This window comes from Cognatilysobacter xinjiangensis (genome assembly GCF_014651995.1).
GTDB lineage: Bacteria > Pseudomonadota > Gammaproteobacteria > Xanthomonadales > Xanthomonadaceae > Cognatilysobacter > Cognatilysobacter xinjiangensis.
Map to the genome: position 1 here is coordinate 1 of NZ_BMXY01000002.1, position 56,353 is coordinate 56,353.

Genomic DNA, 56,353 nt, shown 5'->3' on the forward strand with positions numbered 1-56,353 from the left:
TTTTTTTTTGCGCGGCGTTAAGCTGGGCGCCCCGACGAGACGCCTGCGATGACCCTGCTCGCCCATACCCCGCCGCGCCGCCCGCACGTGCCCGTGATCGCGTTCCTGGTGCTGCACGCCGTGGTCGCGCTGCTGTGGTCGACGCTGGGCTGGACCATCGGCCTGCCGGCGTTGCTGCTCGCGCACGCCGCCTTCCTGTGGGGCACGTTGCGTTACGACTCGGCGTTGTTCGGGCCGGTGGTACGCGCTTTGGCGACGACGGAGCCGGTGGTCTGGCTGACCATCGACGACGGCCCGTCGGCCGACACGCCGGCGATCCTCGACCTGCTGGACCGCCATGCCGCACGCGCGACGTTCTTCGTCGTCGCCGAAAACGTCAGGCGGCATCCGGAACTCGCGCGCGAGATCGCCCGGCGCGGCCACGACCTCGGCAACCACAGCGACACGCATCCGGAGAAATGGTTCTGGGCGCTCGGCCCGGCGCGCATGCGACGCGAGATCGCGCGGGCGCAGGCAGACATCGAGCGCGTCACCGGGCATGCGCCGCGCTGGTTCCGCGCGGTGGTCGGCATGGCGAACCCGTTCGTGGCGGCGCCGCTGCGCGACCTGGGGCTCGCGCGCGTGGCCTGGAACGCGCGTGGCTTCGACGGCGTGGCGGGCGATCCCGACGTGGTCGTGGCGCGCATCGAGCGCGCGTTGAAGCCGGGCGCGATCGTGCTGATGCACGAGGGCGCGCCGCACGGGCGCAACGTGGAGATGCTGGAGCGCCTTCTCGAACGCCTGGCCGCGCGCGGCTACCGCTGCGTGCTACCTCGCGTCTGACGCGGCACGACGCCGCGCGACGACGCGCCAGTTGTTGAACGGCGTATTGCCGTAGAGCGGCATGAAGTCCGCATCGAGGCCAGCCGCGTCGAGACGTGCACGCAGCACGTCCTCGCGTGGATAGCTGCGCGGCGCCGAATACATCCAGCCCACCATCCGGCCCACGCGGTCGGCGAAATGGGTGAAGCGCAGGCGGCGGCCGCCGTCGTCGAGGCCGGTGCGGATCACCAGAAGCCCGTCGGGCGCGAGCATGCCGATGGCGGCCTCGAGGATCGCCGCCTGCGCGGTCGTATCGACGTACTGCAGCACGTCGAGGATGGCGACGCTGCCCGAATGGGAGGGCGTCCTGCGGATGAGGTCGACGGTCTCGAAGGCGACGTCGCGCAGTCCCGCGCGCGTGGCCACGCGCGCGGCTTCGGCGATCTTGCGTGCGTCCACATCGACGCCGTGGTAGGGCAGCTCGATGCCGTCGGCGCGCAGCGTATGCGCGAGCAGGCCGAGCCCGCAGCCGAGGTCGAGCAGCGGCGCGGTGCTGCCGCGCAGCGCGTCGGCGACGCCCGGATACAGCGGGTCGCTGCCGAGCTTCGCGCGCGTGTAGAAGTAGTGGTAGCGGTTGCCGAAGCGGGACTCGGGCAGGAAGGCGCGGGCGATGTTGCGCGCGCGCGCCGCATCCAACGGCCGGGTCGCGACCGCGTTCAAGCGTCGCCCAGCAGGCGATGCGCGACCGGCAGCGCGGCGTCCACCCAGCGCGCATACATCGCGCCGGAGGGATGCAAGCCATCGTCCGCCAGCATCGCATCGCTGTCGCCATCGTCGCGGCTGACCGGCGTTATGTCGACGAAGGCGATCCGGCGCGACTCGCACATGTCGCGTGCGATGTCGTTGAACCCGTCGATCTCACGTGCGATGGCCGTAACGTCGCGTCCTTCCTGGCGCGCGAAGCGCGTCGCGCCCCAATCGGGAATGGACAGCATCATCAGCCGCTCGGTGCGTCCGCCGGCCAGCGCCACGGCAGTGTCGAGCAGCGGCGCCAGCTGCGCGCGGTATTCATTGGCGGTGTGACCGCGGTACTGGTCGTTGACGCCGATGCCGAGCGTGACGAAGTCGAAATGGCCGAGCGGCTGCTCCGCGGCGATCGCGACGGCGAGCTCCTCGGTGGTCCAGCCGGTCTTGGCGAGGATGCGCGGCTCGCCGATGTCGATGCCGTCGTCGCGCAGCGCGTGCGCGAGCTGCACGGGCCAGCGGTGCGCGGGCTCGACGCCTTCGCCGAAGGTGTAGCTGTCGCCGAGCGCGAGGTAGCGCATGTCAGGCCACCTCGGCCGGGACGACGGCGGCCCCGGCGCGGCGCGCGAGCACGCGGTCCACGCGCGCGAACACCTCGCGCAGCACGTCCGGCTCGGGCAGCAGGGTCACGCGGAAATGGTCGCGCTCGCGCAGGTTGAAGCTGGTGCCGGGCACGATCAGCACGCCCTCGCTTTCCAGCATCTCCAGCGCGAAGGCCTGGTCGTCGAAGGCGATGGCGGCATCGCCCACCACCTGCGGGAAGCCGTACAGCGCGCCGCCCGGCGTGGCCATGCGCAGGTACGGGCTGGCCGCGACGCTCTCGACCACCGCGCGGCGCGCCTCGTACAGGCGCCCACCCGGTGCGGTGAGCGCGTGGATGGTCGCGTTGCCCGACAGCGCGGCCTCGATCGCGAACTGCCCGGGCACGTTCGCGCACAGGCGCAGTGCGCCCAGCAGGTCCATCGCGTGGTGGAAATCGCCGACGGCGAGCGGATCGCCCGACAGCACCGCCCAGCCGATGCGCCAGCCGCAGGCCCGATGCACCTTCGACAGGCCGCCGAACGACAGGCAGGGCACGTCGCCGGCGAGTGGCGCGAGCGGCTGGAACGTGGCGCCGTCGTACAGCACCTCGTCGTAGATCTCGTCGCTGAGCAGCAGCAGGCGGTGCCTGGCCGCGATCGCCACGATGCGCTCGAGCAGGGCGCGCGGATACACCGCGCCGGTCGGGTTGTTCGGGTTGATGACGACGATCGCCCGCGTGCGCGGCGTCACCAGCGATTCCATGACGTCAGGGTCGGGCAGGAAGCCGTCCTCGGGCCTGCACGGGTAGTGCACCGCGCAACCGTCGTTGAGGATGGTCGCGGCCGTCCACAGCGGATAGTCGGGCGAGGGCACCAGCACTTCGTCGCCCGGGTTCAGCAGGGCGCGCAGGCTGAGGTCGATCAGCTCGCTGACGCCGTTGCCCACGAACACGCGCTCGGGCGACGCGTTCGGCGTGCCGCGGCGGCGATGGAAATCCGCCAGCGCCTCGCGCGCGGCGGGCAGGCCCTGCTGGTGCGTGTAGGGGTCGGTCTCGTGGATGCGGTCGGCGATCGCGCGCTGCAGGTGCTCGGGCGCGCGGAAGCCGAAGGCGCCGGGGTTGCCGATGTTGAGCTTGATCAGCTTGCGGCCCTGCGCCTCCAACTCGCGGGCCCGTCGCGCGAGTTCGCCGCGGATCTCATAGCGCACCTCGGCGAGGCGTTCGCGGGTCTTGAGCACGTGGGACATGGAAGCGGCGGTGCGCGGAAGTGGCGGCCAGACTACCGAAATCGCGGCGCCGACGCTGCCGGCAGGCGGCCGTCGACTGGCACAATCGGCCCATGTCCGATTCGACGGCCACCACCGCCGCTGCCCTCGACGCCCGCCAGCTCGGCCGCATCGGCTGGCCGGGCGTGGCCGACGACTGGGCCGCCCTGTTCGCCGCGCATCCGCAGGCGCGGCCGGCGCGCGTGATCGAGCAGCACCGCACCGGCTACGTGGTGGCCGAAGGCCCGGGCGAAGGTTACGGCGTGGAGTCGCTGCCCGACTGGGCGCGTCCGGCGGGCTACCGCGCGGGCCGCACCGATCCCACCGAGCGCCCCGGCGTCGGCGACTGGCTGCTGGTCGAAGGCACGGGCGCGTCGGCGAAGGCCGTCGCGCTGCTGCCGCGGCACAGTGCGATCAAGCGCGCGGCGGCCGGCGAGCATTACAAGCAGCAGCTGATCGCCGCGAACATCGACACCGCGTTCGTCGTGTCGGGGCTCGACGGCGACTTCAATCCGCGCCGCATCGAACGCTACCTGCTGCTGGTGCACGGCGGCGGCGTGCAGCCGGTGATCGTGCTGACCAAGGCCGACGTGGCCGGCGCGGCGACCATCGAGGACGCGCGCGACGCGCTGGCGGACGTGGTCGAGGACGTCGAGATCGTGGTGGTGAACGCGCGCGAGGCCGCCAGCGTCGCGCAGCTCGATCGCTGGCTCGGCCCCGGCCGCACGGCGGTACTGGTCGGCAGCTCGGGCGCCGGCAAGTCCACGCTCACCAATACGCTGCTGGGCATCGAGCGCATGAAGACCGCGAGCGTGCGCGAGAACGATTCGCGCGGCCGCCATACCACCACGCATCGCGCGCTGATCCCGCTGCCGCAGGGCGGCTGCCTGATCGACACGCCGGGCATGCGCGAGCTCAAGCCGACCGGCGAGGAAGCGGTGGCCGACACCTTCGCCGACGTCGAGGCGCTGGCCGCGCAGTGCCGTTTCCGCGACTGCTCGCACGAGGCCGAGCCCGGCTGCGCGGTGCGTGCGGCGATCGAATCGGGCGAGCTCGACCCGCAGCGGCTGGCGAACTACCGCAAGCTCGCGGTCGAGGTCGCCGGCGCCGCAGGGCGCCTGGCCACGCGCCAGCAGCAGAAGGCGGACTCGAAGCCCGGCGGGCGCCCCTCGGGGCGTCGTCCGGACGGCCGCGGCGGGCGTCGCTAGGTGGCGGCGGCCGGCCCGCTGACACCCGACATCGCGCATCACGCCGCGCTCGACGAGCGCATGGTGCGCGTCGCCCGCGACATCCGCGTGCTGGCGCTGCTCAGCTGGCCGGTCGGCACCGAGGCCGCGTTTCTCGCCGCCTACGCCGCCGGTACCGCGCGTCCGCCGGTGATCGAGTACCCGAAGAGCGACTTCTCCGCCGCGCGCGCCGAGCTCGAGGCCATCGTCTGCGAGGCCGACCCGCAGCATCCGCTCGGCCAGTACCTGATCGATGCGGCGCGCAGCTGGAAGAACGCCGCGCTGATGTGCGAATCGGCCGGCACCGAACGCATGCTGGCCTACTCGAAGGAACTCTACGGCGCGCCGAACGAGGCGCTGCCGGGCAACGGCCCGACCGCGCGCGAGGCCGCGCAGCACTTCATTTCCATCGCCGACGAACTCGACCCCGGCCTGCTCGCGCCGTCGGAGAGCATCCACATCTCCGCCACCGCGCTGCGCCTGCAGCTGCAGAACGATCTCGACGACTACTTCAACGCGCGCGTGATCGAGGTCGAGCTCGACCCGGACCTGATCGCCAAGGCCGCCGCCGGCGCCACGCGCATCCGCCTGCGCGCCAGCGCGGCGTTCAGCCAGTACGACCGCGGCCAGCTGCTGAACCACGAGGCCTTCGTCCACTCGATCACCGCGCTCAACGGCCGCGAGCAGCCGGTGCTGCCGAGCCTGTCGCTGTCCTCGCCGCGCACCACCGCCACGCAGGAAGGGCTGGCGACGTTCGCCGAGCAGATCACCGGCAGCATCGACATCGGCCGCATGAAGCGCATCTCGCTGCGCATCGAGGCCGTGGCGCGCGCGCTCGACGGCGCGGATTTCATCGACGTGTTCCGCTTCTTCCTCGACGCCGGCCAGACGCCGCAGGAAAGCTTCTCGTCGGCGCAGCGCATCTTCCGCGGCGTGCCCACCACCGGCGGCCACGCATTCACCAAGGACACCGTCTACCTGCGCGGGCTGGTCGGCGTGCACACCTTCTTCCGATGGGCGCTGCGCAGCGGCAACCTGCCGCTGTGCCGGCACCTGTTCGCCGGCAAGATGACGCTGGCCGACGTGCAGCGCTTCGAGCCGCTGTTCGAGGCCGGCGTGCTGCTCGCGCCGCGCTGGCTGCCGCCGTGGCTGACGCGTATCAACGGGCTCGCCGGCATGCTCGCGTTCTCGCTGTTCGCCAACCGCATCCGGCTCGACGCGATCGCCGACGAGGGCGGCGTGCTGCTCGACTTCTGAACGTCGTCGCCGGCCGCTGCGGGCCGGCGGGTAGAATCGGGGGCCCGTCCGGTATCGCGATCCGATGACCCAGAGCCCCGCCGACGAACTCAAGCAGGCCGCCCTCGAATACCACCGGGCCGATCCGCCCGGGAAGATCCGGGTGACGCCGACCAAGGCCCTGGTGACCCAGCGCGACCTCGCGCTCGCCTACTCGCCGGGCGTGGCTTATGCCTGCGAGGCGATCGTCGCCGACCCCAATACCGCCTCCGAGCTCACCGCACGCGGCAACCTCGTCGCGGTGATCTCCAACGGCACCGCCGTGCTGGGCCTGGGCGACATCGGCCCGCTCGCCGGCAAGCCGGTGATGGAAGGCAAGGGCGTGCTGTTCCAGAAGTTCGCCGGCGTGGACGTGTTCGACATCGAGGTCGACGAGCGCGATCCCGACAAGCTGGTCGACATCATCGCCTCTCTGGAACCGACCTTCGGCGGCATCAACCTCGAGGACATCAAGGCCCCCGAGTGCTTCATCGTCGAGCGCAAGCTGCGCGAGCGGATGAAGATCCCCGTGTTCCACGACGACCAGCACGGCACCGCGATCATCGTCGGCGCCGCGATCTACAACGCGCTGGAAGTGGTCGGCAAGAAGATCGAGGACGTGAAGCTCGCCACCGCGGGCGCCGGCGCGGCGGGCATCGCCTGCCTCGACATGCTGGTCGCGCTGGGCCTCAGGCCCGAGAACATCCTCGCCGTCGACCGCGACGGCGTGCTCTATACCGGCCGCGAGAACCTCGACCCCGACAAGGCCCGCTACGCGCGCGATACCGACAAGCGCACGCTGGCCGACATCATGGTCGGCGCCGACGTGTTCCTCGGCCTGTCCGCGGGCGGCGTGCTCAAGCCCGAGATGGTCGCGACCATGGCCGAGCGCCCGGTCATCCTCGCGCTCGCCAATCCGTACCCGGAGATCCTGCCGGAGGACGCGAAGAAGGCCCGTCCGGACTGCATCATCGCCACCGGCCGGTCGGACTACCCGAACCAGGTCAACAACGCGCTCTGCTTCCCGTACATCTTCCGCGGCGCGCTCGACGTCGGCGCGACGGAAATCAACGAGGCGATGAAGCTCGCCTGCGTGCGCGCGATCGCGCAGCTCGCGCGCATGGAGGCCGGCGACCTCGCCAGCGCCTACGGCGGCGACGTGCCGCGCTTCGGCCCCGATTACCTGATCCCGCGCCCGTTCGACCCGCGCCTGCTGGTGATGCTCGCGCCGGCCGTCGCGCGCGCCGCGATGGACTCGGGCGTGGCCACGCGCCCGATCCTCGACATGCGCGCCTACGAGGAGAAGCTCGGCACCTTCATCTATCGCACCGGCCTGATCATGAAACCGGTGTACGACCGTGCGCGCAGCGACCTCAAGCGCGTGGTCTATGCCGAAGGCGAGGAAGAGACCGTGCTGCGCGCCGTGCAGACGGTCATCGACGAACAGCTCGCGCGCCCGATCCTGATCGGCCGGCCCGACGTCATCGCCAACCGCATCGAGCGCCTCGGCCTGCGCATGCGCGCGGGCGTCGATTTCGAGCTGACCAACATCAATTCCGACCCGCGCTTCGACGAGTACTGGCAGCAGTACCACGCGCTCACCGCGCGTCGCGGCGTGACGCCGGCCGCCGCGAAGAACCTGCTGCGCTCGCGGCCGACATTGATCGCCTCGCTGATGGTCGAGCGCGGCGAGGCCGATGCGATGATCTGCGGCATCGTGGGCCGCTTCCACAAGAAGCTCGGCTACCTGCGCAGCGTGTTCGACTTCGACCGCGGCGTCAGCGGCACCGCCGCCATGACCGCCGTCATCAACAACCTTGGCACCTGGTTCTTCCTCGACACGCACGTGCAGGTCGACCCCTGCGCCGAGCAGATCGCCGAAGCCACGCTGCAGGCCACCTACCGCATGAAGCTGTTCGGCATCGAGCCGAAGGTCGCATTGCTCAGCCACAGCAACTTCGGCAGCCACGACAACGCGTCGGCCCGCAAGATGGCCCGCGTGCGCGAGCTCCTGGCCGCGCGTGCGCCCAGGCTGGAGATCGAGGGCGAGATGCAGGCCGACACCGCCTGGGACGAGGACCTGCGCGCGCGCATGTTCCCGAACTCGCGTCTGTCAGGCCGCGCCAATCTGTTCGTGATGCCCAACCTCGACGCCGCCAACATCGTCTACAACATGGTGCGCGTGATGACCGACGGCGTGGCGATCGGCCCGATCCTGATGGGCCTCGACAAGCCGGCGCACATCCTCACGCCCGCCTCGACGCCGCGCCGCGTCGTCAACATGACCGCGATCGCCGCCGTGGACGCGCAGATCCGCGCGGCGCAGGGCGCGCGACGCGGCTGATGGCGCAGGCGCTGCCGTCGGCCACGATCCTCGTCATCGCCTACCGCAACGAGGCGACGATCGCGGAGGCGCTGCGTTCGGCGCTCGCGCAGACCGTGCCTTGCGAGATCATCGTCTCCGACGACAGCGGCGGCGATCGCACGCTCGACGTCGCGCGCGAGGTGATGGCCGGTTACGAGGGCCCGCATCGCGTCACGATCCGCGGCACGCCGCGCAACTTCGGCCTCTGCGCGCATCTCACCGAGCTCGCGCAACTGGCGACCGGCGAGATCCTGGTCTGCTTCGCGGGCGACGACGCGAGCTATCCGCAGCGCGTCGAGAAACTGCTCGCGCGCTTCGCGGAGAACCCGGCGGCGCAGATCGTGGGCTCGCACGTGGACGATGTCGACGCGACCGGCAAGTTGCTGCAGGCCCGCACCCGCGGCACGCCCGAAAGCATCGACCAGCGCTGGCTTCTGCGCCGGGGCAAGCTCGCCGCGGTGCTGGGTGCGTCGATGGCGATCCGCCGCACGCTGCTGACGGAGTTCCCGCCGCTCGAAGGCAAGGTCGAGGACAACATGCTGACCCTGCGCGCGGTGCTCGCGGGCGACTGCCACTGCCTGCCCGACGCACTGCTCGCCTACCGTCGCCACGACAACAACCTCGGCGACTGGGTGTTCGACCGCAGCGGCCATGACTACGCCGGCTTCGAGCGCCGCCAGCGCCGGATCCTGGCGATGTACCGCGAAATCGCCGCCGACCAGCGACGTTGCCTCGAAGCCCGCACCGATCTGCCGGTTGACCGCCGCCGCCTCGGTGCGCAGCTCGCGGACATGTACGCGCTGGAAGCCGACATGCGCGAAGCCATCCTCGACCGGCCGCGGCGCGAATGGCTCGGCCCGCTGTGGGCCGGGTTCAGGCATCCGGGCCTGCGCCGCAAGAGCGCCGAGCGTGCGCTCAAGCTGCTGTTTCCGCGCAAGGTGTTCGGACGCGGCTGATCAGGCGACGGCGCGCGCGCGCCGCAGCTTCTTGGCGAAGCGAGTCCACAGGCGTAGCGCATCAAGGCCGGGCCGGCCCGACCAATGCGGTGCGGCCGCGCGCTGCGACCACAGCGTCGTCAGCAAGGGCGCCGACGTGCCGCCGTCCAGTGCGCGCGACAGGTCGGCATGCAGGCGCGCGGCTACGTCGGCATCGCGAAAATCGCGTGCCGCATACGCCTGCGCCAGCGTGCCGCGCATCTTCAGCCAGTTCGCGCTCTCGCAGCGCTTGCCCATGCCCTTGTGCTTGTGACCCATCGGCGAATACGCATCGCAATGCCGACGGAACCGCACCAGCGGCTCGGGCACGTAGCGCACGCCGTTGCGCCCGGCCGCGCACAGCGCCAGCCACCAGTCGTGGTAGACGCCTTCCGGGAACGGACGGGCCTGTTCGAACAGCGAGCGCCGTACCAGGCTCGCGTGGCCCGACACCGAATTGCCGAACAGGAATTCGACCGGCCGACGGCCTTCCAGCATCCGCATGTGGCCCGAAACCCGGCAGCCGAGGTCGCGCCCGTCGCCGTCCATGTAGCGGGAATCGCAGTAGGCGAGGTCGGCGTCGCCGATCGCCGCCAGCAGCGTGCGCAGCTTGCCCGGTTCGCAGTAGTCGTCCTGGTCGCAGGGCGCGATGAACTCGCCGCGGCAGAGCGACATCGCGCGCTCGAAACTCGCGGTGGGGCCCAGGTTGCGCGGATTGGCCGACCAGCTGACCCGCGGGTCGCGGGCGGCGTACTCGGCGAGGATGGCCGGCGTGTCGTCGCTCGAGCCGTCGTCCACGCAGACCAGCTCGAGGTCGACGCCTTCCTGCGCGAGCACGGAATCGATCTGCTCGCGCAGGTAGCGCGCGCCGTTGTACGTGCTCAAGGCAACGGAAATCCGTGGCGTCATGGCGGTCCCTGCGACTCGCCGCGATCCTAGCAGCCAGTGCCATCGGTTGGGTTACGGCCGCGTTGTTCAGACCCTACGCCACCGCATGCGGTTTCCGCCCACGGCCGCTGATCGGCAGGGAAGACCGGATTGCTAGAATCGGGCCTTCCCCTGCACACAAATCAGCGGCCAAGGGGCCGTAGACGGATGACCGGCAATCTTTCCAGCGCCATCAACGACATGTTGCACAACGACCCGGACCCGGCCGAGACCCGCGAGTGGCTCGAGTCGATCTCCGCGGTCATCGACCGTGAAGGCCCCGACCGCGCGCACCAGCTGCTGCAGGGGATGGTCGAGGTCACCCGCCGCGCCGGCGCGCACCTGCCGTTCAGCCCCACCACCGAGTACGTCAACACCATCCCGCCGCACCTGGAGGCCAAGAGCCCCGGCGATGCCGCGATGGAATGGCGCATCCGCTCGATCCTGCGCTGGAACGCGATGGCGATGGTCGTTCGCGCCAACCGCAAGCCGGGCGACCTTGGCGGCCACATCGCCTCGTTCGCGTCGAGCGCCACGCTCTACGACGTCGGCTTCAACCATTTCTGGCGCGGTCCCGAGGGCGACCACCCCGGCGACATGATCGGCTACCAGGGCCACAGCTCGCCGGGCATCTACGCGCGCAGCTTCCTCGAAGGCCGCATCAGCGAGGACCAGCTCGACAACTTCCGCATGGAAGTCGACGGCCGCGGCATCAGCTCGTACCCGCATCCCTGGCTGATGCCCGACTACTGGCAGCTGCCCACCGTCTCGATGGGCCTCGGCCCGCTTGCGGCCATCTACCAGGCGCGCAACTGGAAGTACCTCGAAGGCCGCGGCCTGATGCCGAAGTCCGACCGCAAGGTCTGGTGCTTCCTGGGCGACGGCGAGACCGACGAGCCCGAGAGCCTGGGCGCGCTGTCGGTCGCCGGCCGCGAAGGCCTCGACAACCTCGTCTTCGTCGTCAACTGCAACCTGCAGCGCCTCGACGGCCCGGTGCGTGGCAACGGCAAGATCATCCAGGAGCTGGAAGGCAACTTCCGCGGCGCCGGCTGGAACGTGATCAAACTCGTGTGGGGCAGCTACTGGGATCCGCTCCTGGCGCGCGACACCAGCGGCAAGCTGCGCCAGCTGATGATGGAAACCGTCGACGGCGAGTACCAGAACTGCAAGGCCTTCGGCGGCAAGTACACGCGCGACAACTTCTTCGCCAAGTACCCGGAGACCGCGCAGCTGGTCGCTTCGCTCTCCGACGACGACATCTGGCGCCTGAACCGCGGTGGCCACGACCCGCACAAGGTCTACGCCGCCTACCACCAGGCGGTGAACACCAAGGGCATGCCCACGGTCATCCTCGCCAAGACGGTGAAGGGCTACGGCATGGGCGCGGCGGGCGAGGCGCTCAACCCCACGCACCAGACCAAGAAGCTCGACGACGAGGCCGTGCGCGCCTACCGCGACCGCTTCCAGGTGCCGGTGAGCGACAAGCAGCTCGCCGAAGGCACCGTGCCGTTCTATCACCCGGGCAAGGACTCGCCGGAAGTCGAGTACATGATCGAGCGCCGTCGCGCGCTCGGCGGCTTCCTGCCGCAGCGTCGCCGCAAGGCCACGCAGCCGCTCGCCGCGCCGAAGCTCGAAGTCTTCGACCGCCTGCTCAAGAGCACCGGCGAGCGCGAGATCAGCACCACCATGTCATTCGTGCAGGCGCTCAACATCATCCTGCGCGACAAGCAGGTCGGCCCGCGCTGCGTGCCGATCGTGGCCGACGAAGCCCGCACCTTCGGCATGGAAGGCCTGTTCCGCCAGCTCGGCATCTATTCGCCGCAGGGCCAGAAGTACAAGCCGGTCGACCGCGACCAGCTCATGTACTACCGCGAGGACGCCGCCGGCCAGGTGCTGGAGGAAGGCATCACCGAAGCCGGCGCGTTCGCCAGCTGGATGGCCGCGGCCACCAGCTACTCGACGAACGACCTGCAGATGCTGCCGTTCTACATCTACTACTCGATGTTCGGCTTCCAGCGCATCGGCGACGCCGCCTGGCAGGCGGCCGACATGCGCGCGCGCGGCTTCCTGCTCGGCGCCACCGCCGGCCGCACCACGCTCAACGGCGAAGGCCTGCAGCACGAGGACGGCCATTCGCACCTGCTCGCCAGCGCCATCCCGAACTGCCGCAGCTACGACCCCACCTTCGGCTACGAAGTGGCGGTGATCCTGCAGCACGGCATGCAGCGCATGCTCAACGAGCAGCAGGACGAGTACTACTACATCACCCTGATGAACGAGAACTACGCCCACCCGGACATGCCGGAAGGCGCGGCCGACGGCATCATCAAGGGCATGTACCTGCTGCAGGGCGGCGCCAAGCCCAAGAAGGGCGAACTGCGCGTGCAGCTGATGGGCTCGGGCACGATCCTGCGCGAGGTCATCGCGGCCGCCGAGCTGCTCGACAAGGACTTCGGCGTGACGGCGGACATCTGGTCCTGCCCGAGCTTCAACGAGCTCGCCCGCGACGGCGCCGACGCCGAACGCTGGAACCGCCTGCACCCCGAGGACGAGCAGCGCCTGCCGTACATCACGCAGCTGCTGCAGGGCCGCCAGGGCCCGGCCATCGCCGCCACCGACTACGTGCGCGCCTTCGCCAACCAGGTCCGCGAGTACGTGCCGATGCGGTACACCGTGCTCGGCACCGACGGCTTCGGCCGCTCGGACACTCGCGCGAACCTGCGCCGCTTCTTCGAGGTCGACCGCTTCCACATCGCGCACGCGGCCATCGCGGCGCTGGCGGCGGAGGGGAAGATGACCGGCAAGGACGTGGCGAGGGCGATCAAGCAGTACAGGCTGGATGTCGACAAGCCGAATCCGATTTCCGTTTGAGGTGGGCGTGGCTGAAGAAGGGCGGCTGATGTCGCCCTTCTTGTTCTGCGCAGCAGAAACCAGCCGTAAGCTGTCCTGCCAGGCCTCGACTCACCGCCACCCGCCTGCGATCGCCACAGGGGTATGCCATGCGCGTCAGGGAAGCCACCATCGAGCAGGAGCTGATCGAAAAGCTCGGCGAACTCAAGTACACCCAGCGCCCGGACATCCGTGACCGCGCCGCGCTGGAGGCCAATTTCCGCCAGCACTTCCAGGCCTTGAACCGGGTCACCCTGACCGACGCCGAGTTCGCCCGCCTTCTGGACGAAATCGTCACCCCCGACGTCTTCGCCGCCGCGCATACCCTGCGCCACCGCAACGCCTTCATCCGCGATGACGGCACGCCGCTCAACTACACGCTGGTCAACATCACCGACTGGTGCAAAAACACCTTCGAGGTCGCCAGCCAGCTGCGCATCAATACCGACTACAGCCATCACCGCTTCGACGTGGTGCTGCTGATCAACGGCGTGCCCGTGGTGCAGATCGAGCTGAAGACCCTCGGCATCAACCCGCGCCGCGCGATGGAGCAGATCGTCCAGTACAAGGCCGACGCGGGGAGTGGTTACGCGCGCACGCTGCTGTGCTTCATCCAGCTGTTCATCGTCAGCAACCGCGACCAGACCTACTACTTCGCCAACAACAATGCCCGCCACTTCGCCTTCGACGCGAAGGAGCAGTTCCTGCCGGTGTACGAATACGCCGCGCCGGACAACCGCAAGATCACCGGGCTGGACGCCTTTGCCAACGCGTTCCTGGCCAAGTGCACGCTGGGTCAGATGATCAGCAAGTACATGGTGCTGGTGCAGGGCGAGCAGAAGCTCTTGATGATGCGGCCGTACCAGATCTACGCGGTGAAGAACATCGTCGAGTGCATCGACCGCAACCTCGGCAACGGCTACGTCTGGCACACCACCGGTTCGGGCAAGACGCTGACCAGCTTCAAGGCGTCCACGCTGCTCAAGCACAACCCGGACATCGCCAAGTGCCTGTTCGTGGTGGACCGCAAGGACCTGGACCGGCAGACCCGCGAGGAGTTCAACCGCTTCCAGCCCGGCTGCGTGGAGGAAAACACCAACACCGGCGCGCTTGTGCGGCGCCTGCTGAGCGAGGATGCCGCCGACAAGGTGATCGTCTGCACCATCCAGAAACTCGGCCTGGCGCTGGACGAATCCAGCACCCGCAACCGCGGCCGAGAGAAGCGCGGGCTGGCCAGCCACGCCGAACAGCTCGCCGCGCTGCGCGAGAAGCGCATCGTCTTCATCTTCGACGAATGCCACCGCAGCCAGTTCGGCGACAACCACCAGGCTATCCGCGAGTTCTTCCCCAGGGCCCAGCTGTTCGGCTTCACCGGCACGCCCATCTTCGAGGCCAACGCTACCTACAAGCGCATCGAGGGCGAGGAACAGACCCTCAAGACCACCGAAGACCTGTTCCAGCAGCCGCTGCACGAATACACCATCACCCACGCCATCGAGGACCGGAACGTCCTGCGCTTCCACGTGGACTACTTCAAGCCGGACGGCAGGAACCCGCCGAAACAGGGCGAGCCGCTGGCCAAGCGCGCGGTGGTCGAGGCCATCCTGGCCCGCCACGACACCGCCACCGCGAATCGCAGGTTCAATGCCATCCTCGCCACGGCCAGCATCAACGACGCCATCGAATACCACGCGCTGTTCCACGCCGTGCAGGCCGAAAAAGCCGCCGCCGATCCGGACTACCGGCCGCTCGCCGTCGCTGCGGTGTTCTCCCCGCCTGCCGACGTCAGCGCCGACGTACGCCAGCTGCAGGAAGACCTGCCCACCGAGCTGGAAGACAACAGGAAAGACCCGGAAGGCAAGAAGGCCGCGCTCACCGCCATCATCGCCGCCTACAACACGCGCTTCGGCACCCATCACAAGATCGGCGAGTTCGACGCCTACTACCAGGATGTGCAACAGCGCATCAAGCTGCAGCAGTTCGCCAATGCCGACCTGCCGGGCAAGGGCGCGGAAAAGCTCGACATCGTGATCGTCGTCGACATGCTGCTCACCGGCTTCGACAGCAAGTACCTCAACACCCTGTACGTGGACAAGAACCTCAAGCACCACGGCCTGATCCAGGCGTTCAGCCGCACCAACCGCGTGCTCAACGACAGCAAGCCCTACGGAAACATCCTCGACTTCCGCGGCCAGCAGAAGGCGGTGGACGACGCCATCGCCCTGTTCTCCGGGGTCAAGGCCGAGCAGGCGCGCACCATCTGGCTGGTCGACCCGGCGCCGGTGGTGATCGAGAAACTGAAGGACGCCCGCGACAGGCTCGCCACCTTCCTGCAGTCGCAGGGGCTGACCGGCGAACCCGACGACATCGCCAACCTTCGCGGCGATGCCGCCCGCGCCGGCTTCGTCGAGCACTTCAAGCAGGTGCAGAAGCTCAAGGTGCAGCTGGACCAGTACACCGACCTCACGCCCGAGCAGGCGCAGCAGATCGAACAGGTGCTGCCCTCCGACGAGCACATCGCCTTCCGTGGTGCGTATCTGGAAACCGCGCAGCGCCTGCGCGCCCGCCAGGGCAAGGACGAGGACGCGTCGGCGGGGGAGAGCGCGGCCGACCAGCTCGACTTCGAGTTCGTGCTGTTCGCCTCCAGCACCATCGACTACGACTACATCATGAAGCTGGCCGCCGACATCTCCATGCAGCCGGCCGGCAAGGCCAGCATGAGCCGCGAGGCGCTGGCCGGCCTGATCGCCGGCGACGCCAAGTTCATCGACGAGCGCGAGGACATCACCGAATACGTGCGCGGCCTGAAGGCCGGCGCGGGCCTGGACGAGGCCGCCATCCGCGCCGGCTTTGAGGCCTTCAAGAAGGAAAAGGCCGCGCACGAACTGGCGGCGCTGTCGAAGCGCCACGGTGTCGCGGTGCCCGCGCTCACCGCCTTCGTCGAGGCCGTGCTGGCCCGCCGCATCTTCGATGGCGAGGCGCTGACCGAACTGCTCGCGCCGCTGGCGCTGGGCTGGAAGGCGCGCGCACAGAAGGAAGGCGAGCTGATGGCCGAACTGGCGCCGCTGCTGCGCAAGCGCGCCGGCGGGCGCGAGATCGCGGGGCTCAAGGCCTATGAGGATGCGCGGTGATGGCGAAGCAGGGTGCGAAGACGGCGACGCCGAGGCTGCGGTTTCCGGAGTTTCGGAAATCCGCGCCATGGCCAGAGACCGACTTGGGGGCTGTGCTGTTTGAGCACGGCACAAAAGACGACGGCGCGAGCGAGGTTCACTCCGTTTCAGTTCACAAGGGAGTCGTGAATCAGATGGAGCATCTGGGGCGCAGCTTTGCTGCAGCTGATCGCTCAAAATACAACTTGGTCAAGCCGTACGATGTTGTCTATACAAAAAGCCCCACGGGTGACTTTCCGTTCGGAATCGTCAAGCAGAGCCGGTTGCCTATTAACGCGATCGTCTCCCCACTCTACGGAGTGTTCTCACCGAGCAATCGATACGTCGGGTACTTGCTCGATGCGTACTTTGAATCTCCCAATCGCACGAATCTTTACTTGGCGCCGGTCACTCAGAAGGGCGCGAAGAACACGATCCAGATCTCCAATGACGGCTTCTTGTCGAAAGGTATTTTTTTACCTGAGCAGGAAGGCGAACAACAAAAAATCGCCGACTGTCTGACGTCGTTGGACGAGGTGATTGCCGCGCAGGGGCGCAAGGTGGAGGCGTTGAAGGCCCACAAGCGCGGCCTGATGCAGCAGCTCTTCCCCCGCGAAGGCGAAACCCGCCCCCGCCTCCGCTTCTCCGAGTTCCGCGATGCACCGAAGTGGTCGCTCGGCAAAGCGAGCGACATCGTTGAAGTCATACAGGGCTACGGATTTCCAGAGCGTTTGCAAGGCAACGCGACGGGAGAATTTCCGTTCTACAAGGTGAGCGACATTTCTGCGTGTGTGGATGCTGGCGGCGTCCTGCTAACCGACGCGAACAATCACATCGAGGCCGACGTGCTGGCCGAGCTTCGGGCCAAGCCGATGCCGGTGGGAGCAACGGTGTTTGCAAAAATCGGCGAGGCCATCCGTTCCAACAAGCGCGCGATGACGGCTCGGCCCTCCCTAGTGGACAACAATGCTGCCGGCGTCAAAGGGATTGATGATCGTGCAGACGACCGCTTTGTGTACTACCTCTGGTCCCAGGTGTCCCTGATCGAGTACGCCGGTGGCGTCGTCCCGGCGGTCAACAAGTCGGCCATCGAGCAGATTCCAGTGTGCTATCCGAAGAAGGACGAACAACAACGCATTGCCGACTGCCTCGCCTCCCTCGACACCCGCATCGCGGCCGAAGCCGCCCGCCTCGCCGCCCTCAAGACCCACAAGCAGGGCCTGATGCAGCAGCTGTTCCCCGCGCCCGAGGCTACGGGCGCATGACCGGCCTGATCCTCTACACCACCGAGGACGGCGCCAGCCGCATCCAGCTGCGCGCCGATGGCCAGACCGTGTGGCTGACGCAGGCGGAGATGGCGGAGCTGTTCGACGTCACCGCCGAGAACATCCGCCAGCATCTGAAAAACGTGTTCTCGGACAAGGAGTTGGAACCTGAACGAACATCCAAGGATTCCTTGGTAGTTCAACCGGAGGGCGGGCGCGACGTGCGCCGGCCGGTCACCCTCTACAACCTCGACGCCATCCTCGCCGTCGGCTACCGCGTGCGCTCTCCGCGCGGTGTGCAGTTCCGCCGCTGGGCCACGACCGCGCTGAAGGAATACCTCGTCAAGGGCTTCGTCATGGACGACGAACGCCTGAAGAATCCGGACGGCCGCCCGGACCACTTCGACGAAATGCTGGCGCGCATCCGCGACATCCGCGCGTCGGAAAAGCGGTTCTACCAGAAGGTGCGCGACCTGTTCGCGCTGAGCGTGGACTACGACAAGACCGACCGCGCCACCCAGACGTTCTTCGCCACGGTGCAGAACCTGTTGTTGTACGCGGTCACCGGCCACACCGCCGCCGAATTGATTCTCGCCCGCGCCAATCCGTCTGATCCGCATTTCGGCCTGCGCAGTTGGAGTGGCGGCCGCGTGCGCAAGCACGACATCGTGGTGGCCAAGAACTACCTCACCATCGATGAGATCGACACCCTCAACCGGCTGGTGGTGATCTTCCTGGAAACTGCCGAACTACGGGCCAAGCGCCGGCAGGATATCCCCATGCGCTTCTGGATGGAGAACGTGGGCCAGATCATCGCCAGCAATGGCTTCGCGCTGCTGGAAGGCGCCGGCACCGTCAGCCGCGAACAGATGGAAGCGGGCACCGACGCGCGCTGGCTTGGCTTCGACGAACAGCGAAAGAAGGAGGAAGCGCGCGCTGCCGATGCGGCCGACGAGGCCGAACTGGCCGCGCTCGAAGGCCGAATCAAACGGCGCAGGAAGCCATGAGCAACACCTTCGCCGACCTCGCTGAACTTGCGCGGCATTTACGCGTTCAGCTCGACACGAAAAAGTTCGTGCTGCTCTATGCCTACAACGGCACGGGCAAGACGCGCCTGTCCACGGCGTTCAAGAACATCGGCAAGACGGTGGGCGCCGACGGCGAGGTGACCGCGCGTGACACGTTGTACTTCAACGCCTTCACCGAGGACTTGTTCCAGTGGGACAACGACCTCGCCAACGACAGCCGACGCGTGTTGAAGATCAACAGCGATTCCCGCTTTTTCGCGGGCCTCGCCGAGCTGGAGATGGATAACCGAATCCGCCCGTTGCTCAACCGTTACGCGGACTTCGACTTCCGCATCGATACCACCACATGGACGGTGAGTTTCTCGCGCAACGAGACGCGGGACGGCGTCACGACCACCGTCGACGACATCAAGGTGTCGCGTGGCGAGGAGAACATCTTCATCTGGTGCTTTTTTCTGGCCATCGTGCAGCTGGCCACGGACCCGGAGATCGAGGTTTACGACTGGGTGACGCGGATATATATCGACGATCCGATTTCGTCGCTAGATGAGCACAATGCCGTAATGGTCGCGAACCATTTAGTGCAGGTCTTGACAGCAATTGATGAAGGCCCTCCCGCGGTGGTCTCCACTCACCATCCCCTGTTCTTCAATGTGCTGTGCAACGAGTTCGGACGAAAGGCTCGCAAGTACTTCCTCAAATACGTGTCTGGGTCTGGCAGCTATGCGCTGGATGACGTGGATGGTCGCGAGTTCTTGCACCATTTGGCGACCTTGGGCGAATTGAATCAAGCCCAGAACTCTGGCGCCTTATATACCCATCACTTCAATATGCTTCGTCGCGTGATGGAGCAGACTGCCAACTTCTTCGGCTTGGAAAGCTGGAAGGACTGCATAAAGCCAGAGGCAGACGATCCGCAGAAAACGCTGTACGAACGGATCATCAACCTGATGAGTCACGGCGACTACTCGCTGTTTGAACCGAGAGAGATGATGGAAGAGAACAAGAATTTGTTTCGGAGGATCTTCCATCAGTTCAAGGTGACCCATCCGTTCAATCCCGATCGGATCAAGGGTTAATCAAAATTATTAGAAGCTCGCAATGACCGAAAACGACCAGAAACAACTCGGCAAGACCCTGTGGGCCATCGCCGACCAGCTGCGCGGCGCGATGAACGCGGACGACTTCCGCGACTACATGCTGTCCTTCCTGTTCCTGCGCTACCTGTCCGACAACTACGAGGCCGCGGCGAAGCGCGAACTTGGCTCCGACTATCCGGATGCCAGTGCCATCGGCAACGGCGGCAAGACGCCGCTGTCGGTGTGGTATGCGCAGAACCCTGGTGACGTCGCGCAATTCGAGCAGCAGATGCGGCGCAAGGCGCATTACGTCATCAAACCCGAGCATCTGTGGAACCACATCGTCCATCTGGCGAAGTCGCAAAGCGGCGAACTGCTGAAGACGCTGGATGAAGGCTTTCGTTTCATCGAGGAAAAGTCCTTCGAGAGCAACTTCCAGGGGCTGTTTTCGGAGATCAACCTCTACTCAGAAAAGCTCGGCAAGCGCCAGACGGACAAGAACGACAAGCTGTGCGCGATCATCAGCAAGATCGCGGATGGTCTGGCCGAGTTCTCGACGGATACCGATACGCTGGGCGACGCCTACGAATACCTGATCGGCCAGTTCGCCGCCGGCAGCGGCAAGAAGGCCGGCGAGTTCTACACCCCGCAGCGCATCTCCGGCATTCTCTCGGCCATTGTCACGCTGGACAGCCAGGAACCGTCATCCGGCCCGCGCCGGTCACTGGGCAGCGTGCTGGACTTCGCCTGCGGCTCCGGCTCGCTGCTGCTCAACGTGCGGCATCGCATGAAGGACGCGGGCGGGCAGATCGGCCGCATCGTGGGGCAGGAATCGAACATCACCACCTACAACCTGGCGCGCATGAACATGCTGCTGCACGGGGTGAAGGACACCGAGTTCGAGATTCACCACGGCGATACCCTGGCCAATGACTGGGACTGGCTGCGCGAGACCAACCCGGCCAGGAAGCCCGCTTTCGACGCGGTGGTGGCCAACCCGCCTTTCAGCTACCGCTGGGAGCCGAAAGAGGCGACGAAGGACGACCCGCGCTTTGCCAACCACGGCGTGGCGCCCAGGAGCGCCGCCGACTTCGCCTTCCTGCTGCATGGCCTGCACTACCTGAAGGACGACGGCGTGATGGCCATCATCCTGCCGCACGGGGTTCTGTTCCGCGGCGGCAAGGAGGCGGACATTCGCAGGAAGCTCCTCACCGACGGCCACATCGACACCGTGATCGGCCTGCCGGCGAACCTGTTCTACTCCACCGGCATCCCGGTGTGCATCCTGGTGCTGAAGAAGTGCAAGAAGCCCGACGATGTGCTGGTGATCAACGCTGCCGAGCATTTCACGAAGGGCAAGCGGCAGAACCACCTGTCCGATGCGGATATCGATCGCATCATCGGCACGTATCGCGACCGCGCCGAGCGCGAGCGCTTTTCACGCCGCGTGTCGATGCAGGAGATCATCGCCAACGACTACAACCTCAACATCTCGCGTTACGTCAGCACCGCCGTGACGGAGCCGGACATCGATCTGCTCGGCGTGCATGGCGAGCTGGTGGAGATCGAGCGGCAGCTTAGCGAGGCTAGGTCACGGCATAACGCGTTTCTGAAGGAACTGGGGCTGCCGGAGTTGCCGTGATCGCCGTCGAGGACGCCTCCGGCCTGGCGCGTCAACAACACGGGTCAGAGACGAGTCTTCGAGTCCCCGTGATCCGAATTCAACCGTCTGGCTTCGAACGCGACACGCCGGGCTCGAAGCCCCATCGCCGAAGTTCGCAGCTGCAATAGCCGAGCTCTGAGCTCCGCACGCCGGGCTCTGAGCTCCATTGCCCGAGCCTCGACGCTCCGGACGCCGAGCTCTAAGCTCCATCACCCGAGCCCGAAGCTCCACGCACCGAGCTCCAAGTGAAAACAGGGGTCAGAGTCGTATTTCCCCGTGCCGTGACATCCGGCGACCCCCCGAATCTCCGAGCGGCAGGCACGGTGCTCCGGCGTTGAGGGTTTGAGCCTGCCCGCCGAGGCTCCAGAGCCTCACCCGTGAGCCTCGAAGCCTCATCGATGAGGCCCTGGAGCCTCATGCGGCAGGCTCCAAGCCTCATCCACTAGGCTCGAAGCCTCACGCATGAGGCTCGAAGCGTCGTCGGGTAGGCGAAAAGCCTCATGCACCAGGCTCGAAGCCTCATCGATGAGGCTCCGGAGCCTCACGCGGCAGGCAAAAAGCCTCGTGCATGAAGCAAAAAGCCCGGCGGGCGAGGCTTCGGGCCTCATCCGCCGGGCCTGATAGCCATCACCGCCTGAAGCTCGGGCGGTGCGGCCGTCACTCCGCCAGCGCGGGCGCCTTCCGGCGCCCCTGCTTCTCCAAGCGCGCCGACAGCTCGCGGCGGGCGGTCTTCAGCGCTTCGCCATTGCCGGCCGCCTTCCGCACGCGCCGGGGGCCTGCGGGTCGACCGGGCTGTGGCCTCTCCTATGTCCGGACCAGCCGGTGCGTGTCCTGCTGCGGGGTCGTATGGACCTGGGCCATCGCGTCGGCTGTTCGCGCGTGCACGGCGGGCTCCTTTGCCAGCGCGATCGTGTCGTTCGACGGCAGCGACATGGCGTCGGCGCTGCGCATATGGGCGATGCGGTTGCCGGCGTCGTGCAGGCCGCCCTGCACCACGAAGATGTTCTCGCCGGCACGCAACCGGTCGGTCTGGACGCCGAGCACCACGTGGTCCACGCGGTCCAGCCCGTTCTGGCGGGCCAGCGCGGCGAGGTGGTGGGCCACGCGGTCGGTGGTTTCGTCGGGGCTGCGGCCCAGCTGTGCGTCCAGCCGCGCCACGGCGGCATGCGTCTGGTCCAGCAGGCCCGCGTGCTTGTCGGGCAGCGGCGACAGCGGCAGCCCGCCGTTGGGCAGCGGCACGTAGCGGTCGCCTTCGTGCCGGGCCGGTGCGTCGAGCACGGGGTAGCGCGTGTTCCGCAGTGCCTCGATGCGCGCGGGCGAGGTCATGCGGTTCTCGATGCCGGGCTCGATGACGCCCGGGAAGTCGCGCACCGCCACGCCCATCACCTCGCCGAGCGTGCGATAGGCCGAGTTGCTGTTGACCGTGCTGCCGTCCAGGCGGAAGCCGTAGTTCGGGTAGTCGAGGTCGAGCGCGTTCAACGGCGCCTTGGCGGCGGCGGCGGCTTCCCATCGCGACAGCACCTCGTCCTTCGGGCCGACCAGCACGTCGCGATGCTGCTGGCCCTCCTTGATGTAGGAGGTGCGGCTGGCCGTGTCGCCCGAGAGCGCGGCGACGGCGGGGTCGTGCGCGAAGTGCCAGACACGCAGCGAGTGGCGCTTCTCATCCGTGCCGATCGGCACCGCTTCGCCGCTGCGGCGGTCGGTGGCGAGGCCGTGCAGTTCGGCGAGCGCGGTGCCGCGCTCGTCGCGCAGCACCCAGAAGTCGTGGCTCGCCACGCCGCCGATGTCGAGCGAGCGGGCTTCGATGGTGTAGGGCATGGGACGTCCTGTCAGCGGATCGGCGCGATCCGCGCCGTGCAGGCATCGAGCCTGGAACGGAAGCTCGACAGCGCGGGCGCGGCGCCCAGATCGGTGAAGTAGGGGCCGGCGGCGCGCACGTTCAGTGCCGCGATGGGTTCGGCACCGCGCCGGACCAATCGCACGCGATAGCCCATGACGTTGTCTTCGTCGAAGGTGCCGGTCTCGAACACGCCGCCGTCGGCCACCTGACGCCGATCGATGCGCAGGTTCCACTGCTCATCGGTGCGGTGAAGCTCGCGGACGGCGGCGTCCGCGCAGTCGAACAAGGCAGCGGTCGATACGTTCGCCGGGACGGCCACCGTCGCCGTCTCTTCCGGAACGCAGCCGCTCGCGGCCACGCAGGCGAGCAATACCGCGGCGCATCGCACTAGGTTCCTGACCATCGTCATCCCTGATCCGTGCAGTCGCGACGAGCTTAGGCATTGGCCGCCGCGGGGTAAACGCCATGCATGCCGTGGCGGTGCACGAAAAAGCCCCGCGGATGGGGCGTGCGGCCTCGTCCGCGGGGCTCGGTACATCAATGCCACCAGTTCCATCCGGAAGCGCGGCCGGTCACTCCGCCAGCGCGGGCTCCTTCCGGCGCCCCTGCTTCTCGAAGCGCGCCGACAGCTCGCGGCGGGCGGTCTTCAGGGCCTCGCCCTTGCCGGCCACCTTGAGCAGGGCATAGCCCTCCAGCGCCACGCCCATGATGTCGCTGCCCAGCGCCAGCTCGGTGTCGTCGCCGCGCTCGGCCAGCTGGCGCAGCTTCTCCAGCCGCGGGCGCAGCGCGTCGAGGGCGGCGAGGTCGGCCTGCGCCTCCTCCAGCCCCAGGCCCGGCGGCACCACCTGCGGGTTGTTGGCCAGCAGCCGCAGCGACTGCCGGCAGAAGGCCTCCGACTTGTCGCCCATCTTGTAGAGGTCGCGCCGCTGCTGCGCGCTCAGCGCCACGCCGCGGCCCAGCAGCGTCTCGATGGTGGCGAGCGCACCGTCGAGCGCGGCCAGGTCGTCGGCGGTGAGGTTCAGGGATACGAGGTTCTGCATCGCAATGCTCCTTGCTTTCCGTTTGCGGTCCGGGAATGGCCGGACGTCCATGCGCCACCGCGTTCCGTGCGGGGTAGTGCCGCCGCCCGGGGGCGGTGGAGCGGGGTGAGTTTCACATCGAACGAGGAGGGCGCGCCAGCGGCTCGAACGCTCGGTCGACCGGGCCCGGCCGTCGCGGCACACTCGGGGCGTCACCGGGGAGGGCGACATGGGCAAGCCGTACTACCTGATCGATTTCGAGAACGTGCGGCCTGCACTCGACCGCCTGCCGCCGGGGCAGTGCCACGTCTTGGTTTTCACGGGCGAGACGACCAAGCGCATCGACGTCGACCTTGCATTCGCCCTGCCTCGCTTCGGCGCGGACATTCAACGTGTTGCGATCAGCGGCACAGGCTCAAATGCGCTCGATTTCCACATCGCGTTCTACATCGGCCACATCGCTGCACGCGAGCCGGGCGCGTCGTTCGTCATCGTCTCGAAGGACACCGGCTTCGATCCGCTGATCCGGCACCTGAAGGACAAGGGCATCGCATGCAGGCGCATCGCCGACATTCCTGCGGCGGCCGGCACTGCGCCCGCGACCAAGGCGCCGCCGGTGGCGAAGAAGTCGAAGGCCATGACGGTGGTGGTGTTGCCGGAGCCGAATGGCGCGGCGGCGGAGCCGGTCAATGCACTTGCGGACGAACGTGCATCGAAGATCGTGCGGTGCCTCAAGAAGGCCAAACGCCCAACGAAGACATCGACGCTGGCCACGTTCATTGGCGCGACCTTCCAGCCTGCAAAGCTCGATGCCGCCGCGATCAAGGCAGTGATCGCAAGCCTGCAGAAGGCCGGAAAAGTCGCGATCGCCGGTACGAAGGTCACGTACAAACTCGGCTGAATAGATAGGCTCGAGTCGAGCTGTGAGTTGCGTGAGAGAAGCCGGCTTCCACCCATCGATCGGCCCAAGCCATCGCTGCGTTAGGATTGCGATCAACGCACGGGAACGTGCCACAGGATGCGAGGGATCGCGATGCGTAAGTACGGAAGCATGTGGGCGCTGCTGGCCGGCCTGACGGCCTGCGCCGCAGCGGGACCGGAGGGCGCTAAAACGCCCGTGGCCTCGAACGCCCGCCAGCAGGCGGTGCCCGAAAGTGCGTTGCCTGCTGATCGACGCGCGGAGCATGTCTACCGCGGTGACCTCGACGGCGATGGCGACGGCGATGCCCTGGTGGTGACAGCGCCTGCAACTGGAAATGAAGATCGCGCGCGCGGCGTCGTGCTGCTGGTGCACGAAGGCGACGACAGCTGGCGCATCGCTGCACGAAACGATCGTGCCGTTCCCTGCTCGAGCTGCGGCGGCGCCATGGGTGACCCGCTGGCGGGCGTCGACATCGTGCCGGGCGGCTTCGTGCTCCGCTTCGAGGGCGGCTCGCGCGAGCTCTGGTCCGTGGCCTACCGCTTCCGCCACGAATCCGCGCGTGCGCGATGGGTGCTCGATGCCGTCGATCGCAGGGTGCTCGACCGCGCAACGGGCGAGGCGAAGCAGGCGCACGTCGGGCCTGCCGACACCCGGCAGCTCGACTTCGCCGAGTTCGACCCCGACGACGAGGCGCTCGCGCCGATCGATTGACCACCGGAGACAAAGGACGTCCCCATGCCCAACACCAACGAACTTGCGATGCTCCAGGCGGCCCGCGCCGCAGGCATCACCTCCCGCGACGAACTGGATGCGGCAGCCATCGCGCACACGCAGGCCATGAACATCGGGCCGGGCGCGCCGCAGCATCGGGTGACCTGAGCCGGCCTGCAGCGGCGACTACAGTTGCACGTCGTATTCGGGAGAAACAGGGGGCAGTGTGCGATTTCCTGACCGGCACGTGACAGTGTCGCTGGAGTCTTTCCGTGCCTGTGGTGCCGACTCAGTGCATCGTCGCCACGGTATACGTGATGACGCCCACGATAATCACCATATAGCCGACGAAAACGCTCACGCCGACCGCCAGCAGCAGCTTCAGCACGTTCACGACCCTGCCCCCGAAGAGGCGCAGCCCGAGCCAGATCGGCACGATCACCTGGAGTGCGAAGCCGGAGTACTGCGCGAACGTCCACGCATGGGCAGCGTAGACGATCGGGCTGACGCCGATCGCATACACGAAGAGATACGTGCCGACGGCATAGAACGCGAACGCGAACGCTTCGGCGAGGTTGAAGCGCGCGCTGCGAAACAGCAGCCATACCGACAGTGCCAACGGGACGGCCAGCAGGAAGCTCGTGACCGCGCTGCGCTGCGTCACGGCGAAGATGTTCTCCATATAGGCCTGGACGAAGCCGTCCGGCATGCCCGCCGGCGTGACCGTCGTCATCTGCGCGCGCATCCAGCTCACGTACGCCTTCTGGTACGTACTGAAGGCGATCAGCGACGCGGCGGCCGCCATCAGTCCGTACGCGATGGGATTGGTGTACTCCCGACGGCGGGTTCCGTCGAAGTAGCCGCGCAGCAGCGACCCGGGGCGGACGAGCAGATCGACGAACGTGTGCAGAAGGCCCTTCTCCAGGTGCAGATAGTGCTGCAGCTCGTGGACGAAGAAGCGGAAGCTAAGGCGCTCGGGGTGCGCGCCCGCGGGGGCGCCATGCGACACGGAATCCATCGTGTTTTCCATCGGGAACAAGTGACCCATGCGTTGCGCCCGCGAGGGCCGGTCGAGTCTAGCTCAATGCATGAGGTACCCCGGGTCGCCGCCCGGTACACGGCCGGAGTAGAAGGTCATGCATCGCGCCATGTCCTTGTTCGGACCACGGACGGACGGGCGGTCGCCCGGGCCGGGCGCTGGCGGCACACTCGGGACGCCACCGGGGAGGGCGATCGGTCACATTTCCGCGCGCGAGCCGGGCGCGTCGTTCGTCATCGTCTCGAAGGACACCGGCTTCGATCCGCTGATCCGGCACCTGAAGGACAGGGGTATCGCGTGCAGGCGCATCGCCGACATTCCCGCTCCGCCAGGCGCGACGCCCGCGATCAAGGCGCCGCCGGTGGCGAAGAAGTCGAAGGCGCTAACAGTGGTTGTACTGCCGGAACCCAACGGCGCGGCGGCGAAGTCGATACGGTCACGGATGAGCGTGCATTGAAGATCGTGGGCTATCTCAAGAAAAGCACGCGCTCGACGAAGACCTCCACGTTGGCCGCCTTCATCGGCGCGCACTTCCAACCCGCGAAGCTCGACGCCGCCGCGATCAAGGCAGTGATTGCCAGCCTGCAGAAGGCGGGCAAGATCGCGATCGCCGGAACGAAGGTGACCTATGCCCTTCGATGACCGACACGCTCGCTGAAAGACAGGCCAGTGTCGAATTGAACTCTGGTTGCAGGCGGCATGAGCCGGCCGCCCTGCGGAGAACCCCAATTCAAGTAATGACTTGGCGCGGCGGGCCGCAGCCCTGATGATTGAGGCACGACGATATACCCGTCATCGCGTATGGAGGCGCAATGCATCACTCAGCTCGTTTTCTCGCCTTGGCCCTCATGACCGCTGCATGCGCGCAGGGCTGCGCATCGGTGAATGCCGACGGTTCTGCACCCGAAGCGGCGCGCTTCGCTGGCGCCTGGAAGGTCGACTGGTGCGACGCCGGCCAACGCGACACGGACTGCGCGACGTTTACCGCCTATCTCGTGCAGGACGGTGACCGTGTCTGCGGAACGCATTACGGCGCGGACGCCCGGCAGAATCGGATGGATGAAGGCGGGATGCCGTCCATCGTCGGCAGCGCGAAGGGCGACACCGCCACGGTGGAGATCCGCAGCGGCCGCAACCACAGCCTGACCCGCGCCCGCCTCGATGCCTCATCCGGTGCCATCCGCTGGACGACGCTGGATATTCCGGAGGCCGCAACCAACGGCGAGCCTGCGTTCGTTCCGGATCGCGATCAGCTGCGCAAGGTCGACGATGCCGCCAGCCGCGAGGTCCTCGCTCAGGTCCGCGACGCGTGCCGCCGGTCGGCGGAACCCTGATTCGTGTAACCACGCTCACCCGTCAAGGAGGACGACATGCCCTACAACGAAGACACGTACGTCTACGACCCGCTCGATCGACAGACGTTCGAGGCCATTGCCTACAACGCCATCGGCCGTGGCAGCGAAACGAATACCTATCCCGCCTACAGGCTGACGCACAGCAGTGGCCAGTCCGGCTGGTCGGTCGGCTTCATGCAGTGGGACTTCGGCCAGCGGGGCCGTGGGCACAAGGTTCCTGAACTGCTCGACGGTTATCAGGCCTCGGCACCGCCGGGCGAGCGATTCACGACCGCGGAAATCGCATCGCTGACGCGGCGCCTGCAAACCGCCGGGCAACAGGGCAATGCCCTTACCGCGGTGGAACGGAGCCGGCTCGACGGCTATCTGCGTTCAGATGCGGGTCGCGCCTTCGTCAACGGGCTCGATCAGGAGCAGATCGCCTACAAGTGGGACAACGTCGGGCGACCGCTCTCCGAGATCGACTGGCTCCAACGCATGCGGCGCGACGATCCCGAGCAGGCGGCCGAGATCGTCGCCATGACCGCGAAACGGTTCAATCAGGGCGAAGCGCGGGGCCGCGAGATGATCCGGCACCTGCAAGGCGGGGAAACGACGGCGACGGAACTCGCCACGTGGGTCGACACCGTCAGCGCACGCGCCCCCGCCAATCGCGCCGCGCTCATTTCGGGGCGGGACAACGCTCTCACGGCGGTGCGCCTGCTCAATGATCTCGAGACCGGCGACGGAGCGATCAGCCGCGCGTGGCGACAGGAAATCCACGGCAACGGAAACGTCGGGCTCTCCGACCGCTTCAGCACAGAGCCCGATGTGCAGTTGTTGGACGCGGTGATGCGCAACCCCGCGGCTGGCCGATCGATCCTGCAAGCGGTCGAAAGCGGCGCACGCCCGGGTCGAGTGCTCATCACCGGCATCAACGAATCCGCACGCGCCGAAATGGCGCGCGTCGAGCTGTCCGCCGCCGGGGAACTGAGCGTGCAGGCGCCGGGCGGGCCTCGCTCGGTTCTCACCGAAGAAGGTTGGGAAGCACGTCCCCAACGGCAACGTGAGCAGCGGCCCACGCGCAACGTGCCCGCTGGGCAGGCGGTGGACGGCGCTCCAGCGGGAGAGGCCCCGCATCCGCCTGCCGGGCAGGCGCCGCGTGCACACCTGAGCCGCGAGGATGCCGCGTTGCTCGATCAGGTTCGGGACGGCGTGGCGCGGTTGGACAGGGCGCACGGCCGGCAGCCCGATGCGCGCAGCGAATCCATGTCCTATGCCTTGTTGGGATTGGCGAAGGCGAATGGCCTTACATCGGTGGACCACGTCGTCGTCAGCACCGAGGGCCCGAACGTCCGCCGCGGCGAGCATGTGTTTGTCGTGCAAGGCGGTCTGAGCGACCCGGCGAACCGCGTGGCCCACATGAAGACCGCAGACGCCATGCAGGCGGAACCGATCGAGGTGCTCAAGCGTTTGGAAGCGCTCGATCCCGCAGCGAGACAAACGCAACAGCTGGCAGAGCAGCAGAGACAAGCGCAGGCACCGCACGCGCACCGAATTGGGTGACGCTGGACGAGATGCGCACATGGCCTTCGCGGTCTCTTTACCGCTTGCCTCGATATCGTGCCGACTCATTCGATGCGATGCGCATGTCGAACTGCACTCCGGCCTGCCCTGCATCGCCACGCCGGGTCGCATCGAGTATCCGTAGCCAGAAAAGGAATTGTCCCCATGCGCAAGGCTTCGTCGTGGTTCTCCAGTTCGTTGTCGGCCGCTGTTCTCGGTGCCGCGTTCCTGCTGCCCGCGGCGGCACAGGCCGCCTGCCCGGGCTTGGGTGCCACGAAGCTGTACGGCGACTGCTCGCCGCGTGGCAGCTATTGCGAGAAGCACGTGGTCGTCGGCCTGACGAACGACTTCTACGGGCGCAAGGGCTACGTCGCCGACATCTACCGTCGCAATAACCAGGGCTGGTACTTCGTCACCTCGATGACGGCCGTCTGCAGCGCCTGGTGACCTGTAGGTCGGGCGGGGCCGAGCGCACTCGTTGCTCGGCCTGTTCGGCAGCAGGAACAATCGACTTCGTCGGAAACAGGGTCTTGGGAAAGGACCAGGCGGCCGTTTCCGGAGCCAGCGCCGCAAGGTCGCACCCGGCCGCACGCGCATCGCGCAGCGTGACCCCATCTCGCCGGCCCGGTCGTTGAAGATTCGACCTAAAGCGAGAAACGTTCCATGCCCAGCCACCGTCACTTCATGTCGTCCGCCCCGCTGCGCTCCGGCGGCCTTCTGGCGCTGCTGCTGCTCGCTACTGCAGGCTGCACTCGACAGTCCTCGCCGGGGCAGTCCGAGTCGTCCGGCGGCACACTGGTGACCGTCTCCGCGCAGGCCGAGGCGCGGCAGGCACCGGACATGGCGATGCTCTCGACCGGGGTGGTGTCGCTGGCGCCCGATGCGAACAGCGCGATACGCCGCAACGCGGAGCAGATGGCGCGGGTGGTGGCGTCGATCGAAGGCGCCGGCATCGCCGCGAAGGACGTGCAGACCAGTGGCGTCAGCCTCAACCCCGACTACGCCTACGTCGCCAACCGCCCGCCGCGCATCAAGGGCTACTACGCGTCCAATACGGTGAACGTCACCGTGCGCGACATCGGGCGGCTGGGCGAGATCCTCGACGCGCTGGTGGCCACGGGCGCCAACCAGATCAACGGGCCGATGTTCGACATCGAGGACAAGGACGCGGTGCTCGACAAGGCGCGCGAGAAGGCGCTGGCCAAGGCCCGTGCCCGCGCCGATGCGTACGCGAAGCGCCTGGGCCTGCGGGTGACGCGCATCGTCAGCATCGACGAGACGGGCGGCCGCGGTGTCCCGCAGCCCATGCTCGGCCGCGGCGCGATCGTCGAGCAGGCGGCGGCCGCCGACGCGAGCGCGCCGATCGCGCCCGGCGAGAACGTGCTCTCCGTGACGCTGGACGTGGTCTACGAGCTCGAGAAGTAGGACTGGCCGGTCCCTCACACGTGCCTACAAGCCCCGTTGCGACGCGCCTCGGGCGGCAGCGGGAAACGCCGGTCGGCGTCGTGGTCGCGGGGAAAGACGTCGCAGCGGCTTCCCGCTTTCGGGAAGCTCGAATGCGCTACCTGCATCCGTCGCCGGCCGTACCTACCGGCCCGCACGCCGCACCACGTATCGCACCATTCGCCACGGCCCGAACCAGATCGCGGCCGACGCGAGGGCGATGGCAGCGCCGATGATCGTCGGGATCAGCGCGCCGAAGGTGTAGGCCATGCCCAGCGCGAAGCCCAGCAGGTACTCGATGCGGTAGACACGCACGAACAGGCCGGACAGCGCGATGCCGAGCAGCACGTAGCCGGCGATGTCGCTGCGGCCGGCGGCGAAGGCGGCCGACATCGCGATGCCTGCGCACATTGCCGCGGCCAGTCGCAGCAGTGCTGCAGGCTGCAGGCGCCAGCTGCCGCCCGAGGAATGCACTAGCCGGGCCGATGCGAACCATGCGATCGCGGGCAGCACCAGAAGGCCCCAGCCGTTCCACATCGCGGGCATCGACGGGTCGCCCAGCATGTGGTGGCTCACGATGCCGCCGTGGGTCGCCTCCCACGCCAGATGCGCGGCTTCCGCGATCGCAACGACGGCGGTGACCGCGAGGCGGCCCGCGATGGGCGCGGGAACGCGGACAGGGTCTTGGGCGAGGGCGTGCATGGTCGGCTCCGATGCGTGCGCAGCGCACGTGCACTGCGATCCTGCAGCGTTGTACGCGGCGCGACGCGGAACGGCCTGTGCCGGAAGCCGGGGCCGCGCTCGGCTCGCCTTCGTGCACCACGATGTCCTGCGTAGACGGCTACGTCAGCTGCATGAGCAGAACCGGCGTTCCGATAGCTGGCAAGGATCGATGAGCTGCCGCCACGAGCTCAAGCCGGCGTCGCCCGGGCGGATTGCACCGAAATCGATGTCGACGTCCGGGCCCGCGACGCCTTCGCAGCGGCCGACCGTCGGTCGCCAGCGACCCGCCAATGCGTGCCTAGACTCGTCCGAACCGCAACGGAGCAGATGCATGGCGACCCTGGTGATCACGCCGGCGGCAGTGTCGGCGGAGCGGCGCTTCTACTCGGGAATGGCGCTGGCGATCCTGCTGGCGGTGCTCGTCGGCTTCTCGCGCACCTTCTTCCTGCGCCCGCTGTTTCCCGACGCGGCATCGCCCCACGAGACGATCTTCTACGTGCACGGCGCGGTCGCCACCGCGTGGCTGCTGCTGTTCGTCGTGCAGACGCGGCTGGTGGCGACGGGCCGCACGCGCCTTCACCGGCGCATGGGCGTGTTCGGTGCGGGGCTGGCCGCGCTGATGGTGGTGCTCGGCCTATGGGGCGCGCTGACCGCGGCATCGCGTGCCACCGGCTTCGTCGGCGTCCCCGTGCCGCCGCTGCGTTTCCTCGTCGTACCGCTGTTCGACGTCGCGCTGTTCGGGCTGTTCGTCGCGCTCGCGATCGTGCGTCGCCGCGACCTGCCCGCGCACAAGCGCTGGATGCTGCTCGGCACGATCAACTTTTTGCCGGCCGCGATCGCGCGCTGGCCCGGCGTGGCCGGTGGCGGGCCGCTCGCCTTCCTCGCGCTCACCGACCTCTTCATCGTCGCGCTCGCCCTGCACGACCTGCGCTCGCGCCGCCGCCTGCACCCGGTGACGCTCGGGGGCGGCCTGCTGCTGATCGCCTCGCAGCCGGGGCGCCTCGCACTGTCGGGCACCGATGCATGGCTCGCGTTCGCGCAGTGGGCGACGCGCGGGGTCGCATAGCGGAGGCTGCACGCTCGACGCCAACGGGCCTCAAGCGATGTGCTGAAACGCGCTCGGAAACGGGGCCGCCACGCACAGGCGCCGATGGGGGCGTGCGAGGGCCGGGCACGTCGATTCACCGTTGCAGCGATCTCGCATGCCACGCAACCTGAAGTTCGGCTCACGTTCCACGCATGACGGCTTCCCTAACCTTGCGACAGGTTGGAATGGGACGCTCGCATGGTCTTCCGCGTATCCGTGGTGCTGCTCGCGCTCCTTGTCGTCTCCGCGATCGCTGCACCCGAAGCATTCGGCGACGCCAGCACGCGGCTGCAGGCGCTGACGCTCGGATGGGCCGGCTGGCTGTATCTGGTGATCGTGTTCGCCGTGCTGGTGTTCCTGCTGTGGGTCGGCCTCGGGCGGCTGGGGACGCTGCGCATCGGCGGCGAGGATGCCGAGCCGCATTTCTCGGCAGGCAGCTGGTTCGCGATGCTGTTCTCGGCCGGTATGGGCATCGGGGTGGTGTTCTGGGGCGCGGCCGAGCCGCTGTCGCACTTCCTCGCGCCGCCGGAGGGCCTCACGGCGGCGACGCCCGAGGCCGCGGCGGCGGCGATGCGCTACAGCTTCTTCCACTGGGGCCTGCACCCGTGGGCGATCTACGCACTGATGGGCCTGGGCATCGCGTGGTTCCAGCACAACCGCGGGCGACGCGGGCTGGCCAGCGACCTGCTCGAGCCGCTGGCGGGACGGCATGGCGGCGCGACGCGCATCGTCGACATCTTCGCCGTGGTCGCGACCGCGATCGGCGTGGCGACCACGCTCGGGCTGGGCGCCGCGCAGATCGCCGCCGGCCTCGGCGACCTCACCGGCGTGCCCACCGGCGTGTCGACGCAGATCGCTGTGATCGCCGTCGCCTTCGTGCTGTACATGGCGTCGTCGGCGAGTGGCCTGTCGCGCGGCATCAAGTGGCTTTCGAACATCAACCTCGCCGCGGCCTTGCTCGCGCTCGTGCTGGTACTCGGCCCCACCGCCTTCCTGTTCGAGACGCTGACCACGACACTGGGCAGCTATCTCGACGCGCTGCCGCGCATGAGCCTGCGCATGACGCCGTTCTCGCAGCGTACCTGGGTGGGCGAGTGGACCGTCTTCTACTGGGCCTGTTGGATCTCGTGGGCGCCGTTCGTGGGCGCATTCTTCGCACGCATCTCCTACGGCCGCACCGTGCGCCAGTTCGTCGCAGGCGTGGTGCTCGCGCCGGCGATGGTGAGCTTCCTGTGGTTCGCGACCTTCGGCGGCACCGCGCTTCACCAGCAGATGTTCGGCGGAGTGGACCTCGCCGGCGCGTTGTCAGCCGGCTACGAGCACGTGCTGTTCGCGATGTTCGATGGCATGCCAGCGACGACCCTGCTGTCCTGGGCCGCGGTAGTGCTGCTGGCGGGCTTCTTCGTGACCTCCGCCGATTCCGCGACGCTGGTGCTGGCGCAGATGTCGAGCGGGCACGCGGGCGACCCCGGCTTCGCCCGCAAGCTCACCTGGGGTTTGCTTCAGGCCGCAATCGCCGCGGCCCTGCTGCTGGCCGGCGGGCTGGAGGCGCTGCAGGCTGTGGTGATCGTCGCGGCGCTGCCGTTCGCGCTGTTGCTGGTAGCGGTGATCGTCTCCCTGCACCGCGCGCTCGCGGATGACCTCATCGCGCGCGACCGCGAGGCCCGCGAGTTGCTGAGCGCGGAACGGCGATGGCTGGCGCGGGAGCGCGCGGCGCCGGAGAGCCCTCGCGAAAAGCCCTGACTGTCGAAACAGGCTGGCTACTCCCGGTAGCGTCTTCCGCTCCAACCTCAAGTCGCCGGCCCGGATGCCGATACCCACCTCTAGAGCCTCGAACGTGGGACGCCGGGCACGAACAGGCCCGATGGCCCATGACCCGGGGGGCGGGGTAAGGCAGGATGGCCGGCAGCATTGCGAATGGGCGTCGATGCCTTCACGGCGCGGCAGGCGGGATGCCTGCCCACGACGGCGGATCTTCCGGAGGCGACATGACGCGTGGTCCGCAGCACCCCAAGCTTTCGCGCCGCGGCGGCTGGACGCTGCTCGAGCTGATGCTAGGCCTTGCGGTGATGGGTGTGTTGACCATGATCGCCAGCAGTGCATATACGTCGGCGGTCGAAAAGGGACGAGTAGGGAAGGCGAAGGCCGACATCGCAGAGTTCGATGTGTTGATCGAGCGCTACCTCACCGTTCACCGTGACTATCCCACGTCGCTTGACCAGTTCAATTACGACGGACGCCTCGACCCCTGGGGGAATCCCTACCACTACACGTTGCTGGCCGGCATCAAAGGCAGCAAGGGCAGTGCGCGCAAGGACCACAAGCTCAATCCGCTCAATTCCGACTTCGACCTGTTCAGCGCGGGCCGCAACGGCGTGTTCAAGACGCAGATCAGCCAGAAGGACAGCCTGGACGACGTGATCCGCGCACGCGCCGGCAGCTACATCGGGCTGGCCGAGGACTTCTGACCGCATGGGCAGGCCCGCGGGGCTCCGCATCGAAGGCACGTGGCTGAGAAGCCGGCTGGCGCGGCGCATCTTCCTGATGTTCTGCGCGATGGCCTTCGTGCCGGCGGTGCTGGTGTTCTGGCTGACCTGGCGGCAGGCCGATCGCGTCGTCGACAGCTCGGAGCAGCGCAGCCTGCGGGCCGAAACGCGCTTCGTCGCATTCACGCTGCTGAGCCGCCTGCAGACGGCGGAAGCGCTGCTGGCGCGCATCGCCGTGTCAGACAGCAGCACCTTGCCCGACGACGTGCGCGTGTTCGATGCGGTCACGCATCGCGCACAGGCCGCGGGTGTCGACGCGGCCACGCAGCCGCGCCTGCGCGTATGGACCGATCCCGCCACGCGCCTCACCCGCGTGGTGCTGCGGGCGGTGCGCACCGATGCCGACGGTTCGATACGCATCTCCGAAGGCGTGCTGTCGCCGCACTACCTGTGGCACCCCGACGAGGACGTCGTCGAGGGCACGCGCGTCTGCGTGCATGCGGGTGGGCAGTCGCTGGGCTGCGCCGGTAGCGTCGATGCCCCGGCGCGCATGCTGCGGGCTTCCTGGGACCTCGACCTGCACCAGTTCGGCGCGCAGCCGTGGCGCTTCGACGCGGTGCGCGAATCGACGTCGAACGCCGCCACGCGCCTGTACGCCTTCGCGCTGCTGGCCGCCGGCGTCCTGCTGATGGCGATGCTGATGAGCCTGGTGCAGATACGCCGCACGCTGGTGCCGCTGGAAGCGCTGATCGATCGCATCCGCACCTTCTCCGGCTCGCGTGCGTCGACGCCGCGTCGGCCCCCCGACGAACTCGCGGCCCTGTCGGCCACCTTCGACGAGATGCAGCAGCGCATCGGCGGGCAGCTCGCGCGGCTGCACGGGCTGTCGGAGGTGGACAGCGGCATCGTCTCGCGCGAAGCGCTGGACGAGCTGCTCGCGCGTGTCGCCGGGCAATTGCGCGCGCTGCCCGGCATCGCCGACGCGGCGATCGTGGTCGAGCCCTCGGCCGGCAACGCGCCCGGCGTGCATCCGGCCGATGCGCCGGGCCGCGTCCTGGATCGCGAGCGCGTGGTGCGCCTGCTCGCCGATGCCGCGGCCGATCCCCACGATGGGCACTGGCACCGCGTCCCGCACGAGGGCAAGGACGGCATCGACGCGCGTGCGCACCGCCTGCGCATCGGTGCACCGCACGAGCCGCAGGCGCTGGTGCTCCTCGTCGCCGACGACGCGCACGGGCCCGAGGCCGAAACCCTTGACGCCGCGCGCCAGCTCGCCGACCGCGTCGCGATCGCGCTGGCACTCGAGGCGCGCGAGCGCCGGCTGGTGCACCAGTCCCGGCACGACGCGCTGACCGGGCTGCCGAACCGGCTCGCCGCCACCGAAACGCTGGATGCGGCGATCGCGACGGCGGGCGGCGCATTCGCGGTGGTGTTCATGGACCTCGACCGCTTCAAGTCCGTCAACGATGGCCTCGGCCATGCGCTGGGCGATGGTCTGCTGGTGGAAGTGGCCGCGCGTCTGCGCGGCGCGCTGCGGCCGGGCGACATGGTGGCGCGCTTCGGCGGCGACGAATTCGTGCTGCTGCTGCATGCCGTCGAACATGCCGAGCAGCTCGACGCGATCCGTGCGCGCATCGACGAGGCCTTCGCGTTGCCCGTCTCGCTGGGCGACCACGTGATGTCGGTGCGCTACAGCGCGGGCGTCGCCTTCCATCCCGCCGACGGCACTAGCGCGCACGACCTCGTGCGCAAGGCCGACGTGGCGATGTATCGCGCCAAGCAGGACGGCGGCGGGCGTTTCGCGCTGTATTCCGACGGCATGAACGAGGCCGCGCGCGAGGAGGTCGAGCTGGTGGCCGCGCTGCGCATCGCGCTCGCCGCCGACGCGCTCGACGTGCATTACCAGCCGCGCATCGACGCGCGCGACGGCGGCTGGGCCGGCATGGAGGCGCTGGTGCGCTGGCAGCATCCGCAGCGTGGCTGGATCCCGCCCGCGCGCTTCGTGCCGCTGGCCGAGCGCCATGGCCTGATCGACGCGCTCGGCGCCTTCGTGCTGCGTGCCACCTGCCGGCGCATCGCCGCGTGGCGCGCGCAGGGCCTGGAGCCCGGCCGCGTCGCGGTCAACGTATCCAGTGAGCAATTGCGCGCGGGCACGCTGGTCGACGAGATCGGCCGCGTGCTGCAGGAGACCGGCGTGGGCTGGTCCGACCTCGAGATCGAGATCACCGAATCGCTGCTGATCGCGGACGTCGACGGCAGCGCGCGCCAGTTGCAGGCGCTGCGCGAGCGCGGCGTGTCGGTGGCGATCGACGACTTCGGCACCGGCTACAGCGCGCTCGCCTACCTCGCGCGCCTGCCGCTGGACACCATCAAGATCGACCGTGCGTTCGTGATCGCGCTGGACGAGCCGGGTACGGCGCCCGTGGTGCGCTCGATCCTCGCGCTCGCCTCGACGCTGGGCAAGCACGTGGTGACCGAGGGCGTGGAGACGCAGTCGCAGCTGCACGTGATGCAGGGCTGGGGCTGCGATGTCTTCCAGGGCTACCTGTTCCATCGCCCGATGCCCGCGGACGACATTCGCGACCTGCTGGTCGCGCGCCGTGCCGGGGCGGCGGCGCTTCCGTCGGGCGACTGAGCGGCAGAATCCGGCCGCGTGTCGTGGCCCCCGGGCAACTCGAGTTCGGCAGGCGGCAGCCGTATCACCCGCGCTCCCCACCGAGGATGCCGGCACGCACGCCAAGCGGCCGTGCGCGACCGCGCGGCTTCCGGCTAGCATCAGGCTTCTTTCCACGGCGCATGGAACGCCATGAGGGACGAAGCCGGCATCGGCAATGGACGGGATCGCGGCGAGGTCGAGATCGCGCTGGCGCGGTTCGCGCTGATGCTGGCGCGGCCCGTGGACGCCGGCGGCGCGCCGATGGATGCGGCATCGATCGTGCAGGCCGCGCACGCGCTCGCGGCGCGTGTCGAACCGGCCGAGGGTGCGGCGATGCTCGAACGGCTGTGCACGATCGCGCGTTCGCTCGCCGGCGTGAAGATCGACGTCGATGGGGGCGCCAGCCACGCGCTGTCATGGCAGGTCGGCGCGGGCGTCTCCCGTCAGCCCTCGCTGCGCTAGCCGCCTCAGCCGATGACCTGGATCTCCGAGATCAGCTGCGCGACGAACTCGCGCGGCACCACGGCCGCCTTCGCGCGCCGCAACGGGTAGCCCAGGCGCTGCGACCCGCGCACGTCGTCCAGCAGCGCGCGGCCGACGTAGCAGCCGTCGCGCGGCAGCGCGCGCCGGTCGTCGGGACATGCGTGCACCAGCATGTGGCCGTCGACGCGGCGATAGACCTCTACGGGGACCGGCTCGGCCACCGGTGTGCGTCGCTGCGCAACACGCGGGTCAGCTATCGCCGTCCTCCATCGCGAAATCCCCGGCGGCCGCCAGGGCCTGCCAGTCGGGACCGCGGATGCAGGCGAAGCCGTCGCGTTCGAGCGCTTCGATGACTTCGGGCGTGAAGGCGTCGAGGTCGATGTCGCAGACGGCAGTGAAGGCCAGGCCATCGCGTCGCGACGCGAGTGGCGGCTCGAATATGGCAGGTGCGACCACCAGCGCACTGTCCGTGCGCCGGAAAACGAGGAATTCCATCGAAGGTTCAACCGAGTGCCGTGAATGGCGCGGAATCCGCTTGCGCGGAGCATCTCGGTCGTAAGCTGGGGCGCTAGGAACAGCCCACGTGACAGAAGTCCCGAGGGAATCGGCCGCTCGGGTCTGCGCCTCCTCCGGAGTTCGTCGCTTCGCTTGGTGTGGCGCGGGAAGCAGTTGGCAGCCTAGCACCGCCGGGGTGACCATGCCGGCACGACCGCAAATGTGGATCCCGCGCCGCGTCGTGCAGCGATTGAATGACGGCCGCGGCAGCCGCACGCTCTTGATTCGCGTCGAGCGAGGCAGCCGCCGGCGTTCGCGCCGCATCCCATGCCAGCCGAGGAGACCGCCATGTCCACGCCCATTCGCATCGATTTCGTGTCCGACGTGGTCTGCCCTTGGTGCGCGATCGGACTTGCGGCGCTGGAGCAGGCGATCGCCCGCGTGGGCGACGACGTCGCCGTCGAGCTGCACGTGCAGCCCTTCGAGCTCAATCCCGACATGGCACCCCGGGGCGAGGGCATCGACGAGCACATCGGGCGCAAGTACGGGCTAACCGCCGCTCGGATGGAGGAGAACCGTGCGCGGTTGCGCGAGCGCGGCGCGGCGGTCGGCGTCGATTTCGCGATGGGCGCGCGCTCGCGCATCTACAACACCTTCGATGCGCACCGCCTGCTGCACTGGGCCGGGCAGGAAGGCCGCCAGCTGCCGCTCAAGCGCGCACTGCTGCACGCCTACTTCACCGACGGCGAGGACGTGAGCGATCGCGACGTGCTGGTGCGCATCGCGAGGGGCGTGGGGCTGTCCGGCGAGCGCGCCGCGGCGATCCTCGCATCGGGCGAATTCGCCGAGGATGTGCGCGCCGACGAGCAGGGCTTCCTGCGTGCTGGCATCAGTTCGGTGCCGGCGATCATCTTCGAGCGGCAGTACCTCGTGTCCGGCGGGCAGCCGGTCGAGGTGTTCGAGAGCGTGCTGCGGCAGGTGGCCTCGCAGAAGCGGGGCGAGGGCTGAGGTCGCGCAAGGCGACGCCGCACGGCGGCTTCACGTACGGCCGGCGTCCATCACGCTACTGAGGCGGGCCGATCCATGAGCGTCGACGATGCACCCGATGTGGATGGTCCGCGCCGAACGCGGGCGCCTGTACGACGAGTTCCTCCGCCACGGCGTGGCGGCGCTGGGCTGGACCGCGCTCGCACGGTTGGTCGCCGCCGCAGGCAGCCGGCAGGCGCTGCTGGACATGTGCGCCGCCGCCGAGCCGGCACGGCGCCGCAGCGCGATCGTGTCGGGCGCCTCGCAGGTGTGGCGCTTCGTCCACGACGTAGACGAGGGCGACCGGGTGGTGACGTACTCGCCGCAGCGTCGCTGCTATCGCGTCGGCCGCATCACCGGGCCGGCGCGTCATCACCCCGAATGGATCGATCTCGGAATGCCGCTGGCGCGCCGCGTCGACTGGCATCCGCGCGAGGTCCCGCGCGATGCATTGCCCCCCGGCACGCGCAACAGCCTCGGGCCGACGCTGACGCTGTTCCGGGTATCGCCGGGCGCGGCGCGGCAGCTGGTCCTGCGCCTGGACGACTGAGGCCCGCATCGCTGAACGGTCGAGCACGTGGCCTGCGATGCCGTGCGCGCGGCGTCGACTAGACTTCGCGCATGAGAAATCCGCTACAGGACCAGCTGCTCAAGGCCGGGCTGGTGAAGAAGTCGCAGGTGGCGCAGGTCGCGCGCGAGCAGGCCAAGCAGCGCCAGGGCAAGGCGCCTGCCGCGCCCAGCGAGCAGCAGCTCGAGGCCGAGCGTGCGCGCGCCGAGCGCGTGGAACGCGACCGCGCGCTCGCGGCCGAGCAGAAGGCGCAGGCGCAACTGCGCGAGCAGCGCGCGCAGGCGCGGCAGATCGTCGACACCCAGCGCGTGCGCGCGTCAGGCGAGATCGAATACCGCTTCGTCGACGGCGATGCGATCCGCACGCTGCTGGTCGACGCCGCCCAGCGCACGCAGCTCGCGAGCGGCGCATTGGTGATCGCGCGCCTCGACGACGGCCACGTGCTGCTGCCGCGCGCGGCGGCGGAGAAGGTGCGTGCGCGCGAGCCGGCCATGATCGTGCTCGACCATGCCGCCACGCCCGCGGGGCCGGCATCGGACGACGATGACTACTACGCGCAGTTCAAGGTGCCGGACGACCTGATCTGGTGACGCGCATCGGCAGGCACGCGTCACGTCGTCGTGCGTCGTGCGGGTCCCGGCGCGGGTGCAACGGTGCATGTCCCGCCGTCCCTTGAAAACCGGCGCGCACGACCGGACCTCGACAACGTGAGCGATCGCCCCGACCCACGTCCCGTGCCGCCCGAGAAGCCGCTGCCGAGCGACTGCTGCGGCGGTGGCTGCGCCGTCTGCGTCAACGACGCCTACGAGGACGAGCGCGAGGACTACGAGGCGCGCCTCGCGGCCTGGCTGCAGCGGCATCCGGAGGCCGATCCAGCGGGCTGAGGCCCGACCGGCACGGCGGTGTGATATCCCGCCTCCACCGGCGAATCATGTCGGTACAGGGCGCCGATGCGCCGCTACCGGAAGGGTCATGGAGATCGCGGCGCAGCTGAAGGACGCCACCACGCAACGGGAGTTCGCCGACTTGCTCGAGCGCAACCGCGGCCTCGTGTTCAAGGTGGCCAATGGCTACGGCCGCGACGCCGAGGACCGCGCCGACCTCGCGCAGGAGATCGCCGCGCAGCTCTGGCGCGCGTGGCCGGCCTACGATCCGTCGCGCCCGCTTGCGACGTGGATGTACCGCATCGCGCTGAACGTCGCGATTTCGCACCTGCGGGGGCGCAGCCGGCACGACGCCCACCACGTTCCGCTGGACGAGTCGCACGAGGCCATCGAAGGCGCGGCGGACGACGCGGAAGCCGATCGCCTGCGAGCCCTGCAGCAGCTGATCGCCCGGCTCGATGCGCTGGACCGCGCGCTTCTGCTGCTCTATCTCGACGAGCGCAGCCACCGCCAGATCGCCGAGATCCTCGGCCTGACCGAAACCAACGTCGCCACCCGCATCGGCCGCCTCAAGCAGCGGCTCCGCGACCGGATGTGCCCGAAGGAGGGCTGAGATGAACGCCGATACCGAATTCGACACGCTGCGCCGCGAGTGGCGCGAGATGCAGGACAGGCTCGCAGCGCAGCAGGCGTTGAACCTGCAGTTGCTCACCGAGAACCGGATCGAACGCGCGCGTTCGCGCCTGCGCCCGCTGCTGGCGGGGCAGGTGCTGCAGGTGATGGTCGGCGGCCTGTGCACGGTGTTCTTCGCGCGCTTCTGGATCGCGCACATGGACGAGTGGCGCGCGCTCGTGTCGGGCCTGCTGATGCACGGCTGGAGCGTCGCGCTGCTGCTGTCGGCGGTGGTCGAGATCCTGCTGGTGCTGCGGATCAACTATGCGCAGCCGGTGTTGACCATCCAGAAATACCTGGGCGTGCTGCAGTTCTGGCGCACGCGTCGCGCACCGCTGCTCGGCCTCGCCTTCTGGGTGCTGTGGCTGCCGCTCATGGAAGTGCTGCTCAAGTACTTCACCGGCGCCGACGTCGCCGCGGGCTTCCTGTGGGCGAACGTGGCCGTGGGCGTCGTCGGCTTCGTCGCCACGCTCTGGATGTTCCGGCGCCTGCAGCGGCGCGGGCACCGCATCGTCGATGCGATCGATGCCGACAACCGCGGTTGCGGCATCGATGGAGCCACGGCGCTGCTGGCGGACATACGGCGGTTCGAGGCGGGTTGATCGGAAGACGATCTATTGCGCGCACGACGTTCGCTGTCCTGCAGGCCTGTTCGCATCAGGGCGGGGCCCGCTGCAGAATCGCGCTATCGGTCCGCGTGCATGCAGGTGAGTCCCGCCGGCGCACGCGATAAACGCTTGCATGAGGCCCACGATGCTCCGATCGCTCTGCCTGTCCCTCGCGCTGATGCTTCCCGTCTCCAGCGCCCTCGCCGCCGAGCCCGCGGCCGATCCCTACGCCCAGGGGCGCGCGCTCGTCGGCGACATCCAGCGCATCGTGACGCCGAACGGCGTGCAGGAGACGTTCGAGGTCACGCTGGGCGGTGCGCGCCAGGTGGTGAACGTGCGCGGCGCCGACCGCGACAACCCGATCCTGCTGTTCGTCCATGGCGGGCCGGGCGCGGTGGAGATGCCGGTGGCCTGGTCGTTCCAGCGCCCGTGGGAGGACTTCTTCACGGTCGTGCAGTGGGACCAGCGCGGCGCGGGGCGCTCGTTCCCGCTCAACGACCCGAAGGCGCTCGCGCCAACGCTGAAGCCCGAGCGCTATCGCGACGATGCGATCGAGCTGATCGAGCAGCTGCGTGCGCGCTACGGCCAGCGCAAGGTGTTCGTGCTGGGGCACAGCTGGGGCTCGATCGTCGGCCTGATGGTGGCGATGAAGCGCCCGGACCTGCTGCATGCCTACATCGGCATGGGGCAGGTGATCGACTTCCGCGAGAACGAGCGACAGGGTTATGCATGGGTGCTCGACCGCGCGCGCGCCGACGGCAATGCCGAAGCGGTGAAGGCGCTCGAGGCACTGGCGCCGTATCCGGGCGAGGGCGCGTTCGCCATCGACAAGATGAGCACGCAGCGCCTGTGGTCGATCCATTACGGCGGGCTCGCCGCCGGCCGCGACAATGCAGACTTCTACTTCCGCGCGCCGCGACTCTCGCCCGAGTACACGCCCGCCGACGTCAAGGCGTGGGGCGATGGCAGCGCGTTCACCATCACCACGATGTTCCCGCAGCTCTCGGACGTGACGTTTGCCGGCGTGACGCGGCTCGACGTTCCGGTGGTGATGCTGCTGGGGCGGCAGGACTACACCACGCCCTCGTCGATTACCGAGGCGTGGATGGCGCGGCTGCAGGCGCCGTCGAAGGCGGTGGTGTTCTTCGAGCATTCGGCGCACCTGCCGATGGTCGAGCAGCCCGGCCTCGTGCTGCAGGCGCTGGTCGACCGCGTGCGGCCGCTCGCGCGGCCGCGTTGACGGGGCCGTCGCGGCACAACCGCGGCAAGCGGTCCGCAGCGATCCACGGCCGTTGATCCCGCGTCCCGGCGCGGCGTGGACACTGTCGGAAGACCGCACCGGGCTTCGTGATGATTCCGCTTTCCGTCCTCGACCTCGCCCCGATCGCCGAAGGCAGCGATGCCGCGCAGGCCTTCGCCAACATGCGCGCGCTCGCGCAGCATGCCGAGAAGCTCGGTTATCGCCGCTACTGGCTGGCCGAGCACCACAACATGCCGGGCATCGCGAGCGCGGCGACGTCGGTGCTGATCGGACATGTCGCCGGTGCGACGTCGACCATCCGCGTGGGCGCGGGCGGCGTGATGCTGCCCAACCACGCGCCGCTGCAGGTGGCCGAGCAGTTCGGCACGCTGGCGACGCTGTATCCGGGCCGCATCGACCTGGGCCTCGGCCGCGCGCCGGGCACCGACGTGGCGGCCACGCGCGCGTTGCGCCGCTACTACGCGGGCGCGGACGAATTCCCGGCCGACGTGGTCGAGCTGCTCGGCTATTTCGAGCCGGCGCGCCCCGGCCAGGCGGTGCAGGCGGTGCCCGGCGCGGGCGTGGAGGTCGAGCCGTGGATCCTCGGCTCCAGCCTGTTCGGCGCGCAGCTCGCGGCGAAGCTGGGCCTGCGCTACGCGTTCGCCTCGCACTTCGCGCCGGCCGCGCTGGAGGAAGCGCTGGCGGTGTATCGCGCGCGCTTCGAGCCGTCGAAATACCTGCAGGCGCCACACGTGATGCTCGCGCTCAACATCGTCTGCGCCGACACCGATGCCGAGGCGCGGCGCCTGTTCACCACGCAGCAGCAGGCCTTCGTCAACCTGCGCCGCGGCCGGCCCGGGCTGGTGCCGCCGCCGCTGGAATCGGGCGACGCCATCGACCGCTTCTGCGATCCGCTGGAGAAGGCGGGCATCGCACAGGCGCTGGCGTGCTCGGCCGTCGGCGCGCCCGATACGGTGGCGGCCTGGGTGCGCGATTTCGTCGCGCGCCACCGGCCCGAGGAGCTCATCGTGACGGCGAACATCCACGACCCCGCCGCGCGCTTGCGTTCCTACGCGTTGGCGGTGCAGTCGATCGCACAGCACTGACACGCCTGCGGTCGGTGTCACGCAGTCGTGCCGCAGCGGCGCAGGTTGGGCCGGCAACCGCTCGCCCGCGACGAGCCGACGGCACCCACCGATCGGCGTCCGAGCCTGCGGGCCCCACGCATTCCCCCGGGAATGCATCGCAAATTCAGCCTGGGCTCCGCCAGGCGCCACGGAATCGCCATGAACCGCTCGAATCGCGTCGATACGTCTTACGGTCCGTCGATGATCAGGGCGGATCCCCGTGGTGGAGACCGCGCGGCCGGGCGGGCATTCGGCACACCCGAGCCGGTCCATTCCTCGACGGACATCGGCGGCATCCGGAGCGAACCCGCCGGATCGGAAAAGAGCCTTCCTGCGCGGCAGCCCAAGCGCTGAGGTCTTCGGTCCGAGCGCAGGAACGAAACGGAGCGCGAGTTCCGTTTTCGCAGGGGCTGCGTGCGACAGCGGATCGAGGTGTGCGCAGGGTGCTTCGGTCGACGGTCGTCCCATCCCCGTAACATCGGGCGGCGCAGCGTGACCTCCATCGGTGGCCGCCCGCCGCCGACAAGGATCGGACCATGGACACCCCGGCGTGCGACATCGGCGATACCGCGACACAGGCGCGGCTGGACGAAGCGCAATGGCACTGCGCCACCAATGAAGGCTGGCGCCATCCGCCCGAGCCCTTGGACAGGGCACCGCCGGCCGCATTGGCGCCTGCCCTGGCGTTGGGGTCCTTCGGCAACGTCGTCGACATGCTGCAGTGGCGCGCCGTGCGCAGGCCCGGCCGGGCGAGCGGCCGGGGCTGAAGCCCGCTGCATCGCAGGCGCCGGTCTGGTTTATGGTCGCTCCAGTCTTCAAGGAGCGACTCCATGGCCTCGCCATCGCAGGATCTCGAACTCTTCGTGCGCGATGCGCTGCTGCGCGGGCAACCGCGCGCGGCCATCGATGCGGCGCTCGTGCAGGCGGGGTGGTCGCCGCAGCAGACGCGCAGCGTGCTCGACGCCTATGCCGACGTCGACTTCCCCGTGCCGGTGCCGCGCCCGCGCGCCTCGCTGTCGGCGCGCGAGGCCTTCGCCTATCTGGTGATGTTCGCGACGCTGTACTTCGGCGCGTGGAACCTGGGCAGCCTGCTGTTCGACCTGATCAACCGTACCTGGCCGGATCCGGCGTTGAACCAGTACGTGTTCCGTTCGACCGACGGCTCGATCCGCTGGGCCATGGCCGCGCTGATCATCGCGTTCCCGGTGTTCGTGTTCGTCGCCAGGCGCGTGGCGCGCGACGTCGCGCTGCATCCGATCAAGCGGCTCTCGGCGATCCGCCGCTGGCTGACCTACGTCACGCTGTTCCTCGCCGCGACGGTGCTGATCGGCGACACCACCACGCTGGTCTACAACGCGCTCGGCGGCGAGCTGACGCTGCGCTTCGTGCTGAAGGTGCTGGTGGTGGCGGCGATCGCGGGGGGCGTGTTCGGCTACTACCTCGCCGACCTGCGCCGCGAGGAAGGCGAGGCTGCACGCGGCCGGCCGGCAGGGCAGTGGTTCCTCGTCGGTGCGGGCATCGCGGTGGCGGCCAGCCTGGCGGCGGCGATCGCGGTGATCGGCTCGCCCGCGCAGCAGCGCGCGCAGCGCTTCGACGAACGCCGGGTGCGGATGCTCGAGCAGGTCGCGTCGGCGGTGGAGCGCCATGCCGCGTCGGAACGCCGGCTGCCGGTAAGCCTCGATGCCCTGCGTGCGTGGTCGCCGGGCGCGCCGCAGTCCTGGAACGATCCGCAGACCGGGCGGCCGATCGAGTACCGCGTCATCGACGCACGCCGCTACGAGTTGTGCGCGGTATTCGCGACGGTGCAGGGCGAGGGCGCCGACGGGCCGATGGCGGAGGAATGGCGGCACCCCGCGGGCCGCCACTGCTTCGTGCGCCCGGTGCCGGCGAACGATGCCGCAGCGGCCGCCGCCGAGGCGGCCGCGATGGCGGCGGACGCCGTCCGCGCCACGGCCGGAGCGGCACCGCCGCGCTGAAGGCGGCGGCCGTCCCGGCTGAAGAAGGCGCATGGATCGCGGATCATAGGCGGTTCCATGCGCCGGTTCCGCGCGCTGCCCGATCCGCACGATGTCCGACCAGCGAGCGAATTCCATTAGGAGCGATCCCGGCCGACGCCCAGGCGCGGCGCTACGCGGTCTCGTGCTGCTGGTGCTGGCGTGGCTGGCGGGCGCCGCGTTCGCTGCACCGGTCGTCGCCGATCCCGACGCGGGCATCGCACTGCGCGGCGAATGGCGGCCAACGCGTGACGCTGCGGCGGTGCAGGGGTTCGATCCCGCGCGCCTCAAGGCCTTCGGCCGCCCGCCGGGCGGGGTGACCGTCCTGCTGTATCCCCGCGACGGTGCCTGGCCCGAGGGCCTGTGGGTCCTGTCGGTCGAATCCGCCGCGTTCCAGCGCATCGCCCTTGACGCGCCCGGCCTGCCGCTGCGGCGCTCCACGATGCTCGATGCAGGCGACGGGCGGCCCGCGTTCGGGCGCATCGCCTTCGATGTGCCGCGCCTGCCCCCCGACGGCGCGCCGCTGCGAGTGCACGTCGACGCGAGCGACACCGTGCCGTCGCCGATGTACTTCGTGCTGCGCGATGCGGCGGCGCAGTCGCGCGTGGAGGCCGGCTGGCTGGCGTTCGCCACCGCCTGCCTGGTCACCATGCTGGCCACCGCCGTGATCGCGCTGTTCTTCGGCCTGCGCCTGCGCGACCCGGCGTTCGGCTGGTACGCGGCGTACGTGACCACGTATGCACTCATCCAGGCGACGCAGAGCGGCTACATCGTTCGCCCGCTCGGCTGGGACGCGATGGCCGCGACGCTGCCCGCGTGGGGCCGTGCGGTCACCACGCTGTCCATCCTCTCGGCCGTGCTGTTCCTCGACCGCTTCGCCGGGCTAGGCCAGCGCCTGCCGCGATTGCGCCGCGTGCTGCACGGCTACTGCGCGCTGATGCTGGTGCTGGTCACGCTGGGCTACGTGCCGGGCCTGCAGGCGGCGATGCGTGCGCTGATCAACCCCGTGCTGATCCTCGGCGCGCCGCTGGTGCTGGGCACCGCGATCGCCGCGGTCCTGCGCGGCTCGCGCTATGCGGCGATCTTCCTGCTCGGCTGGCTGCCGCTGCTGGGCGTGACCGTGCTCGGCAGCCTGCAGCTCTACGGCATCGCGCCGGACTGGACCTGGAGCGACGACGCCGCGCTTGCAGTAGGTGCGTTCGAGGCGATCGTGCTGTCGCTCGGCCTGGCCGAGCGCGCGGCATCGGTGCGTCGCCAGCGCGACCAGGCGCGCGTGCTCGCGGGCGTCGATCCGCTCACCGGCCTGCTCAACCGCCGCGCGTGGCGCGAGGCGCTGGAGGCCTGCCTGCGCGAGCCCGACGCCGCGGGTCTGTCGGTGCTCTATCTCGACCTCGACCACTTCAAGCGCGTCAACGACCGCCTCGGCCATGCCGGCGGCGACCGCGTGCTGCAGTTGTTCGCCGACGTGCTGCGCCATGCGCTGCGCGCCGACGACGTGATCGGCCGCTACGGCGGCGAGGAATTCGTGGTGGGGCTGGTCGGCGGCGACGCGCAGGCGGTGGCCGAGCGCATCCGCAGGGGCCTGCATGCGCGCTCGCGCGAGGCGGACATGCCGCTCACCGTGAGCATCGGCGTCACCGCATGGCGCACCGGCGAGGGCATCGACGAGCTGCTGCGCCGCGCCGATGCGGCGCTGTACGCGGCCAAGCACGGCGGCCGGGACCGCGTGGTCGCCGGCTGAAACCCGTCAGGGCCGCATCGAGCCGGTTTCGACGAAGCGCCGGTGCCAGGACAGGGCCTCGCCCAGCAGGTGCGGTGTGTGAAGGCCGTAGGACTCGCGGCAGGCGCGCTCGAAATAGTCCTCGAGCATCGGCCGGTACGAGGGATGCGCGCAGTTGGCGATGATCGTGCGCGCGCGCTGCTTGGGCGACAGCCCGCGCAGGTCGGCGAGGCCCTGCTCGGTCACGATGATCATCGTGTCGTGCTCGGTGTGGTCGACGTGGCTGGCCATCGGCACGATCGAGGAAATCGCGCCATTTTTCGCAGTACTCGGCGACATGAACACCGAGAGGTAGCCGTTGCGCGCGAAGTCACCGCTGCCGCCGATGCCGTTCATCATCCGGCTGCCAGCGATGTGCGTCGAATTGACGTGGCCGTAGATGTCCGACTCGATCATGCCGTTCATCGCGATGCAGCCCAGCCGGCGGATCAGCTCGGGGTGGTTCGATATCTCCTGCGGCCGCAGCACGATGCGCTCGCGGTAGAAATCGACCTCGCTGTTGAACGCGTCGATGCCCTTCGGGCTCAGCGAGAACGACGTTGCGGACGCCATGCGCAGCACGCCCCCGCGCAGCAGTCCCAGCATGCCGTCCTGGATCACCTCGGTGTAGGCGGTGAGGTCGCGGAAGCCGCCGTCGGCCAGACCCTCGAGCACGGCATTGGCGATATTGCCGACACCGGACTGCAGCGGAAGCAACTGCGGCGTGAGCCGCCCCCGCGCGATCTCGTGGCGCAGGAACTCGATCAGATGGCCGGCGATCGCGCGCGAATCGTCATCCGGCGGGGCGAAAGGCGAGTTGCGGTCGGGCGCATCGGTCTCGACCACCGCCACCACCTTCGCCGGGTCCACGCGCAGCGTCGTCTCGCCGATGCGGTCGTCGGGATGCAGCAGCGGGATCGGTTTGCGGTTCGGCGGGAGCGCGGTGCCGTAGTAGACGTCGTGCATGCCTTCCAGCGCCGCTGGCTGCCAGCGGTTGACCTCGAGGATCACGCGGTCGGCCAGATCCAGCCACGTCTTGTTGTTGCCGACCGACGAGGACGGCACCAGCAGGCCGTCCTCGCGGATCTGCGAGACCTCCACCAGCGCGACGTCGATCGGACCGAAATAGCCGAACCACGCGTGCTGCGCGACGTGGCTGAGATGGATGTCGATGTACTCCAGCCGCCCGGCGTTGATGCGCTCGCGCAGCGTCGGGTCGGACTGGTAGGGCAGGCGCAGCTCCATGCCCTCCACGCGCGCCAGCGCGCCGTCGAGCTCGGGCGCGGTGGACGCGCCGGTGAGCACGCGTACGCGGAAGTCCTCGCCGGCGCCGTGCGCGGCTTCCATGCGTGCCGCGAGTGCGCCGGGCACGGCCTTCGGATATCCCGCGCCGGTGAAGCCGCTCATGGCGACGGTGTCGCCGGGCCGGATGTGTGCGGTGGCCTCGTCGGCGCTGCAGCGCAGCGCGGCGAAACCGGAATGACGGATGCGATCGGGCATTGGCCACCTCCTGCGGCCATTGTCGGCAATCGCGCGTTCGCCGGGTGTGGCGCAGCAGGCAGAAACGGACGCCGGTCATACTGATGGCCCGTCGCTGCCGCTTCCGCCGATGCCGCGCCAGATCGTCACCACTCGTTACGTCACGCCGCTGCGCGAGGGCGGCTCGATGCCGGCCGTCGTCGAAGGCGACGACCTCGGCCTCTACGTGCTCAAGTTCCGCGGCGCGGGGCAGGGCCCGAAGGCGCTGGTGGCCGAGCTGGTGGCCGGGCGTATCGGGCAGGCGCTGGGGCTGCCGGTGCCGGAGCTGGTGTTCGCCGACCTCGACCCCGAGCTCGCGCGCACCGAGCCCGATTCGGAGATCCAGCACCTGATCCGCGAGAGCGCGGGCCTGAACCTGGCGCTGGATTACCTGCCGGGCGCGGCGAACTTCGATCCCGTCGCCGGCCTGCCCGATGCCGCGCTGGCCTCGCGCATCGTGTGGTTCGACAGCTTCGTCAGCAACGTCGACCGCACCACGCGCAATCCGAACCTGATGGTCTGGCACCGCGCGCTGTGGCTGATCGACCATGGCGCCGCGCTGTACTTCCACCACGGCTGGGACACGCAGGCGCCCGACCCGTCCAGCGCCTTCCCGATGGTGCGCGAGCACGTGCTGTTGCCCGCCGCCTCGCAGATCGCGCAGGCCGACGCGGAACTCGCGCCGAAGCTCGACCGCGCACTCTTCGACCGCGTGCTCGCCGAGGTGCCGGACGAATGGCTGGGCGATGCACCGGCCGCGGTGCGCGCGCGTTACGTCGATTACCTGACCGAGCGGCTCGACCGCCGCGCGGCCTTCGTCGAGGAGGCCCGCCGTGCGCACGGGTGATCTCTACGACTACGCACTGCTGCGCGTGGTCCCGCGCGTGGAGCGCGAGGAATTCATCAACGCCGGCGTGCTGCTGTCCTGCCCGATGCGGCGCGTGCTGATCGCGCGCGTCGGCCTCGACGTGCCGCGCCTGCTCGCGCTCGATCCGACCGTCGACGTGGAAACGGTGCAGCGCCAGCTCGACGCCATCGTCGCGATCTGCGAGGGCCGCCCGGGTAGCGGTCCCATCGGCGCGCTGCCGATCCGCGCACGCTTCCACTGGCTCACCGCGAAGCGCAGCGCACTCATCCAGCCCTCGCCCGTTCACACCGGGCGCTGCACGACGCCGGAAGCCGTGGTCGAGCACCTGTTCGACCGCATGGTGCGCGCGCCGCGCTAGCTATGCGCGGACCTCGATAGCAAGGCTTTCATGCCTTGCAGTCGCGCCTTAACCGCGCAGCCGCGTAACGCGAAACTAATGGCGATGTCACCGGCCGGGTGCCTGCCTTTCGATAGGCTGGACGCGTCCTGGAAGGGACCGGAAAGCAGACGATCAGGAGGACACATGAACCGGAATGATCAGAACGCGCAGGGTCGCAACGGCAACGGATCGCACACGCAGTCGATGCAGGGCCGCGAGCGCGATCAGGGAACGCAGGCGATGCAGGGCGCTTCGCGCCATGGCTCGCAGCAGGGCAGCGACAGCCGCCGCGGCGAGGGCTCCAGCAATGCCTCGCGCAGCGGATCCAGCGGCTAGCGCGGCACGGACGGAGTGTCGGGAGGAAGAAGGGGACGGCGCGAGCCGTCCCTTTTCTTGTTGGTAATTGGTAACTCGCGTTGGCATGCATTGACGTTCAGGCCGAACGCGACGCCCCGATGCGTCGCCGCTCGTCACGGGCGAATTCGATGAGCGCCGGGAAGAAAAGCGAGAACGCCCGGTCGGCCTGTGAGTCGAGTGCACGCAGGTCGTCCAGCGCCTCGACCATGCGCTCGCCGTCGCGCGAGAGCCGCCGCGACATCCGCGTCACCGCGCGGTCCACGCTCGCGCGCTCGCGATAGCTGCCGAGCCAGTCGTCGCCCGCCATGCGCGGCGCGATCGCCTGAAGGGGCGGCGGCAGACTGTCGAATCTCGTCTGCAGTACGCGATAGGTGCGGGCGGTGAACGCGTCCAGCGGCATGTCGGCCGCCGCCGGCGCGCCACGCCAACGGTCCCAGTCGCGCGCCAGCAGGTGGTCGAAATGCACGTCGAGCACGATGCCGGCATAACGGCGTCGCCCGGGCGCGAACCCTCCGCGCAGTGCTTGCACCTGCGGATGCGCATCGGTGAAGGCGTCGATGCGGCGGTGCAGGCGGATCTCGGTTTCCGCGATCGCGCCCCAGGCATCCAGCCCCGAGCTGCCGCGCACGAAATCGCCGAGCAGCGCGCCGAGCAGCGCGTCATCGTCGTGGGCGGCGAGGTAGAGGTGCGCGAGCCAGTTCATCGGCATCGAGTCTACGAAGCCGCGCGTGGCGGCGGCGCCGCGGCAACACAGCAGTCCACCTCGACCGGCGGTGCACCGCGCGCATGGCCGGATAATGGCCCGCCCTCACAGGAACGCGTCGTGGCCGAATCCGCGACACCGGCAGCCCCCGTGCTGTCGCCCCGCGCCGTCAGGCTGATCCTGCTCGCGCTGGCACTCGGCGGCTTCGCCATCGGCACCAGCGAGTTCGTGGTGATGGGGCTGATCCGGGAGATCGCGCAGAGCCTCGGCGTCGACGAGCCGCGCGTGGGCCATGTCATCAGCGCCTATGCGCTCGGCGTGGTGGTGGGCGCGCCGACGCTCGCGATCCTCGGCACGCGCTGGTCGCGGCGCGGCATGCTGCTGGCGCTGATGGGCTTCTACGCGTTCGGCAACCTCGCCAGCGCGCTCGCGCCCGGCTACGTGCCGCTGATGCTCGCGCGCTTCGTTGCCGGCCTGCCGCATGGCGCCTACTTCGGCATCGCCGCGCTGGTGGCCGCGCGCATCAGTCCGCCCGGCGAGCGTGGCAAGGCGGTGGGGCGGGTGATGCTCGGGCTGTCGGTCGCGCTGCTGGTGGGCAATCCGTTGGCGACCTGGCTCGGCCACCTGTTCGGCTGGCGCTGGGCCTTCGTGCTGGTGGCGGCGATCGCGGCCGCCACCGTCGCGATGACCGCGGCGGTGCTGCCGCGCGGCATGCATGCGCCGCGCCCCGATGCCCTGCGCGAGCTGCGCGACTTCAACCGCGCGCCGGTGTGGCTGGCGCTCGCGATCGGTGCGATCGGCTTCTCGGGCATGTTCGCGGTGTTCAGCTACCTCGCGCCGACGCTGGTGAACGTCACCGGCGTCAGCGAATCGTTCATCCCGCTCGCGCTTGCCGCGTTCGGCATCGGCAGCATCCTGGGCACCATTGGCGGCGGCTGGCTGTTCGATCGCCTGCAGTTCCGCGCGGTCTCGGTGGTGCTGGCGTGGTCGGTGGTGCTGCTGCTGCTCTTCCCGCTCGCGGCGCGCTGGCCGTGGACCGTGCTGCCCGCGGTCGTCGCGCTCGGCACGATGGGCGCGCTTGCGACGCTGCTGCAGGCGCACCTGATGGATGTCGCCGGCCACGCGCAGTCGCTCGCCGCGGCCTCGCATCATTCGGCGTTCAACATGGCCAACGCACTGGGGCCATGGCTCGGCGGCATGGCGATCACCGCCGGCTACGGCTGGACATCGACCGGCATCGTCGGCGCGGGCACGGCCGTCGTCGGCCTGCTGATCGCGCGGGTGGCGGCGCGGGGCCTGCGCCAGCCGCCGCGCGTCGCGCCCTGATTTCGCGGTGCGTACGCCGGTCGCGCCTAGAATGGCGCCCCGAATGCGCAAGGCGCCGCGATGTCCCCGAAAGCCACGGTGGTCAAGGTCGAGCTGCAGGTCAGCGACATGGACCGCCACTACTACGCCAGCCATGCGCTCACGCTGGCGCAGCATCCCTCGGAGACCGACCTGCGCCTGCTGGTGCGGCTGCTCGCCTTCGCGCTGTTCGCCGACGAGCGCCTGGAGTTCGGCCGCGGGCTGAGCGACGAGGACGAGCCGGCGCTGTGGCGTCGCGACTACACCGGCGACGTCGAGCAGTGGATCGAGCTCGGCCAGCCCGACGAATCGCGGCTGCGCCGCGCCGCCGGTCGCGCGCGCGAAGTCGCGGTGATCGGCTACGCCGGCGGCGCGTTCGACATCTGGTGGACGCGGCATGCGGCCACGCTGTCGCGCCTGTCGAACCTCACCGTGATCGACTTCGCGCCCGACGAGCTCGAGGCTGCGCTGCCCCTGCTGACGCGCGGCGCGCGCCTGACCGCGATGATCCAGGACGGCGAACTGCAACTGATGGACGCCGAGCGCAGCGTCACCCTGCAGCCGCGCGTGCGCCAGGCGGGCACTGCGAAGTAGGGCGGCGGGTCAGGCGGTGATCGGGCCCTCGACGCCGCGCGCGCGCAGATCGTCGAGCAGTGCGTCGAACCGCTGCGGGCGGCCGAACAGGTAGCCCTGCAGCGCGACGCAGCCGTGGTCGCGCAGCCAGCGTTCCTGCTGCACCGTCTCCACGCCCTCGGCCACGGTGCCGATATCCAGCGATTTCGCCAGTTCGATGATGGAGCGGCAGATCGCCGCGTCCTGCGCGTTGCGGTCGAGGTCCTGCACGAACGAGCGGTCGATCTTCAGCCGGTCGATCGGAAAGCGCTTGAGGTAGGCGAGGCTCGAATAGCCGGTGCCGAAATCGTCGATCGAAAAACAGACGCCGAGGTCGGCGAGCCGCTGCATCAGCGTGATCGCGTGTTCCGGCGACTGCATCACGGCGCTCTCGGTGAGCTCCAGTTCCAGCGCGCCGCGCGGCAGGGCCAGCGTGCGCACCACGTATTCGACGTCGGTGTAGAGCTCCTCGGTGAACTGCGCGGCGGAGACGTTCACCGCGATACGCAGGCCCGACAACCCGGCCTCGACCAGGCGCACGTGGTGGCTCGCCGCCTCGAGCAGCACCTGCCGGCCGAGCTGCTGCATCAGCCCGCTCTCCTCGCAGGCCCCGATGAACTCCGCCGGCGCCAGCAGCCCGCGCACGGGGTGCTGCCAGCGCACCAGCGCCTCAATGCCCAGCGGGCGGCCGTCGCAGCCGAACTGCGGCTGGAACAGCACGGTGAACTCGCCGTTGTCGAGCGCGTCGCGCAGGTGCCGCACCAGCTGCAGCCGTTCGACCGCGTTGGCGTCGAACTCGCTGCGGTATTCGACCGCGCGGTTCCGTCCGGCGAGCTTGGCCTGGTACATGGCGAGGTCGGCATGGCGCAGAAGCGTCCGCGTGTCCTCGCCATCCGCCGGATAACAGCAGTAGCCGATGCTGGCGGTAACGACGTGCCGCACGCCGCCGACCACGACCGGCTCGGGGAAGGCCGCCTGGATGCGCTCGACGATCTCCGAAGGGAGATCGTCGCGATGCGGTGCCGACAGCACCGCGACGAATTCGTCGCCGCCGAAGCGGCTCACGGTATCGGTTTCGCGGACGGCGGCCTGCAGCCGCGTGGCCACCTCGCGCAGGAGCGTGTCGCCCGCGTCATGGCCGAGGGTGTCGTTGATCAGCTTGAAATCGTCGAGGTCGATGAACACCACGGCGGTGCCGGTGTTGTAGCGGTCGGACAGGTGCAGCGCCTGCTGCAGGCGGTCCTCCAGCAGTACCCGGTTGGGCAGGCCGGTGAGCTCGTCGTGCGTGGCGCGATGCGCGAGCTGCTCCTCGAAGCGATGGCGCTCGCTGACGTCGTTGAGGATGCCGACGAAGTGCGTGAGCGCGCCGCGTTCGTCGCGCACCGGCGAGATGTACATCTCGTTCCAGAACAGCGTGCCGTCCTTGCGGTAGTTGCGCAGCAGCGTGCGCGCCTCGTGCGCCTCGCGCAGTGCGAGGCGGATGGCCTCCAGGCCCGGCTGCTCGCGGTCGACGCGCTGCAGCAGGCGGCAGTTGCGGCCGCGGATTTCCGCCAGGGTGTAGCCGGTCATGCGTTCGAACGCGGGGTTGGCGTAGACCACCGGCAAGTCCGGCACGCGCGCGTCGCAGATCAGGATGCCGTTCTCGGTGGACTCGACCGCA

At 69.0% G+C, this 56,353-nt stretch carries 56 protein-coding genes (1 of these 56 cut by a window edge); 42 read left to right on the top strand and 14 right to left on the bottom strand.

All coding sequences use genetic code 11. From position 1 onward, the window contains the following. Positions 1-48 precede the first annotated feature (48 nt). Entirely contained in the window at positions 49-822 is a 774-nt protein-coding gene (locus IE066_RS08425; protein ID WP_189448912.1) for a polysaccharide deacetylase family protein, read from the top strand. On the opposite strand, the gene IE066_RS08430 is transcribed toward IE066_RS08425, so the two are convergent. From IE066_RS08430 to IE066_RS08440, 3 genes are read right to left on the bottom strand one after another with little or no spacing between them, the layout of a single operon-like run. Continuing rightward, the gene (locus IE066_RS08430) at positions 808-1,497 is read right to left on the bottom strand and encodes a methyltransferase domain-containing protein (protein ID WP_189449661.1); all 690 of its coding nucleotides are present in this window, start codon (positions 1,495-1,497) and stop codon (positions 808-810) included. The genes IE066_RS08425 and IE066_RS08430 overlap by 15 nt on opposite strands. A 20-nt stretch (positions 1,498-1,517) precedes the next feature. After that, on the bottom strand, positions 1,518-2,126 hold the full coding sequence (locus tag IE066_RS08435) for an SGNH/GDSL hydrolase family protein (RefSeq protein ID WP_189448914.1): 609 nt from the start codon (positions 2,124-2,126) through the stop codon (positions 1,518-1,520). A 1-nt stretch (position 2,127) separates the two neighbouring features. Further along, positions 2,128-3,372 (bottom strand): aminotransferase class I/II-fold pyridoxal phosphate-dependent enzyme, encoded by a 1,245-nt coding sequence (locus tag IE066_RS08440; protein ID WP_189448916.1) that lies wholly within the window; start codon positions 3,370-3,372, stop codon positions 2,128-2,130. Positions 3,373-3,464: 92 nt separating this feature from the next. On the opposite strand from IE066_RS08440, the gene rsgA reads away from it, so the two are divergent. The 4 genes from rsgA (at position 3,465) to IE066_RS08460 (ending at position 9,212) form a co-directional block, all read left to right on the top strand. Beyond that, a complete protein-coding gene (rsgA, locus tag IE066_RS08445) occupies positions 3,465-4,598 on the top strand; it encodes a ribosome small subunit-dependent GTPase A (RefSeq protein ID WP_189448917.1) in 1,134 nt (377 codons plus the stop codon). A 60-nt stretch (positions 4,599-4,658) separates the two neighbouring features. Beyond that, positions 4,659-5,873, top strand: coding sequence for a flavohemoglobin expression-modulating QEGLA motif protein (locus IE066_RS08450; protein WP_189449664.1), 1,215 nt, complete (start codon positions 4,659-4,661; stop codon positions 5,871-5,873). 64 nt (positions 5,874-5,937) lie between these two features. Continuing rightward, positions 5,938-8,235, top strand: a complete 2,298-nt coding sequence (locus tag IE066_RS08455) for an NADP-dependent malic enzyme (RefSeq protein ID WP_189448918.1) — start codon at positions 5,938-5,940, stop codon at positions 8,233-8,235. Beyond that, positions 8,235-9,212, top strand: a complete 978-nt coding sequence (locus IE066_RS08460; RefSeq protein WP_189448919.1) for a glycosyltransferase — start codon at positions 8,235-8,237, stop codon at positions 9,210-9,212. The genes IE066_RS08455 and IE066_RS08460 overlap by 1 nt, the downstream gene beginning before the upstream one ends. On the opposite strand, the gene IE066_RS08465 is transcribed toward IE066_RS08460, so the two are convergent. Further along, the gene (locus IE066_RS08465) at positions 9,213-10,139 is read right to left on the bottom strand and encodes a glycosyltransferase (protein ID WP_268244879.1); all 927 of its coding nucleotides are present in this window, start codon (positions 10,137-10,139) and stop codon (positions 9,213-9,215) included. Positions 10,140-10,325: 186 nt separating this feature from the next. Between IE066_RS08465 and aceE the strand changes: the two genes are divergently transcribed. The 6 genes from aceE to IE066_RS08495 all read left to right on the top strand — a co-directional run bounded on the left by aceE (position 10,326) and on the right by IE066_RS08495 (position 21,209). Then, on the top strand, positions 10,326-13,028 hold the full coding sequence (gene aceE / locus IE066_RS08470; protein ID WP_189448923.1) for a pyruvate dehydrogenase (acetyl-transferring), homodimeric type: 2,703 nt from the start codon (positions 10,326-10,328) through the stop codon (positions 13,026-13,028). 128 nt (positions 13,029-13,156) lie between these two features. Further along, a complete protein-coding gene (locus tag IE066_RS08475; RefSeq protein WP_189448925.1) occupies positions 13,157-16,177 on the top strand; it encodes a type I restriction endonuclease subunit R in 3,021 nt (1,006 codons plus the stop codon). Continuing rightward, positions 16,177-17,460 (top strand): restriction endonuclease subunit S, encoded by a 1,284-nt coding sequence (locus IE066_RS08480; protein ID WP_189448927.1) that lies wholly within the window; start codon positions 16,177-16,179, stop codon positions 17,458-17,460. Before IE066_RS08475 ends, IE066_RS08480 begins: the two co-directional genes overlap by 1 nt. Continuing rightward, a complete protein-coding gene (locus IE066_RS08485) occupies positions 17,457-18,467 on the top strand; it encodes a virulence RhuM family protein (RefSeq protein WP_189448929.1) in 1,011 nt (336 codons plus the stop codon). The genes IE066_RS08480 and IE066_RS08485 overlap by 4 nt, the downstream gene beginning before the upstream one ends. After that, entirely contained in the window at positions 18,464-19,567 is a 1,104-nt protein-coding gene (locus IE066_RS08490; RefSeq protein ID WP_189448931.1) for an AAA family ATPase, read from the top strand. Before IE066_RS08485 ends, IE066_RS08490 begins: the two co-directional genes overlap by 4 nt. 22 nt (positions 19,568-19,589) lie before the next feature. Beyond that, positions 19,590-21,209 (top strand): type I restriction-modification system subunit M, encoded by a 1,620-nt coding sequence (locus IE066_RS08495; protein ID WP_189448934.1) that lies wholly within the window; start codon positions 19,590-19,592, stop codon positions 21,207-21,209. A gap of 825 nt (positions 21,210-22,034) precedes the next feature. On the opposite strand, the gene IE066_RS08500 is transcribed toward IE066_RS08495, so the two are convergent. The 3 genes from IE066_RS08500 to IE066_RS08510 all read right to left on the bottom strand — a co-directional run bounded on the left by IE066_RS08500 (position 22,035) and on the right by IE066_RS08510 (position 24,110). After that, positions 22,035-23,048: an XVIPCD domain-containing protein gene (locus IE066_RS08500; protein WP_189448936.1), complete on the bottom strand. Its 1,014-nt coding sequence runs from the start codon at positions 23,046-23,048 to the stop codon at positions 22,035-22,037. An 11-nt stretch (positions 23,049-23,059) separates the two neighbouring features. Then, a complete protein-coding gene (locus IE066_RS08505) occupies positions 23,060-23,428 on the bottom strand; it encodes a hypothetical protein (RefSeq protein WP_189448938.1) in 369 nt (122 codons plus the stop codon). A gap of 214 nt (positions 23,429-23,642) precedes the next feature. Beyond that, positions 23,643-24,110 carry a hypothetical protein gene (locus IE066_RS08510; RefSeq protein WP_189448940.1) on the bottom strand — a complete coding sequence of 156 codons (468 nt, stop codon included), beginning with the start codon at positions 24,108-24,110 and terminating at the stop codon, positions 23,643-23,645. A gap of 208 nt (positions 24,111-24,318) precedes the next feature. Between IE066_RS08510 and IE066_RS08515 the strand changes: the two genes are divergently transcribed. The 3 genes from IE066_RS08515 (at position 24,319) to IE066_RS08525 (ending at position 25,890) form a co-directional block, all read left to right on the top strand. After that, positions 24,319-24,990: a PIN domain-containing protein gene (locus tag IE066_RS08515; protein ID WP_189448942.1), complete on the top strand. Its 672-nt coding sequence runs from the start codon at positions 24,319-24,321 to the stop codon at positions 24,988-24,990. A 216-nt stretch (positions 24,991-25,206) separates the two neighbouring features. Beyond that, a complete protein-coding gene (locus IE066_RS08520) occupies positions 25,207-25,722 on the top strand; it encodes a hypothetical protein (RefSeq protein WP_189448944.1) in 516 nt (171 codons plus the stop codon). Between the two features lie 24 nt (positions 25,723-25,746). Beyond that, positions 25,747-25,890 carry a hypothetical protein gene (locus IE066_RS08525; RefSeq protein WP_189448946.1) on the top strand — a complete coding sequence of 48 codons (144 nt, stop codon included), beginning with the start codon at positions 25,747-25,749 and terminating at the stop codon, positions 25,888-25,890. Positions 25,891-26,011: 121 nt separating this feature from the next. On the opposite strand, the gene IE066_RS08530 is transcribed toward IE066_RS08525, so the two are convergent. Next, positions 26,012-26,740 (bottom strand): DUF3667 domain-containing protein, encoded by a 729-nt coding sequence (locus IE066_RS08530; protein ID WP_189448947.1) that lies wholly within the window; start codon positions 26,738-26,740, stop codon positions 26,012-26,014. 118 nt (positions 26,741-26,858) lie between these two features. Here IE066_RS08530 and IE066_RS08535 point away from each other — a divergent pair, with 118 nt between their 5' ends. From IE066_RS08535 to IE066_RS08560, 6 genes are all read left to right on the top strand, one after another. After that, positions 26,859-27,218, top strand: coding sequence for a hypothetical protein (locus IE066_RS08535; RefSeq protein ID WP_189449724.1), 360 nt, complete (start codon positions 26,859-26,861; stop codon positions 27,216-27,218). Next, entirely contained in the window at positions 27,215-27,403 is a 189-nt protein-coding gene (locus IE066_RS08540; RefSeq protein WP_189448948.1) for a hypothetical protein, read from the top strand. The genes IE066_RS08535 and IE066_RS08540 overlap by 4 nt, the downstream gene beginning before the upstream one ends. Positions 27,404-27,600: 197 nt before the next feature. Further along, positions 27,601-28,095 (top strand): hypothetical protein, encoded by a 495-nt coding sequence (locus tag IE066_RS08545; RefSeq protein ID WP_189448949.1) that lies wholly within the window; start codon positions 27,601-27,603, stop codon positions 28,093-28,095. Between the two features lie 36 nt (positions 28,096-28,131). Beyond that, positions 28,132-29,661: an XVIPCD domain-containing protein gene (locus tag IE066_RS08550; protein ID WP_189448950.1), complete on the top strand. Its 1,530-nt coding sequence runs from the start codon at positions 28,132-28,134 to the stop codon at positions 29,659-29,661. A gap of 165 nt (positions 29,662-29,826) precedes the next feature. Next, positions 29,827-30,108 carry a hypothetical protein gene (locus tag IE066_RS08555; RefSeq protein ID WP_189448951.1) on the top strand — a complete coding sequence of 94 codons (282 nt, stop codon included), beginning with the start codon at positions 29,827-29,829 and terminating at the stop codon, positions 30,106-30,108. Between the two features lie 216 nt (positions 30,109-30,324). Further along, complete coding sequence (locus IE066_RS08560) at positions 30,325-31,086, top strand: SIMPL domain-containing protein (protein WP_229790750.1); 762 nt, start codon at positions 30,325-30,327, stop codon at positions 31,084-31,086. A 162-nt stretch (positions 31,087-31,248) separates the two neighbouring features. Here IE066_RS08560 and IE066_RS08565 read toward each other — a convergent pair whose 3' ends face one another. Next, positions 31,249-31,806, bottom strand: a complete 558-nt coding sequence (locus IE066_RS08565) for a hypothetical protein (RefSeq protein ID WP_189448952.1) — start codon at positions 31,804-31,806, stop codon at positions 31,249-31,251. A gap of 352 nt (positions 31,807-32,158) precedes the next feature. Here IE066_RS08565 and IE066_RS08570 point away from each other — a divergent pair, with 352 nt between their 5' ends. From IE066_RS08570 to IE066_RS08590, 5 genes are all read left to right on the top strand, one after another. After that, positions 32,159-32,893 (top strand): hypothetical protein, encoded by a 735-nt coding sequence (locus IE066_RS08570; protein ID WP_189448954.1) that lies wholly within the window; start codon positions 32,159-32,161, stop codon positions 32,891-32,893. A 219-nt stretch (positions 32,894-33,112) separates the two neighbouring features. Continuing rightward, entirely contained in the window at positions 33,113-34,657 is a 1,545-nt protein-coding gene (locus tag IE066_RS08575; protein WP_189448955.1) for a BCCT family transporter, read from the top strand. 245 nt (positions 34,658-34,902) lie between these two features. Continuing rightward, positions 34,903-35,382, top strand: a complete 480-nt coding sequence (locus tag IE066_RS08580) for a type IV pilin protein (protein ID WP_189448957.1) — start codon at positions 34,903-34,905, stop codon at positions 35,380-35,382. A 4-nt stretch (positions 35,383-35,386) separates the two neighbouring features. After that, the gene (locus IE066_RS08585) at positions 35,387-38,035 is read left to right on the top strand and encodes a putative bifunctional diguanylate cyclase/phosphodiesterase (protein ID WP_189448959.1); all 2,649 of its coding nucleotides are present in this window, start codon (positions 35,387-35,389) and stop codon (positions 38,033-38,035) included. A gap of 171 nt (positions 38,036-38,206) precedes the next feature. Then, entirely contained in the window at positions 38,207-38,518 is a 312-nt protein-coding gene (locus IE066_RS08590; RefSeq protein ID WP_189448961.1) for a hypothetical protein, read from the top strand. A gap of 5 nt (positions 38,519-38,523) precedes the next feature. Here the strand turns inward: IE066_RS08590 and IE066_RS08595 are convergent, their stop codons facing one another. Together IE066_RS08595 and IE066_RS08600 are read right to left on the bottom strand one after the other, a co-directional pair. Next, a complete protein-coding gene (locus IE066_RS08595; RefSeq protein WP_189448964.1) occupies positions 38,524-38,760 on the bottom strand; it encodes a hypothetical protein in 237 nt (78 codons plus the stop codon). 28 nt (positions 38,761-38,788) lie between these two features. Further along, a complete protein-coding gene (locus IE066_RS08600; protein ID WP_189448965.1) occupies positions 38,789-39,034 on the bottom strand; it encodes a hypothetical protein in 246 nt (81 codons plus the stop codon). Between the two features lie 348 nt (positions 39,035-39,382). On the opposite strand from IE066_RS08600, the gene IE066_RS08605 reads away from it, so the two are divergent. From IE066_RS08605 to IE066_RS08660, 12 genes are all read left to right on the top strand, one after another. Then, a complete protein-coding gene (locus IE066_RS08605; RefSeq protein ID WP_189448967.1) occupies positions 39,383-40,042 on the top strand; it encodes a DsbA family oxidoreductase in 660 nt (219 codons plus the stop codon). 97 nt (positions 40,043-40,139) lie between these two features. Beyond that, on the top strand, positions 40,140-40,610 hold the full coding sequence (locus IE066_RS08610; RefSeq protein WP_189448969.1) for a restriction endonuclease: 471 nt from the start codon (positions 40,140-40,142) through the stop codon (positions 40,608-40,610). Positions 40,611-40,681: 71 nt separating this feature from the next. Next, positions 40,682-41,218 carry a DUF2058 domain-containing protein gene (locus IE066_RS08615; RefSeq protein ID WP_189448971.1) on the top strand — a complete coding sequence of 179 codons (537 nt, stop codon included), beginning with the start codon at positions 40,682-40,684 and terminating at the stop codon, positions 41,216-41,218. A gap of 117 nt (positions 41,219-41,335) precedes the next feature. Further along, positions 41,336-41,512, top strand: a complete 177-nt coding sequence (locus tag IE066_RS08620; RefSeq protein WP_189448973.1) for an oxidoreductase-like domain-containing protein — start codon at positions 41,336-41,338, stop codon at positions 41,510-41,512. An 88-nt stretch (positions 41,513-41,600) separates the two neighbouring features. Further along, positions 41,601-42,125: an RNA polymerase sigma factor gene (locus IE066_RS08625; RefSeq protein WP_189448975.1), complete on the top strand. Its 525-nt coding sequence runs from the start codon at positions 41,601-41,603 to the stop codon at positions 42,123-42,125. A gap of 1 nt (position 42,126) precedes the next feature. Then, a complete protein-coding gene (locus IE066_RS08630; protein WP_189448977.1) occupies positions 42,127-42,786 on the top strand; it encodes a hypothetical protein in 660 nt (219 codons plus the stop codon). A gap of 151 nt (positions 42,787-42,937) precedes the next feature. Further along, a complete protein-coding gene (locus IE066_RS08635; RefSeq protein WP_189448979.1) occupies positions 42,938-44,032 on the top strand; it encodes an alpha/beta fold hydrolase in 1,095 nt (364 codons plus the stop codon). A 110-nt stretch (positions 44,033-44,142) separates the two neighbouring features. After that, entirely contained in the window at positions 44,143-45,138 is a 996-nt protein-coding gene (locus tag IE066_RS08640; RefSeq protein ID WP_189448981.1) for an LLM class flavin-dependent oxidoreductase, read from the top strand. Between the two features lie 180 nt (positions 45,139-45,318). Continuing rightward, on the top strand, positions 45,319-45,513 hold the full coding sequence (locus tag IE066_RS08645) for a hypothetical protein (RefSeq protein WP_189448983.1): 195 nt from the start codon (positions 45,319-45,321) through the stop codon (positions 45,511-45,513). Positions 45,514-45,695: 182 nt separating this feature from the next. After that, positions 45,696-45,926, top strand: coding sequence for a hypothetical protein (locus tag IE066_RS08650; protein WP_189448985.1), 231 nt, complete (start codon positions 45,696-45,698; stop codon positions 45,924-45,926). Between the two features lie 63 nt (positions 45,927-45,989). Next, the gene (locus tag IE066_RS08655) at positions 45,990-47,135 is read left to right on the top strand and encodes a DUF5671 domain-containing protein (protein ID WP_189448987.1); all 1,146 of its coding nucleotides are present in this window, start codon (positions 45,990-45,992) and stop codon (positions 47,133-47,135) included. A 91-nt stretch (positions 47,136-47,226) separates the two neighbouring features. After that, positions 47,227-48,894 carry a GGDEF domain-containing protein gene (locus tag IE066_RS08660; RefSeq protein ID WP_189448990.1) on the top strand — a complete coding sequence of 556 codons (1,668 nt, stop codon included), beginning with the start codon at positions 47,227-47,229 and terminating at the stop codon, positions 48,892-48,894. A gap of 6 nt (positions 48,895-48,900) precedes the next feature. On the opposite strand, the gene scpC is transcribed toward IE066_RS08660, so the two are convergent. After that, positions 48,901-50,412, bottom strand: coding sequence for a succinyl-CoA:acetate CoA-transferase ScpC (gene scpC, locus IE066_RS08665; RefSeq protein ID WP_189448992.1), 1,512 nt, complete (start codon positions 50,410-50,412; stop codon positions 48,901-48,903). 109 nt (positions 50,413-50,521) lie between these two features. Between scpC and IE066_RS08670 the strand changes: the two genes are divergently transcribed. The 3 genes from IE066_RS08670 (at position 50,522) to IE066_RS08680 (ending at position 52,013) form a co-directional block, all read left to right on the top strand. Next, a complete protein-coding gene (locus IE066_RS08670) occupies positions 50,522-51,277 on the top strand; it encodes a HipA family kinase (RefSeq protein WP_189448994.1) in 756 nt (251 codons plus the stop codon). Further along, positions 51,264-51,656: a DUF3037 domain-containing protein gene (locus tag IE066_RS08675; protein WP_189448995.1), complete on the top strand. Its 393-nt coding sequence runs from the start codon at positions 51,264-51,266 to the stop codon at positions 51,654-51,656. Before IE066_RS08670 ends, IE066_RS08675 begins: the two co-directional genes overlap by 14 nt. 165 nt (positions 51,657-51,821) lie before the next feature. Continuing rightward, positions 51,822-52,013: a hypothetical protein gene (locus IE066_RS08680; RefSeq protein WP_189448998.1), complete on the top strand. Its 192-nt coding sequence runs from the start codon at positions 51,822-51,824 to the stop codon at positions 52,011-52,013. Between the two features lie 97 nt (positions 52,014-52,110). Here IE066_RS08680 and IE066_RS08685 read toward each other — a convergent pair whose 3' ends face one another. Next, positions 52,111-52,743 carry an acyl carrier protein phosphodiesterase gene (locus IE066_RS08685; RefSeq protein ID WP_229790751.1) on the bottom strand — a complete coding sequence of 211 codons (633 nt, stop codon included), beginning with the start codon at positions 52,741-52,743 and terminating at the stop codon, positions 52,111-52,113. A 114-nt stretch (positions 52,744-52,857) separates the two neighbouring features. On the opposite strand from IE066_RS08685, the gene IE066_RS08690 reads away from it, so the two are divergent. Then, on the top strand, positions 52,858-54,063 hold the full coding sequence (locus IE066_RS08690) for an MFS transporter (RefSeq protein ID WP_189449000.1): 1,206 nt from the start codon (positions 52,858-52,860) through the stop codon (positions 54,061-54,063). Positions 54,064-54,123: 60 nt separating this feature from the next. After that, complete coding sequence (locus IE066_RS08695; RefSeq protein ID WP_189449002.1) at positions 54,124-54,675, top strand: YaeQ family protein; 552 nt, start codon at positions 54,124-54,126, stop codon at positions 54,673-54,675. A 9-nt stretch (positions 54,676-54,684) separates the two neighbouring features. Here the strand turns inward: IE066_RS08695 and IE066_RS08700 are convergent, their stop codons facing one another. Further along, positions 54,685-56,353, bottom strand: the 3' portion of a protein-coding gene (locus tag IE066_RS08700) for an EAL domain-containing protein (protein ID WP_189449004.1). 1,241 nt of this gene lie beyond the right edge of the window; only the last 1,669 of its 2,910 coding nucleotides appear in the window; its start codon lies off the right edge, out of view — the gene reads right to left on this strand; its stop codon occupies positions 54,685-54,687.

Coding starts and splice junctions, on each gene's coding strand:
- IE066_RS08425 (WP_189448912.1), top strand. CDS start 49: ATGACCCTGCTCGCCCATACCCCGCCGCGCCGCCCGCACGTGCCCGTG.
- IE066_RS08435 (WP_189448914.1), bottom strand. CDS start 2,126: ATGCGCTACCTCGCGCTCGGCGACAGCTACACCTTCGGCGAAGGCGTC.
- IE066_RS08440 (WP_189448916.1), bottom strand. CDS start 3,372: ATGTCCCACGTGCTCAAGACCCGCGAACGCCTCGCCGAGGTGCGCTAT.
- rsgA (WP_189448917.1), top strand. CDS start 3,465: ATGTCCGATTCGACGGCCACCACCGCCGCTGCCCTCGACGCCCGCCAG.
- IE066_RS08450 (WP_189449664.1), top strand. CDS start 4,659: ATGGTGCGCGTCGCCCGCGACATCCGCGTGCTGGCGCTGCTCAGCTGG.
- IE066_RS08455 (WP_189448918.1), top strand. CDS start 5,938: ATGACCCAGAGCCCCGCCGACGAACTCAAGCAGGCCGCCCTCGAATAC.
- IE066_RS08460 (WP_189448919.1), top strand. CDS start 8,235: ATGGCGCAGGCGCTGCCGTCGGCCACGATCCTCGTCATCGCCTACCGC.
- IE066_RS08465 (WP_268244879.1), bottom strand. CDS start 10,139: ATGACGCCACGGATTTCCGTTGCCTTGAGCACGTACAACGGCGCGCGC.
- aceE (WP_189448923.1), top strand. CDS start 10,326: ATGACCGGCAATCTTTCCAGCGCCATCAACGACATGTTGCACAACGAC.
- IE066_RS08475 (WP_189448925.1), top strand. CDS start 13,157: ATGCGCGTCAGGGAAGCCACCATCGAGCAGGAGCTGATCGAAAAGCTC.
- IE066_RS08480 (WP_189448927.1), top strand. CDS start 16,177: ATGGCGAAGCAGGGTGCGAAGACGGCGACGCCGAGGCTGCGGTTTCCG.
- IE066_RS08485 (WP_189448929.1), top strand. CDS start 17,457: ATGACCGGCCTGATCCTCTACACCACCGAGGACGGCGCCAGCCGCATC.
- IE066_RS08490 (WP_189448931.1), top strand. CDS start 18,464: ATGAGCAACACCTTCGCCGACCTCGCTGAACTTGCGCGGCATTTACGC.
- IE066_RS08495 (WP_189448934.1), top strand. CDS start 19,590: ATGACCGAAAACGACCAGAAACAACTCGGCAAGACCCTGTGGGCCATC.
- IE066_RS08500 (WP_189448936.1), bottom strand. CDS start 23,048: ATGCCCTACACCATCGAAGCCCGCTCGCTCGACATCGGCGGCGTGGCG.
- IE066_RS08510 (WP_189448940.1), bottom strand. CDS start 24,110: ATGCAGAACCTCGTATCCCTGAACCTCACCGCCGACGACCTGGCCGCG.
- IE066_RS08515 (WP_189448942.1), top strand. CDS start 24,319: ATGGGCAAGCCGTACTACCTGATCGATTTCGAGAACGTGCGGCCTGCA.
- IE066_RS08525 (WP_189448946.1), top strand. CDS start 25,747: ATGCCCAACACCAACGAACTTGCGATGCTCCAGGCGGCCCGCGCCGCA.
- IE066_RS08530 (WP_189448947.1), bottom strand. CDS start 26,740: ATGGATTCCGTGTCGCATGGCGCCCCCGCGGGCGCGCACCCCGAGCGC.
- IE066_RS08535 (WP_189449724.1), top strand. CDS start 26,859: ATGCATCGCGCCATGTCCTTGTTCGGACCACGGACGGACGGGCGGTCG.
- IE066_RS08550 (WP_189448950.1), top strand. CDS start 28,132: ATGCCCTACAACGAAGACACGTACGTCTACGACCCGCTCGATCGACAG.
- IE066_RS08555 (WP_189448951.1), top strand. CDS start 29,827: ATGCGCAAGGCTTCGTCGTGGTTCTCCAGTTCGTTGTCGGCCGCTGTT.
- IE066_RS08560 (WP_229790750.1), top strand. CDS start 30,325: ATGCCCAGCCACCGTCACTTCATGTCGTCCGCCCCGCTGCGCTCCGGC.
- IE066_RS08565 (WP_189448952.1), bottom strand. CDS start 31,806: ATGCACGCCCTCGCCCAAGACCCTGTCCGCGTTCCCGCGCCCATCGCG.
- IE066_RS08570 (WP_189448954.1), top strand. CDS start 32,159: ATGGCGACCCTGGTGATCACGCCGGCGGCAGTGTCGGCGGAGCGGCGC.
- IE066_RS08575 (WP_189448955.1), top strand. CDS start 33,113: ATGGTCTTCCGCGTATCCGTGGTGCTGCTCGCGCTCCTTGTCGTCTCC.
- IE066_RS08580 (WP_189448957.1), top strand. CDS start 34,903: ATGACGCGTGGTCCGCAGCACCCCAAGCTTTCGCGCCGCGGCGGCTGG.
- IE066_RS08585 (WP_189448959.1), top strand. CDS start 35,387: ATGGGCAGGCCCGCGGGGCTCCGCATCGAAGGCACGTGGCTGAGAAGC.
- IE066_RS08590 (WP_189448961.1), top strand. CDS start 38,207: ATGAGGGACGAAGCCGGCATCGGCAATGGACGGGATCGCGGCGAGGTC.
- IE066_RS08600 (WP_189448965.1), bottom strand. CDS start 39,034: ATGGAATTCCTCGTTTTCCGGCGCACGGACAGTGCGCTGGTGGTCGCA.
- IE066_RS08605 (WP_189448967.1), top strand. CDS start 39,383: ATGTCCACGCCCATTCGCATCGATTTCGTGTCCGACGTGGTCTGCCCT.
- IE066_RS08610 (WP_189448969.1), top strand. CDS start 40,140: ATGTGGATGGTCCGCGCCGAACGCGGGCGCCTGTACGACGAGTTCCTC.
- IE066_RS08615 (WP_189448971.1), top strand. CDS start 40,682: ATGAGAAATCCGCTACAGGACCAGCTGCTCAAGGCCGGGCTGGTGAAG.
- IE066_RS08625 (WP_189448975.1), top strand. CDS start 41,601: ATGGAGATCGCGGCGCAGCTGAAGGACGCCACCACGCAACGGGAGTTC.
- IE066_RS08630 (WP_189448977.1), top strand. CDS start 42,127: ATGAACGCCGATACCGAATTCGACACGCTGCGCCGCGAGTGGCGCGAG.
- IE066_RS08635 (WP_189448979.1), top strand. CDS start 42,938: ATGCTCCGATCGCTCTGCCTGTCCCTCGCGCTGATGCTTCCCGTCTCC.
- IE066_RS08640 (WP_189448981.1), top strand. CDS start 44,143: ATGATTCCGCTTTCCGTCCTCGACCTCGCCCCGATCGCCGAAGGCAGC.
- IE066_RS08645 (WP_189448983.1), top strand. CDS start 45,319: ATGAACCGCTCGAATCGCGTCGATACGTCTTACGGTCCGTCGATGATC.
- IE066_RS08650 (WP_189448985.1), top strand. CDS start 45,696: ATGGACACCCCGGCGTGCGACATCGGCGATACCGCGACACAGGCGCGG.
- IE066_RS08655 (WP_189448987.1), top strand. CDS start 45,990: ATGGCCTCGCCATCGCAGGATCTCGAACTCTTCGTGCGCGATGCGCTG.
- IE066_RS08660 (WP_189448990.1), top strand. CDS start 47,227: ATGTCCGACCAGCGAGCGAATTCCATTAGGAGCGATCCCGGCCGACGC.
- scpC (WP_189448992.1), bottom strand. CDS start 50,412: ATGCCCGATCGCATCCGTCATTCCGGTTTCGCCGCGCTGCGCTGCAGC.
- IE066_RS08670 (WP_189448994.1), top strand. CDS start 50,522: ATGCCGCGCCAGATCGTCACCACTCGTTACGTCACGCCGCTGCGCGAG.
- IE066_RS08680 (WP_189448998.1), top strand. CDS start 51,822: ATGAACCGGAATGATCAGAACGCGCAGGGTCGCAACGGCAACGGATCG.
- IE066_RS08685 (WP_229790751.1), bottom strand. CDS start 52,743: ATGCCGATGAACTGGCTCGCGCACCTCTACCTCGCCGCCCACGACGAT.
- IE066_RS08695 (WP_189449002.1), top strand. CDS start 54,124: ATGTCCCCGAAAGCCACGGTGGTCAAGGTCGAGCTGCAGGTCAGCGAC.